The 57072-nt window shown below is 76.0% G+C and carries 50 protein-coding genes (2 of these 50 running past the window's edge); 13 read left to right on the forward strand and 37 right to left on the reverse strand.

The window, feature by feature from the left end; translation table 11 throughout:
- The 14 genes from ACWPWW_RS02990 to ACWPWW_RS03055 form a co-directional block, all read right to left on the reverse strand.
- Window positions 1-214 carry the beginning of a TatD family hydrolase gene (locus ACWPWW_RS02990; RefSeq protein ID WP_454048859.1) on the reverse strand. The gene continues 662 nt to the left of window position 1, outside the view, so the window shows 214 of its 876 coding nt (coding positions 1-214); the start codon lies at window positions 212-214; its stop codon lies off the left edge, out of view.
- A 28-nt stretch (window positions 215-242) separates the two neighbouring features.
- Window positions 243-998 (reverse strand): EboA domain-containing protein, encoded by a 756-nt coding sequence (locus tag ACWPWW_RS02995; RefSeq protein ID WP_454048860.1) that lies wholly within the window; start codon window positions 996-998, stop codon window positions 243-245.
- A 43-nt stretch (window positions 999-1041) separates the two neighbouring features.
- Entirely contained in the window at window positions 1042-1953 is a 912-nt protein-coding gene (locus tag ACWPWW_RS03000; protein WP_454048861.1) for a sugar phosphate isomerase/epimerase family protein, read from the reverse strand.
- Entirely contained in the window at window positions 1950-2864 is a 915-nt protein-coding gene (locus ACWPWW_RS03005; protein ID WP_454048862.1) for an SCO3242 family prenyltransferase, read from the reverse strand. The genes ACWPWW_RS03000 and ACWPWW_RS03005 overlap by 4 nt, the downstream gene beginning before the upstream one ends.
- Entirely contained in the window at window positions 2861-4033 is a 1173-nt protein-coding gene (locus ACWPWW_RS03010; RefSeq protein ID WP_454048863.1) for an inositol-3-phosphate synthase, read from the reverse strand. Before ACWPWW_RS03010 ends, ACWPWW_RS03005 begins: the two co-directional genes overlap by 4 nt.
- Entirely contained in the window at window positions 4030-5040 is a 1011-nt protein-coding gene (locus tag ACWPWW_RS03015) for a sugar phosphate isomerase/epimerase family protein (protein WP_454048864.1), read from the reverse strand. The genes ACWPWW_RS03010 and ACWPWW_RS03015 overlap by 4 nt, the downstream gene beginning before the upstream one ends.
- Before the next feature lie 83 nt (window positions 5041-5123).
- Window positions 5124-6236: a hypothetical protein gene (locus tag ACWPWW_RS03020; RefSeq protein ID WP_454048865.1), complete on the reverse strand. Its 1113-nt coding sequence runs from the start codon at window positions 6234-6236 to the stop codon at window positions 5124-5126.
- 110 nt (window positions 6237-6346) lie between these two features.
- Entirely contained in the window at window positions 6347-7621 is a 1275-nt protein-coding gene (locus ACWPWW_RS03025) for a hypothetical protein (RefSeq protein ID WP_454048866.1), read from the reverse strand.
- Between the two features lie 26 nt (window positions 7622-7647).
- Entirely contained in the window at window positions 7648-8655 is a 1008-nt protein-coding gene (locus ACWPWW_RS03030; protein ID WP_454048867.1) for a sugar phosphate isomerase/epimerase family protein, read from the reverse strand.
- Window positions 8656-8709: 54 nt separating this feature from the next.
- Window positions 8710-12090 (reverse strand): PQQ-dependent sugar dehydrogenase, encoded by a 3381-nt coding sequence (locus tag ACWPWW_RS03035; protein ID WP_454048868.1) that lies wholly within the window; start codon window positions 12088-12090, stop codon window positions 8710-8712.
- Between the two features lie 267 nt (window positions 12091-12357).
- Window positions 12358-13509, reverse strand: a complete 1152-nt coding sequence (locus ACWPWW_RS03040; RefSeq protein ID WP_454050384.1) for a Gfo/Idh/MocA family protein — start codon at window positions 13507-13509, stop codon at window positions 12358-12360.
- A 109-nt stretch (window positions 13510-13618) separates the two neighbouring features.
- Complete coding sequence (locus ACWPWW_RS03045; protein ID WP_454048869.1) at window positions 13619-14674, reverse strand: substrate-binding domain-containing protein; 1056 nt, start codon at window positions 14672-14674, stop codon at window positions 13619-13621.
- Between the two features lie 112 nt (window positions 14675-14786).
- Complete coding sequence (locus ACWPWW_RS03050) at window positions 14787-15875, reverse strand: ABC transporter permease (RefSeq protein ID WP_454048870.1); 1089 nt, start codon at window positions 15873-15875, stop codon at window positions 14787-14789.
- Complete coding sequence (locus ACWPWW_RS03055) at window positions 15872-17395, reverse strand: sugar ABC transporter ATP-binding protein (RefSeq protein WP_454048871.1); 1524 nt, start codon at window positions 17393-17395, stop codon at window positions 15872-15874. Before ACWPWW_RS03055 ends, ACWPWW_RS03050 begins: the two co-directional genes overlap by 4 nt.
- A 116-nt stretch (window positions 17396-17511) precedes the next feature.
- On the opposite strand from ACWPWW_RS03055, the gene ACWPWW_RS03060 reads away from it, so the two are divergent.
- Entirely contained in the window at window positions 17512-18726 is a 1215-nt protein-coding gene (locus ACWPWW_RS03060; RefSeq protein WP_454048872.1) for an ROK family protein, read from the forward strand.
- 99 nt (window positions 18727-18825) lie between these two features.
- Here the strand turns inward: ACWPWW_RS03060 and ACWPWW_RS03065 are convergent, their stop codons facing one another.
- The 4 genes from ACWPWW_RS03065 to ACWPWW_RS03080 form a co-directional block, all read right to left on the reverse strand.
- Complete coding sequence (locus ACWPWW_RS03065; RefSeq protein WP_454048873.1) at window positions 18826-19758, reverse strand: 3-methyladenine DNA glycosylase; 933 nt, start codon at window positions 19756-19758, stop codon at window positions 18826-18828.
- Entirely contained in the window at window positions 19755-20720 is a 966-nt protein-coding gene (locus ACWPWW_RS03070) for a DMT family transporter (RefSeq protein WP_454048874.1), read from the reverse strand. Before ACWPWW_RS03070 ends, ACWPWW_RS03065 begins: the two co-directional genes overlap by 4 nt.
- Window positions 20721-20791: 71 nt before the next feature.
- Entirely contained in the window at window positions 20792-21397 is a 606-nt protein-coding gene (locus ACWPWW_RS03075; protein ID WP_454048875.1) for a TetR/AcrR family transcriptional regulator, read from the reverse strand.
- Between the two features lie 45 nt (window positions 21398-21442).
- The gene (locus ACWPWW_RS03080; protein WP_454048876.1) at window positions 21443-23167 is read right to left on the reverse strand and encodes a bifunctional 3'-5' exonuclease/DNA polymerase; all 1725 of its coding nucleotides are present in this window, start codon (window positions 23165-23167) and stop codon (window positions 21443-21445) included.
- A gap of 59 nt (window positions 23168-23226) precedes the next feature.
- On the opposite strand from ACWPWW_RS03080, the gene ACWPWW_RS03085 reads away from it, so the two are divergent.
- Both ACWPWW_RS03085 and ACWPWW_RS03090 read left to right on the forward strand, forming a co-directional pair.
- Complete coding sequence (locus ACWPWW_RS03085) at window positions 23227-24090, forward strand: PAC2 family protein (RefSeq protein WP_454048877.1); 864 nt, start codon at window positions 23227-23229, stop codon at window positions 24088-24090.
- 85 nt (window positions 24091-24175) lie between these two features.
- Entirely contained in the window at window positions 24176-25489 is a 1314-nt protein-coding gene (locus ACWPWW_RS03090) for a DUF4232 domain-containing protein (protein WP_454048878.1), read from the forward strand.
- Here ACWPWW_RS03090 and mshC read toward each other — a convergent pair.
- Window positions 25486-26745 carry a cysteine--1-D-myo-inosityl 2-amino-2-deoxy-alpha-D-glucopyranoside ligase gene (gene mshC, locus ACWPWW_RS03095; RefSeq protein WP_454048879.1) on the reverse strand — a complete coding sequence of 420 codons (1260 nt, stop codon included), beginning with the start codon at window positions 26743-26745 and terminating at the stop codon, window positions 25486-25488. The genes ACWPWW_RS03090 and mshC overlap by 4 nt on opposite strands.
- 158 nt (window positions 26746-26903) lie before the next feature.
- On the opposite strand from mshC, the gene ACWPWW_RS03100 reads away from it, so the two are divergent.
- Entirely contained in the window at window positions 26904-27884 is a 981-nt protein-coding gene (locus ACWPWW_RS03100) for a CorA family divalent cation transporter (protein ID WP_454048880.1), read from the forward strand.
- Window positions 27885-27891: 7 nt separating this feature from the next.
- On the opposite strand, the gene ACWPWW_RS03105 is transcribed toward ACWPWW_RS03100, so the two are convergent.
- Entirely contained in the window at window positions 27892-28773 is an 882-nt protein-coding gene (locus tag ACWPWW_RS03105) for an undecaprenyl-diphosphate phosphatase (protein ID WP_454048881.1), read from the reverse strand.
- A 113-nt stretch (window positions 28774-28886) separates the two neighbouring features.
- Here ACWPWW_RS03105 and ACWPWW_RS03110 point away from each other — a divergent pair, with 113 nt between their 5' ends.
- Window positions 28887-29849, forward strand: a complete 963-nt coding sequence (locus ACWPWW_RS03110; protein WP_454048882.1) for an aldo/keto reductase — start codon at window positions 28887-28889, stop codon at window positions 29847-29849.
- Window positions 29850-29876: 27 nt separating this feature from the next.
- Here the strand turns inward: ACWPWW_RS03110 and ACWPWW_RS03115 are convergent, their stop codons facing one another.
- A complete protein-coding gene (locus ACWPWW_RS03115; protein WP_454048883.1) occupies window positions 29877-30173 on the reverse strand; it encodes a primosomal protein in 297 nt (98 codons plus the stop codon).
- A 61-nt stretch (window positions 30174-30234) separates the two neighbouring features.
- Here ACWPWW_RS03115 and ACWPWW_RS03120 point away from each other — a divergent pair, with 61 nt between their 5' ends.
- Window positions 30235-30483 carry a DUF5703 family protein gene (locus ACWPWW_RS03120; RefSeq protein ID WP_454048884.1) on the forward strand — a complete coding sequence of 83 codons (249 nt, stop codon included), beginning with the start codon at window positions 30235-30237 and terminating at the stop codon, window positions 30481-30483.
- 24 nt (window positions 30484-30507) lie between these two features.
- On the opposite strand, the gene ACWPWW_RS03125 is transcribed toward ACWPWW_RS03120, so the two are convergent.
- The 4 genes from ACWPWW_RS03125 to ald form a co-directional block, all read right to left on the reverse strand.
- Window positions 30508-31857: a M20/M25/M40 family metallo-hydrolase gene (locus ACWPWW_RS03125; RefSeq protein WP_454048885.1), complete on the reverse strand. Its 1350-nt coding sequence runs from the start codon at window positions 31855-31857 to the stop codon at window positions 30508-30510.
- Between the two features lie 76 nt (window positions 31858-31933).
- Window positions 31934-34018 carry a M3 family metallopeptidase gene (locus ACWPWW_RS03130; RefSeq protein WP_454048886.1) on the reverse strand — a complete coding sequence of 695 codons (2085 nt, stop codon included), beginning with the start codon at window positions 34016-34018 and terminating at the stop codon, window positions 31934-31936.
- Window positions 34015-34581 carry a GNAT family N-acetyltransferase gene (locus ACWPWW_RS03135; protein WP_454048887.1) on the reverse strand — a complete coding sequence of 189 codons (567 nt, stop codon included), beginning with the start codon at window positions 34579-34581 and terminating at the stop codon, window positions 34015-34017. The genes ACWPWW_RS03130 and ACWPWW_RS03135 overlap by 4 nt, the downstream gene beginning before the upstream one ends.
- Window positions 34582-34658: 77 nt before the next feature.
- Entirely contained in the window at window positions 34659-35777 is a 1119-nt protein-coding gene (gene ald, locus ACWPWW_RS03140; protein ID WP_454048888.1) for an alanine dehydrogenase, read from the reverse strand.
- 112 nt (window positions 35778-35889) lie between these two features.
- On the opposite strand from ald, the gene ACWPWW_RS03145 reads away from it, so the two are divergent.
- The gene (locus ACWPWW_RS03145) at window positions 35890-36417 is read left to right on the forward strand and encodes an Lrp/AsnC family transcriptional regulator (RefSeq protein ID WP_454048889.1); all 528 of its coding nucleotides are present in this window, start codon (window positions 35890-35892) and stop codon (window positions 36415-36417) included.
- Window positions 36418-36426: 9 nt separating this feature from the next.
- Here ACWPWW_RS03145 and ACWPWW_RS03150 read toward each other — a convergent pair whose 3' ends face one another.
- Window positions 36427-37317, reverse strand: coding sequence for an aminoglycoside phosphotransferase family protein (locus ACWPWW_RS03150; RefSeq protein ID WP_454050385.1), 891 nt, complete (start codon window positions 37315-37317; stop codon window positions 36427-36429).
- A 184-nt stretch (window positions 37318-37501) separates the two neighbouring features.
- On the opposite strand from ACWPWW_RS03150, the gene ACWPWW_RS03155 reads away from it, so the two are divergent.
- Complete coding sequence (locus ACWPWW_RS03155) at window positions 37502-38284, forward strand: fructosamine kinase family protein (protein WP_454048890.1); 783 nt, start codon at window positions 37502-37504, stop codon at window positions 38282-38284.
- Window positions 38285-38617: 333 nt separating this feature from the next.
- Here ACWPWW_RS03155 and ACWPWW_RS03160 read toward each other — a convergent pair whose 3' ends face one another.
- The 3 genes from ACWPWW_RS03160 to ACWPWW_RS03170 form a co-directional block, all read right to left on the reverse strand.
- Window positions 38618-39016: a PASTA domain-containing protein gene (locus ACWPWW_RS03160; protein WP_454048891.1), complete on the reverse strand. Its 399-nt coding sequence runs from the start codon at window positions 39014-39016 to the stop codon at window positions 38618-38620.
- 345 nt (window positions 39017-39361) lie between these two features.
- Window positions 39362-40687 (reverse strand): cytochrome P450, encoded by a 1326-nt coding sequence (locus ACWPWW_RS03165; RefSeq protein ID WP_454048892.1) that lies wholly within the window; start codon window positions 40685-40687, stop codon window positions 39362-39364.
- Entirely contained in the window at window positions 40684-41763 is a 1080-nt protein-coding gene (locus ACWPWW_RS03170; protein WP_454048893.1) for a cation diffusion facilitator family transporter, read from the reverse strand. Before ACWPWW_RS03170 ends, ACWPWW_RS03165 begins: the two co-directional genes overlap by 4 nt.
- A gap of 74 nt (window positions 41764-41837) precedes the next feature.
- On the opposite strand from ACWPWW_RS03170, the gene ACWPWW_RS03175 reads away from it, so the two are divergent.
- From ACWPWW_RS03175 to ACWPWW_RS03185, 3 genes are all read left to right on the forward strand, one after another.
- Window positions 41838-43676 (forward strand): metallophosphoesterase family protein, encoded by a 1839-nt coding sequence (locus ACWPWW_RS03175; protein WP_454048894.1) that lies wholly within the window; start codon window positions 41838-41840, stop codon window positions 43674-43676.
- A gap of 251 nt (window positions 43677-43927) precedes the next feature.
- Complete coding sequence (locus tag ACWPWW_RS03180) at window positions 43928-44365, forward strand: winged helix-turn-helix domain-containing protein (RefSeq protein ID WP_454048895.1); 438 nt, start codon at window positions 43928-43930, stop codon at window positions 44363-44365.
- A 129-nt stretch (window positions 44366-44494) separates the two neighbouring features.
- Window positions 44495-45559 carry a YihY/virulence factor BrkB family protein gene (locus tag ACWPWW_RS03185; RefSeq protein ID WP_454048896.1) on the forward strand — a complete coding sequence of 355 codons (1065 nt, stop codon included), beginning with the start codon at window positions 44495-44497 and terminating at the stop codon, window positions 45557-45559.
- Between the two features lie 93 nt (window positions 45560-45652).
- Here ACWPWW_RS03185 and ACWPWW_RS03190 read toward each other — a convergent pair whose 3' ends face one another.
- The 3 genes from ACWPWW_RS03190 to ACWPWW_RS03200 all read right to left on the reverse strand — a co-directional run bounded on the left by ACWPWW_RS03190 (window position 45653) and on the right by ACWPWW_RS03200 (window position 50197).
- On the reverse strand, window positions 45653-47284 hold the full coding sequence (locus ACWPWW_RS03190) for a peroxidase family protein (protein WP_454048897.1): 1632 nt from the start codon (window positions 47282-47284) through the stop codon (window positions 45653-45655).
- 203 nt (window positions 47285-47487) lie between these two features.
- Window positions 47488-48711, reverse strand: coding sequence for a M15 family metallopeptidase (locus ACWPWW_RS03195; protein ID WP_454048898.1), 1224 nt, complete (start codon window positions 48709-48711; stop codon window positions 47488-47490).
- Window positions 48712-49003: 292 nt separating this feature from the next.
- Window positions 49004-50197: a hypothetical protein gene (locus ACWPWW_RS03200; RefSeq protein WP_454048899.1), complete on the reverse strand. Its 1194-nt coding sequence runs from the start codon at window positions 50195-50197 to the stop codon at window positions 49004-49006.
- A gap of 116 nt (window positions 50198-50313) precedes the next feature.
- On the opposite strand from ACWPWW_RS03200, the gene ACWPWW_RS03205 reads away from it, so the two are divergent.
- Window positions 50314-50772 (forward strand): universal stress protein, encoded by a 459-nt coding sequence (locus ACWPWW_RS03205; RefSeq protein ID WP_454048900.1) that lies wholly within the window; start codon window positions 50314-50316, stop codon window positions 50770-50772.
- 6 nt (window positions 50773-50778) lie between these two features.
- Here the strand turns inward: ACWPWW_RS03205 and ACWPWW_RS03210 are convergent, their stop codons facing one another.
- The 3 genes from ACWPWW_RS03210 to ACWPWW_RS03220 are packed head-to-tail and all read right to left on the reverse strand — an operon-like array spanning window position 50779 to window position 53073.
- Window positions 50779-52452, reverse strand: a complete 1674-nt coding sequence (locus ACWPWW_RS03210) for a RecQ family ATP-dependent DNA helicase (RefSeq protein ID WP_454048901.1) — start codon at window positions 52450-52452, stop codon at window positions 50779-50781.
- Window positions 52453-52459: 7 nt separating this feature from the next.
- On the reverse strand, window positions 52460-52696 hold the full coding sequence (locus ACWPWW_RS03215; protein ID WP_454048902.1) for a hypothetical protein: 237 nt from the start codon (window positions 52694-52696) through the stop codon (window positions 52460-52462).
- Between the two features lie 26 nt (window positions 52697-52722).
- Window positions 52723-53073, reverse strand: a complete 351-nt coding sequence (locus tag ACWPWW_RS03220) for a hypothetical protein (protein ID WP_454048903.1) — start codon at window positions 53071-53073, stop codon at window positions 52723-52725.
- Between the two features lie 173 nt (window positions 53074-53246).
- On the opposite strand from ACWPWW_RS03220, the gene ACWPWW_RS03225 reads away from it, so the two are divergent.
- Entirely contained in the window at window positions 53247-54080 is an 834-nt protein-coding gene (locus ACWPWW_RS03225; RefSeq protein WP_454048904.1) for a glycoside hydrolase family 16 protein, read from the forward strand.
- Here ACWPWW_RS03225 and ACWPWW_RS03230 read toward each other — a convergent pair.
- The gene (locus ACWPWW_RS03230) at window positions 54058-54885 is read right to left on the reverse strand and encodes an SDR family NAD(P)-dependent oxidoreductase (RefSeq protein WP_454048905.1); all 828 of its coding nucleotides are present in this window, start codon (window positions 54883-54885) and stop codon (window positions 54058-54060) included. The genes ACWPWW_RS03225 and ACWPWW_RS03230 overlap by 23 nt on opposite strands.
- A 97-nt stretch (window positions 54886-54982) precedes the next feature.
- Window positions 54983-57072, reverse strand: the 3' portion of a protein-coding gene (locus tag ACWPWW_RS03235) for a DNA/RNA non-specific endonuclease (protein ID WP_454048906.1). Its footprint extends 22 nt past the window's final position; the window shows 2090 of its 2112 coding nt (coding positions 23-2112); the start codon falls outside the window, past its right edge; its stop codon occupies window positions 54983-54985.

Here is a 57072-nt window from a genome sequence, read left to right on the forward strand (position 1 = left end):
TGGTCGCGTGGTGCCGGATGCCGAACTGCGCAGCCCGGAACCGCTCCCACCCCAGCAGGGCGTCGAAGTAGTCGCGGAACGAGCCGACGCTCGTGCGGGGCTGGCCGAGCCAGAACGCGGGCTCGACGACGGCGCGCACCCCGGCGGCGTACATCGCCTCGTAGTCGTCGGTGGTGCGGCTGGTCATGTGCACGTGCGGGTCGAAGATGCGCATCGCGGGGCTCCTGGTTCGGGTCGGGGGGTCAGCGGGCGGAGACGCGCGCCAGGTCCGCGGGGACGGGGCGGCCGGCGGCGCGGCGCTCGGCGGCGAGGTCCCCGGCCATCCGGGCGAGCTCGGCGTCGGCGCGGTCGGTGAGCCCGGCGACGGCGTCGAGGCTGGTGCCCTGGAACACGAGCTTGACGACGGCGTGCCGCCAGGTGTGCTGGTCGAGGTACGCGGCGGCGAACGGACCGACCGCCGCGGCCACGAGCGAGGTGTCGTTGGCGCGCAGCGCGTCGGCGGCCAGGTCGCGGCCGACCGCCACCAGCGGCCCGGGCAGCGCGGCTCCCCCGGCCGCCGCGGTCAGTGCGTCGAGGCCGCGCAGGACGCCCCGGCGCTCGGCGGTGTCGCCGTCCCGGTACAGGGCGACCAGGTGGTCCGCGAGCGCCTGGGCGTCGCCGCCGTGGGTGCGATCCAGCTCCAGGACGACGGCGGCGCGTGCGGCGTCGTCCACCGTGCCGTGCACCACCCCGGCCGGGTCGGTGGCGGGGCGCAGGGGGTCCCGGCCGACGCGGCGCCCGGCCAGCGGGAGCACGCGGTCGGCGGCGCGGGGGTCGCGCCGGACCTCGGCGAGGGCGTCGGCGAGCCACCCGGTGTGCGGGGCCCGGGCCGCGGCCACCACGGCGGTGAGCGGGGCGGCGGGCGGGGCGGCGGACGGGGCGGCGGACGGGGTGAGCGGGGCGGGTGGTGTCGCCGGCACGTGCGGTGCGGCGGGGTCGGACGACGTCGTCGGCGTCACGGTGGTCTCCCTCGGTCAGGGGTGGTCAGGGGTGGTCAGCGGGTCAGCGGGCGGGTAGGGGTGCGTGCGCGGCCCAGGCGTGCCGGATCGCCGCCGCCGCGCTGCGGACCTGGTGCGGGGCGTCCCAGGAGTGCCGGGGCAGCTCGACGGTGACGATCCCGGCGTAGCCGTCGGACACGCGCCGGGCGAGGGCGGTGAGGGCGCCGGGCAGGTCCAGGTCGCCCGCGCCGAACGGCAGGTGCTCGTGGTGCGTGCGGGGCATGTCGTCGAGCTGCACGTGGGCGAGGTGCGGTCCGGCGGCGTCCAGGGCGCCGTCCACGCCGCCCGGCTCGACCACCAGGCAGTGCCCGACGTCGACGGTCAGCCCCAGGGCGGCCGGCGAGCCGAGGTCGGCGTGCAGCCGGAGGGCGTCGCCGACGGTCTCGACGAGCATCCCCGGCTCGGGCTCCAGCGCGAGGCGCACCCCGTGGTCGGCGGCGTGCGCGACCAGCCCGGGGAGGCGGGCCCGCAGCCGGTCCCGTCCGGCCTCGGGCGGGGTGCCCGCGGGCAGCACGCCGGAGAACAGCTGCACCACGGGCGCGCCGAGCCCGGCGGCGACCTCGACCGCGCGGCGCAGGTACGCGAGCCGGGGCGCGGCCTCCGGGTCCACGAGGGCCGGGGCGTGCTTGTGCCGCGGGTCCAGCAGGTAGCGGGTGCCGGTCTCGACGACGACCCGCAGTCCGCGGCCGTCGTGGGCCCGGGCGAGCCGGTCCCGGAGCGCACGGACCTGCGACGCGGGCGCCGAGGGGTCCAGGTGCGGGAACCCGAGGGTCAGCGCGACCCCGTCGTACCCGGACTCCTCGAGCAAGTCGAGCGCCACGTCGAGCGGGTGGTCGCCGAGGCCGTTGGTGCCGTAGCCGAGCGGGAACGGCAGCGGGCTCTTCTGGCTCCCCTGGCCCCCCTGCGCCCCGGTCACGTCTCGCTCACCGCCCGGGAGCCCGCGCGCCGGCGCAGCACCGTCCCGGCCGCGGCGACGGCCCCCAGCACGGCCGCGGCCACCGGGTGCCCGGCGCGGGCGGCCCAGGCGGCCTGCAGCGGCACCATCGCGCGGATGCCGGCACCGGTCGCCGCGCGTGCGGCCGGGGCGTCCGGGGTGGTCGCGGCGTGGACCTGCGCGGGCAGGCAGGTCGCGAGGTAGGTGCCGGTGGCGAGCACCGTGCCGGCGGCGGCCCCGCGCCGCGCCCCCGCGAGCGCCCCGGCGGCCACGGTCACCGACGCGGCCGCGACCGCTCCGGCGACGGCGCGGGTCGTCCCGTGCACCTCTCCGCGGGACAGCACCGTCACGCCGGCGGTGTGCACGGCCAGGGCGGCCGCCGCGGGTGCGGCGGCGCGCAGGTGCCCCGCCCCCGCGCCGAGCAGCACGTCGAGGCCCCGGCAGGCCGCCATCGCGACCGGGCCCGCCGGCGTCTCCTTGAGCCGCGCGTCGTACAGCCACACGCACGCGGCCAGCGGCACGGCGACGGCGAACGACCGCCGGCCACCGCCCGCCGCCGCGAGCGCGAGCCCCGCCGCCCCCAGCCCGGCGGCCACGCCCAGCGCGTACCCCGGTGCGACCCGGCCGGACGGGATCGGCCGCTCGGGGCGCTCGACGGCGTCGAGGTCCCGGTCGGCCCAGTCGTTCAGCGCCATCCCGCCCGCGTACAGGCAGGCGGACGCCAGCGGGAGCAGCGCCCGCCGGCCGGTGAGGCGGTGCCCGGCGGCGGTCGCCCCGGCGACGGTGTCGCCCAGCACGGTCAGCACGGCGGGTGCGCGGACCAGCTCGAGGTGGTCCCGGGCCGAGGGCCGCGCGGCCGGACCCGCCACCAGCCCGGGGAGCGTCGCCGTCACGCGCGCCCCAGCCGGCCGGCCCAGCCGACGAGGTCGCGCGCCTGGTCCGCGGCGGCGTGCCGGTCGGAGCCCCACGGGTCCTTGAAGAAGAACCCGAGCTCGGGCACCACCCCGCCGACGCCGGCGGCGTGCGCGAGGGCGAGCAGCCGGGCCAGGTCGAGCACCATCGGGGCGGCGAGCATGGAGTCGTACGCGGACCACGTGGTCTGCAGCGTGAGGCGCGAGCCGAGGAAGCCCTGGGCGTGCACGTGGTCCCACGCCACCTTGACGTCGCCGAGGTCCGGCACGTGGTCGATGTGCAGCGGCGTGACGTCCGAGCCGGTGAGGTCCTGCAGCCCGCGCGTCTTCGAGGCGAGCTTGGAGCGCACGGCCGCGGGGTCGGCGAGGGTCGCCCCGTCGCCGCCGCCGAGCAGGTTGGTGCCCGCCCAGGACAGCACCCGCAGCCCGCGGTCGGTGAACGCGGGGGCGAGCACGGTGCGCAGCCAGGTCTGCCCGGTCTTGCCGTCCTGCCCCGTGACGGGCACGCCGTGCTCGCGCGCCAGGCGCTGCAGGGCGGGCAGCCCCATCCCCGCCGACGGCGTGAACCCGGCGTAGGCGGCTCCGGCCAGCACCGCGGCGAGCGCGGTGACCGAGGACGGCGGCAGCACCGTGCGGCCCGGCTCCCGCACGGCGGCCGCCAGCGCCACCGGGTCCGTGTGCTCGGGGACGGGCTCGACGGGCGGCTCCGTGGACGACACGTCGACCACCACCACCCGCGCCAGGGCGTGCCGCTCGGCGAACCCGGTGATGTCCGCGGCCAGCTGCTCGGCGACCTGCTGCTGGGTGCGGCCCGGCGGGAGGTCGCCACGGTGCCCCGGCCGGACCTCGGCGTCGGCGGCGTCGAGGGCCGCCGCGGTCGCGGCGAGCAGCGGCGCGGGGATCATCCCGGCGTCCACCAGCGCCTCGGCGCGCTTGGTCATCGACACGTCGCTGACGTCGTGCCCGCCGACCACCAGGTCGCCCCAGGTCGGCATCGGCAGCCCGGCGAACGCGTCGCCCGCGGTGACGCAGCCCTCGGCGCCGGCGTGCCCGCCCGCGAGGGCGGCGAGGCCCAGGGCCGCGGTGGTGCCGACCGAGCCCCGCGCGCCGACCAGCCAGAGGCCGGTGCGGGCGCGGGCGTCGGCGGTCACGCGCGGTCCTTCGAGCTGAACGCGGCGTCGAAAGCCGCGTCGGGGGCGTCGAACGCCAGGCGCCGCACGAACGCCAGGGCCTCGGGGGCGCCCTGCAGCCGGTCCATGCCGGCGTCCTCCCACTCGACCGAGATGGGCCCGGTGTACCCGATGGTGTTGAGCACCCGGAACGCGTCCTCCCACGGCACGTCGCCGTGGCCGGTCGAGATGAAGTCCCACCCGCGGCGGGGGTCCGCCCAGGGCAGGTGCGAGCCGAGCCGGCCGTTGCGGCCGTTGTGCATCCGCTTCTTCGTGTCCTTGCAGTCCACGTGGTAGATCCGGTCGCGGAAGTCGTAGAGGAAGGCGACGGGGTCCAGGTCCTGCCAGACCATGTGGCTCGGGTCCCAGTTGAGCCCGAACGCCTCGCGGTGGCCGATCGCCTCCAGCGTCCGGACGGTCGTCCAGTAGTCGTAGGCGATCTCGCTGGGGTGCACCTCGTGCGCGAACCGCACGCCCACCTCGTCGAACACGTCGAGGACGGGGTTCCACCGGTCGGCGAAGTCCTGGTACCCGGCGTCGATCACGGCGGCCGGCACCGGCGGGAACATCGCGACGTACTTCCAGATGGACGAGCCGGTGAACCCGACGACGGTGTCGACGCCGAGCTTCGCCGCCAGGCGCGCGGTGTGCTGCATCTCCTCCGCCGCGCGCTGCCGCACGCCCTCGGGGTCGCCGTCGCCCCAGACGTGCGCGGACAGCATGTCCTGGTGCCGGAAGTCGATCGGGTCGTCGCAGACGGCCTGGCCCTTGAGGTGGTTCGAGATGGCCCAGACCTTCAGGCCGTACCGGTCGAGGACCTCGAGGCGGCCGGCGACGTAGGCGTCGTCGTCCCAGCGCCACGGGTCCAGGTGGTCGCCCCAGCAGGCGATCTCGAGGCCGTCGTAGCCCCACTCGGACGCGAGCCGGGCGACCTCCTCGAACGGCAGGTCGGCCCACTGGCCGGTGAACAGGGTGATCGGGCGTGCCATGGTGCGTCTCCTCGTCGAGAGCGGTGGTGCGGTAGTCGATGCTGCGGGCCGCGCGGTCGCGGCGGCAAGGGCGGGGATGCGGGTCAGGTCATGTCGGTCGCCTCGGGTCCCTGCGGGCGGCCGAGCGCGGCGGCGACGGCGGCGTCCACCGCGCGCTGCTGCCGGGCGGCGCGGCGGTGGCCCGCGCGCACGCGCAGCGCGACCAGCACGCCGAGCAGGACCAGCGCCGCGAGCACCGCCCACGGGACGGCCCAGGCGGCGGCGGTGGCGACGACGCCCGGCACCAGCGGGTTCTCGGCGGCCTCGGCGGCACCCGGGAGGGCGACGACCTCGCCGCCCAGCGCCACGCGGGCGGTGGTGCGGACCAGCGGCCACACCCCGTCGACGACGACCGAGCGCTGCACGGAGGCGCCGGGGATGAGCTCGGGGACGTCGACGGCCGCGGCGCGGGCCCGGCCGAGACCCATCAGGCCGGAGATCTGCACCTGCTCGGCGGGGGCGACGCGCGCGTTCCCGGTGTTGGTCACGGTGAACGACACCGTCGCGGAGCCCGGGGTCACCGGGTTGCCGCCGGCCTCGTAGTCGACGCGCACGTCGGTGACGGCGATGGCCGGCACGAGGTCGCCGCTGACCCGCACGTGCATCCGCGAGCCGAGCCGCCGGTCGACCGTCACGCCCTCGGCGTTCGCGACCAGCAGGCTGGACACGACGCCCGCGGCGTAGTCCCCGGGCTGGGCATCGGCGGGGACGGTCACGGTGAACGGGACCTCGACCGACGCGTCGGGCTGCACGACCACCTCGGGGGTGGCGACGGCCACCCAGGAGCCCAGCGCGGTCGACTCCTCCCCCGCCTCCAGCACGTCGAGCGTCCCGTCCGGGGTCAGGAAGCCGTCGGCGGCGTACACGTCGAGGGCGAGCGGGGCGTCGCCGCGGTTGGTCACGACCAGCGCGTCGGACAGCGTGCCGCCCGGGGGCAGCGTGTACGCGAAGTTGGGGCGCTCGGCGCCGTGCACCGTGTCCGCCGGGCGCACGCCCCAGGAGACCTGCGTGGAGGACTCGGGCGGCGCGGCAGCGGCGGCGGCGGCCGGTGCGCCCAGGAGGGCGGTCACGGCCAGCACGCCGAGGGCGCCGACGGCACCCACGGCAGCGCGCGTGCTCCGGGTGCTGCGGGCGGACGGGACGCGGATCAGGGTCACGGCGAGGCCTCCGTGGTCGACGGTGACGGTGGAGAGGTCGAGGCTGCGGTGCTCGGGTGGGTGCCCCCGCCCGCCCACGACGAGGAGCGGGCGGGCGGGGACGTCGGTGGTCAGCTGAGCGCGGTGAGCGTCAGCGTCGCGGTGTACGTGCCCGACGGGGAGTCGAGCGGGAGCTGCAGGTCGAGGTCGGCGCCGACCAGGGACGAGCCGCGGGCGTGCCCGGTCTCGGCCTCGGCGAGCGTGCGGGCCACGGACAGCCCGTCGCCCTCCTCGAACCCGGACGGCACGGGGGGCCCGGCCACGGCGTCGCCGCCGTTCTCGAGCACCTCGGGCGTCCAGCCCAGGTACTTCGACGACAGGGTCTGGCCCCCGGCGGCGAAGTCGCTGACCTGCGCGGTGATCGACCACTCGGGGTCGCCCGCCCGGGTGTCCTGCACCCGGACCGGGACGAGCTCGCCCGTGGCCTGGTACCGGTCCTCGAGCTCCTCGGCGACGCCGAGGTTCACCAGGCCGGAGGAGCCCTCCAGGGACCAGGTGAGCTCGCCGGCCCGCTGCTCCGGGACGGTGACGGCGAGGGCCTGGTCGCCCCCGGCCACCGCACCCGGCGCGTCGCCGGTGTGGTCGCCCTCGACGCCGCCCGCGGTGTTGCCCGGCCCGAAGGCCGCCAGCGGGTCGTTGTCCGCGAGCCGCACGGTGCCGAGCACCGTGGTGCCCGCGACCCGGAGGTTCGCGGTGTTGCCGGTGAGGGTGAGGTCGCCGCCGACGGTGTTGCCCCAGGTGTCGGCCTCGCCGGTCGCCGTCGAGCCGATCAGCACGTCCCGGCTGCTGCCGGTCACGCTGAGCCCGCCGCCGACGACCGCGCCGGCCACGTTCGCGCCCCAGGCCGAGTCGGCGATGGAGACGTCGCCGCCGACGCCCGTCTGGAGCAGGTCGACGTAGGTCGCCGCCTGCGTGGTGACGCCGCCGGTGACGTCCGAGCCGGTGATCTCCACGTCCAGACCGCCGGCCGCGACGCTGCCGCCCACCGCCAGGTCGTTCAGGTAGAGGAACCCGACCCGGGACCCGGTGGTGTAGGCGCTGACGTCGCCGTCGACCCGGGTGCCGTCCAGCAGGACGCCGTAGGGGTCGGTGGCGACGACGTCGCCCGTGACGGTCACGGAGGTCGCGTCGAGCCAGGCGTCCTCCCCGACCGTGATGCTGCCCTCGACCGTCGCGCCGGCCAGCACGCAGCTGGCGCCGGCCGGGACGACGAGGTCCCCGCTGATCACCTGGTCGCCCAGGTCCGTGGTGCAGTCGACCGAGGCCGCCTGCGCCACCGTCGCCCCGACGGCGACCAGCCCGAACGCGCCCACGAGCGCGGCCGGGACCGAGTAGATCCGCTTCATGTCCGTCTCTCCGTGATCTCGAGGGCTCAGCCGCGCAGGGCGGCGATGGCGTCGTAGCTGCGGTCGGCGTTGCCGAGCGAGTTCAGCGGGTTCGGGGGCACGGCGGTGCTGGACGCGTTGTCCTGCTCGTAGAGCCCGAAGTGCTGGCCGCGGGTGCGCAGCTGGGACAGGAACTGCTGGTAGGGCAGGTCGCCGGCGCCGAACTCGATGATGTCGTAGCCGTTGGCGCTGGCCTCGTTGGCCTTGCCGTCCTTGAGGTGCAGCAGCGGGTAGCGCCGCGGGTTGCGCAGGACGTAGTCGACCGGCTCGAACCCCGGGTACTTGTGCTGCCCGACGTACGCCCAGTAGATGTCCATCTCCAGGTAGACCAGGTCCGGGTCCGTGTTGTCGTAGAACACGTCGTAGAGCCGGACCGACGGGTCGACCGGGTCGAACCGGAACTCGCCGTCGTGGTTGTGCTGGTAGAGCTTGAGGCCGGCCGCCTTGACCTGCGCGCCCCAGCCGTTCCACTCCTCCGCGGCGGCCAGGTAGCCCTCCTTGGTGGCGGTGCCCGTGGGGGCGTTGCCGGTGCCGAGGTGCGGCATGCCGAGGGTGTGGGCGATGTCGATCTGGTTGGCCAGGTCGGTGCGCAGCAGGTTGGTGCCCACGTGCGTCCCGACCGCCTTGAGGCCGTTGTCGTCGAGCAGGGTGCGGATCTCCGCCGGGGTGATGGGCCCGACGTTGCCCTGCGTGTAGCCGGCGAACTCCACCTCGGCGTAGCCGATCCGGCCCAGCTCCTCGAACACGGCCCGGAAGCCGAGCGAGCTGACCTTGTCGCGGATCGTGAACAGCTGGATGCCGATGCGGTTGGCCGGGACCAGGCGGGTGCGCCCGGTGCCCGGCGCTGCTGCGGGCAGCGGCCCCGCGGCGCCCGCGGCCGGGGCGCCGAGGGCGGTGCCGACGCCCACCGCCACCGTGGAGGCGGCGAGCGCCTTCATCAGGGACCGCCGGCTCATCGGCCGGTCGGGCAGGGATGCGTGCTGGTGCGTGCTCATGTCTCTCCTTCGAGACGGCCGGCGGCCCGGGTGTCCCGGGCCGCCGGCGCGCGGTCAGCTGCGGACGGTGAGGGTGGTGCTGGTGGTGCTGCCTGCGATGCCGGCCGTGCCGCCGTAGGCGACGTCGACCTTGTAGGTGCCCTCGGGCAGGCGCCCGAGGGAGACGACGCTCGCGCCGGTGGCGTCGAGGGTCCCGGTGACGGTGGCGACCACCGCGTTGTTGCGCTTGACCGTGACGGTGACGTCCCCGGTGGGGACGGCGCCGCTGGCCGAGGCCACCTGCACCGTCGCCTTGGCGGCGACGGCCGGCTTGACCGGGTTCGGCGACACCGTGGCGGTCGTGGTGGACGTGGTGCGGGCCACCGTGATCCGGACCGTGCCGGAGGACGGCTTGAACACCTCGCCGCCGACGAAGGACGCGGTCACCGTGTGGGTGCCCACCCCCAGCGCCGGGTCGAGCGCGACGGACGCCGTGCCGTCGGCGCCGAGCGTGCCGCGGCCGACCTCCGTCTCGCCGACCGTGAGCACGACCTCACCGGCAGCGGTCTGGTCGCCCGCCGCCACGGCGACGGTCACTGCACCCGGGGCGCCGTACGGCACCCGCGCCGCGGCCACCGTGGCCGTGGTGGTGGTGTCGACGGTGGGCTCCTCGGGGGCGGCCAGGTCGATCGTGAACGACGCGGTGCCCACGGCGGACACCAGACCGGCGGTGTCCGTGGCGCGGTACTGCAGCGCGTACGTGCCGTTCTCGGAGAACGTCACGCCGTACTGCTGGTTGGCGGCCAGGTTGACCCAGGTGGCGCCGCCGTCGCGCGAGTACTGCACGCTGGCCAGCGCCCCGTTGTCCGCGGGCTGCACGGCGAACCGCACCGGCGCGGTGTAGACGCCGCCGACGCCGGTGGGCGCCGCCGGGGCCAGGGTGTGCGCGACCGTCGGTGCCGTGACGTCGGCAGCGCCGGCGCCCGTCATCGTGATCGCGTCCACGGCCAGGTCGTCCGCCGAGGTGACGAACAGCTCGCCGGTGCCCTCGGGGGCGTCGAACGTGAGCGCGACGTCCTTCCACCCGGCGCCCGCCGGGATCGCGGCGGTGGCGAACGGTGCCGCGTCGGCGGCGCCCCAGCGGAGCTGGACCTGCCCGCCGCCGTTGGCCCGCACGACGGCCCCGTCGATCCCGGCGAAGTTCACCGGGCCGTACCGCAGGCTGTCCCCCGTGCCGAGACCCCGGACGGCGTTGCCGCCGAGCGCGGACTCGTCGGCGTAGACCGTCACACCGGTGCGGGTGGCGTGCTCCGCCTGCTGCTCCTTCGGGTTCAGGCGGACCGTGGCCTCGCCCGTCGCCGCCGGCAGGCCGTTGGCGCCCGCGTCGCGGTAGGTGACCACGACCGCGCCGTACAGCAGCGCGCCCGGGCCGTGCTCCGGCGAGTTGGCGTCCGTCTTCCAGGCGCCCGTGCAGCCCGTGCCCGAGACCTCCGGGTGGGCGTGCTCGTCGTGACCCAGTCCGTAGGTCCAGGACACGCGGGAGCAGACGGTCTCGGTCCCGTCCTCGGCGTCGGACGTGGTCACCCGGTACGGGATCGCGTCGCCCCACTGGAAGAACGCCCCGTCACCCGGGAAGGCGACCGTGACCTCGGGCGCCTGGTTGCCGACCGAGATGGTGCGCGAGGTGAGCGTGAACTTGCCCTCGGCGTCCGTCACCCGCAGCCGTGCCGCGTAGGCCGCGATGCTGGTGTAGGTGTGCTCGGCCGTCACGCCGGTGGCGTCGAACGTCCCGTTGCCGTCGAAGTCCCACTCGTAGGTGAGCGCCGCGCCCTCGGGGTCGGACGAGCCGGAGGCGTCGAACTCCACCGTGAGCGGGGCGGACGACGAGGACGTCGGGGTCGCCGTGAACGAGGCCCGCGGGGCCTTGTTGCCCTCGGCGTAGGCGATCCGGTACAGCCCCGCGTCGGGGTTGGCCCGGAAGAAGCCGTCGCCGTAGTCCAGCACGTACATCGACCCGTCCGGACCGAACTCGATGTCCATCGGGTTGTCGATCGGCGGCCAGCCACCGGCGGTGATCGCCGCGTTCGGCGTGACGTCCTCGATGTGCGTGACGTCGAACGCGTCCCAGTCGACCGTGAACGCCGCGATGTAGTCCTGCGAGAACTCGCCGAAGAACGCCTTGCCCTCCCAGTACGCCGGCCAGGCGTCCGGTCCGGCGTCGGCGGGCCGGTGGTAGACCGGGCCGCCCATCGGGCCCTGGCCGGTGCCGGTGCCGAAGCTCACGAGCTCGGGCCACGGCTGGTCGCCGACGGCGTCCCCGTAGTAGAGGGTGGCCGGGCGCGCAGGGGGCAGGTCCACCAGGCCGGTGTTCCACCGGGACTCGTTCTTCAGGTTCGCCGGGTCGAAGAACGCTCCCGGCGTGCCCGTGGCGAAGTCCCAGTCGTTGTAGGCGAAGTTGTCGCCGGTCACGTACGGCCAGCCCGAGTTGTGCGGGTCGTCCAGGCCGACCGCGTTCCACTCGACCAGGCCCATCGGGCCGCGGCCGGCGGTCGCGGCGGCGGCGGACGTGGCGTCCGGGCCGTAGTCGCCCCAGGTGAGCGAGCTCGTCTCCGGGTCGACGTCCAGCTTGAACGGGTTCCGCACGCCCATCACGAAGATCTCCGGGCGGGTGTTCGCGGTGCCCTCGGGGAACAGGTTCCCCTCCGGGATCGTGTACGAGCCGTCCTCCTCGACGTGGATCCGCAGGATCTTGCCGCGCAGGTCGTTCGTGTTGCCGGCGCCACGACGCGAGTCGAAGCCGGGGTTCATGCCGGGCGCGTCGTTGTTCGGCGCGAACCCGTTGGCGCCCGGCGTGCCGGCCGGCGTGTTGTCGCCGGTGCCCAGGTACAGGTTGCCGTCGGCGTCCCAGTCGAAGTCGGCGCCCACGTGGCAGCACTGCCCGCGCTGGACCTCGACGTCGAGGATCTTCTGCTCCGAGGCCAGGTCGAGGCCGTCGCCGGTCCACTGGAACCGCGACAGGCGGTTCACGCCCTTCCACTGGTCCCAGTAGGACTCGTCGGCACCGGCGGGCAGGGTGTTCGGTGCCGCGCCCGCCGGGGTGTTCCCGGGCGGTGCGTACACCAGGTACACCCAGCCGTTCTCCTCGAAGTCGGGGTCGAGCCCGACGGACTGCAGACCGTCCTCCGAGTTGGCGTACACGGGGATCGTGTTGGTGATCCGGGTGACGCCCGTGCTCGGGTCGGTGAGGCGCACGTCGCCGTTGCGGGCGGTGTGCAGCACCCGGCCGTCGGGCAGCACCGCCAGGTCCAGCGGCTCCCCCACGTCCTTGGTGAGGGTGGTCTTCTCGTAGTTGCTCCAGTCGAGCGCGGCCTCTGCGCCGGGCTCGGCTCCGTGGTCCACGCCGTCGTGGGCCAGAGCAGGTCCGGCGCCGAGCGCCAGCCCGCTCGCGGTGAGCACCCAGGCGAGGGTGAAACCCACCGATCTCCGGCCGCGGTGCGACCGCGGCTGCGTACGATTCATGAGTGATGCAGCTCCTTACGGGATCTCGTCACAGAGGTCGGGTTCTGCGTCGTCCCCACGAATGCCGGGACCCGACCTCCTGCGTGACCGGCGTCGTCGCCGGCCGTGGCGCAGGTCCCCACCTCCCCTCGAGCGGTGAGCCGTCACGTGCTGCCTGCTGTGGTGCGTCTGGTGCTGTGGTGCACCGGGGGCACCGCCGGGCGCTCAGCCCAGCGGCACCCACCGGCTGTCGTCGGCCGCGCTGCGCTCCACGGCGTCGAGCACCCGCTGGACCGCCAGGCCGTCGGCGAACGACGGCGCCGGGTCCCTGCCCGCGGCGATGGCTCCCACCAGGTCGACGACCTGGTGGGTGAACGCGTGCTCGTAGCCCAGCCCGTGGCCGGCCGGCCACCACTGGGCGATGTAGGCGTGCTGCGGCTCCGTCACGACGATCCGGCGGAACCCCGCGGTGGCGGCGTCCTCCTGGGCGTCGTAGAAGTGCAGGACGTTCATGTCCTCGAAGTCGAAGGACAGCGAGCCGCGCTCGCCGTTCACCTCGAGGCGGATGGCGTTCTTGCGGCCGGTGGCGAACCGGGTGGCCTCGAAGACGCCGAGGCCGCCGCCGGACAGCCGGCCGAGGAACACGGCGGCGTCGTCGACGGTGACGGGGCCGCGCGCCGCGTCCGGGCCGCCGGCCGTGCCGTGCAGGCCCGCGAACTCGGACGCGACGGGGCGCTCGTGCACGAAGGTCTCCAGGACCGCGGAGACGCCGGTCAGGCGCTCGCCGGTGATGAACTGCGCGAGGTCGACCGCGTGCGAGCCGATGTCGCCCAGCGCGCCGGAGCCGGCCGCCTGCTTGTCGAGCCGCCACGACAGCGGCGCCTCCGCGTCGGCCAGCCAGTCCTGCAGGTACTGCACGCGCACGTGCCGCACGGGACCGATCCGGCCGTCCGCGACCAGCTGCCGTGCGAGCTGCACCGCCGGGACCCGGCGGTAGGTGTAGCCGACCATCGACCGCACCCCGCGGGCCGCCGCGGCCTCGGCGGCGGCGACCATGGTCTCCGCCTCCGCGACCGTGTTGGCCAGCGGCTTCTCGCACAGCACGTGCTTGCCCGCCTCGAGCGCGGCGATCGCGATCTCGGCGTGGGTGTGGCCGGGCGTGCACACGTCGACCAGGTCGACGTCGTCCCGGGCCACCAGGTCATGCCACGACGTGGCGGTGTCCTGCCAGCCGAGCCGCTCCGCGGCGGACTTCACCGCGGCGGCGTCGCGGCCGCCGAGCACCCGCATGACCGGGGTGAGCGGCAGGTCGAAGAACCGCGGGGCGGTGCGCCACGCCTGCGAGTGCGCGGCGCCCATGAACGCGTACCCCACCATGCCGACGCCGAGCGGCGCGGCAGTCGTCTCGTCAGTCACGAGACCCTCCCTCGGGTGAGCGCGGTGGGACGGGCCGGCCCTGGACCGGCCCGCCCCGCCGCGGCCGGGATCAGGACTCGAAGGCCGAGTCGATGTACTGGTCGACGTTGTCCGCCGTGACCACGGGCGCGTACAGCTGGATCGTGCGCGGCACGCCGGCCGACGCCAGGTCGCTCATCGACTTGTCGTGGGCCACCAGCCGGGCCAGCTTGATGCCGTCCGCGGCCTGCGTGGACGGGTAGATGACCGTCGCCTGCAGGACCGAGTCGCCGGCCTGGATCTCCCGCATCACGTTCGCCGAGCCGGCGCCGCCGACCATGAAGAACTCGTCGCGGCCGGCGTTCTCGATCGCGGCCATGACGCCCACGCCCTGGTCGTCGTCGTGGTTCCAGATGGCGTCGATCTGCGGGGCCGCCTGCAGCAGGTTCGCCGCGGCCTGCTCGCCACCCTGCACGGTGAAGTCGGCGGCGACGCGGTTGCTCACCTCGAGGCCGCAGCCGTCCAGCGCGTCCGCGAAGCCCTGGCTGCGGTCCTGGGTCAGCGGCAGCGAGTCGATGCCGGCGATCTCGGCGACCACGGCATCCGGGTTGTCGCCCAGCTGCTCGCAGATGTACGTGCCGGCCGAGACGCCCATGCCGTAGTTGTCGCCGAGCACGGTGGCCCGGGACGCGAACGGGCTGGAGAACTCCCGGTCGACGTTGATGACCGGGATGCCGGCCTCCATCGCCTGGGTGGCGACGTCGGTCAGCGCGCCGCCGTCGAACGGCAGCAGCACGATCGCGTCGACGCCGTCGTTGATGAAGCCCTCGATCTGGCTGATCTGCACGTTGACGTCGTTGGTGCCCTCCGCGACCCGGAGCTCGACGTCCTCGTAGTTCTCGGCCTCGGCCTCGGCGGCCGCGGTGATCGCGCCCATCCAGCCGTGGTCGGCCGCGGGGGCGGAGAAGCCGATGACGACCGTGTCACCGGCCTCGTCGTTGTCCGAGACGGCGACCGGGGCGGCCTCGGCGCCGCCCTCGTCCTCCTCGGTCGGCGTGTTGGAGGTGCACGCGGTGAGGAACGCGACGGACAGCACGGCGACGGACGCGAGGGTGCGGTTGCGGCGCGTGGTGCGGCTGGCGGACATGGGATCTCCTTCGACGATGTCCAGCGGGCGGAGCGGGATGGCGCGACCGGGCGGGGGCCCGGGGCGTCGTGCGGGGTGGTGCCGTTCGGGGTGCGGCGGACGGTGCCGTGGTCTACGTCGACCGCGGGGTCCGGGTCGTGAAGCGCTGCTGCAGGAGGACGGCGACGACGATGATCGCGCCCTTCGCGATCTGCTGGACCGACGAGTCGAGGTTGTTCTGAATGAACAGGTTCGTCAGCGTCGCGAAGATGAGGACGCCGAGCACGGTGCCGACGATCGTGCCGCGGCCACCGGACAGGAGCGTCCCGCCGACCACCACCGCGGCGATCGCGTCCAGCTCGTAGTACAGGCCGTTGGTCGACGAGCCGGCGCCGGTGCGGGCCAGCATCATGACCGCGGCGATGCCGGCGGCCAGGCCGGCCAGCGCGTACAGGTACATCGTGTGCCGCTTGACGGCGATGCCCGCCAGGCGGGCCGCCTCGGGGTTGCCACCCACCGCGACGGTGCGGCGGCCGAACGTCGTGCGGTTCAGCAGGAACCAGCCGGCCACCGCGACGACCGCGAAGATCCACACGATCTTCGGCACGCCGAGCAGGTCGCCCTTGAAGACGTCCTCGAACCCCTGCACCGTGACCAGCTGCGTACGGCGCTGGGCGATCAGCTCGGCGAGGCCGCGGGCGGCGACGAGCATCGCGAGCGTCGCGATGAACGCCACCACCCGGCCGTACGCGATGAGGACGCCGTTGACGAGGCCGGCGCACGTGCCCACCGCCAGCGCGCAGAGGACCATGACCACCCAGCCGTACTCCTGGGTCGCGAGCGTGGTCGCCCACACCGACGCGAGGCCGAGGACCGAGCCGACCGACAGGTCGATGCCGCCCGCCGTGATGACGAACGTCATCCCGATGCTCAGCACGCCGATGATCGACGCGAGGCTGAGGATGACCAGGAGGTTGTCGATGCTGGCGAACCGGCTCCCGGCCGTGATGTAGCCGACCAGGACGATTAGGGCCAGGGCGATGACCAGGCCGAGGGTGCGGGCCGCTCCGCCGATGGCCGGGCCACGGCGCCGGCGTGCGGGCTCCCGGGCGACGCGCTCGACCCGGTCCGACTCGTCGGCGGCCGGCGGGACGGGGGTGGCGCCGGCACCGCCGGGCGCCGGTGTGCCCGGGGGCTGGGCGGAGAGCTGGTGCTCGCTCACGCGGCACTTCCTTCCATGACGAGGTCGAGCACGGCGTGCTCGTCGATGGCGGTGGCGGGGCCGGTGTGCACGACCCGGCCTTCGGAGACGACCAGCACCCGGTCGGCCAGACCGAGCACCTCGGGGATCTCGCTGGACACGACCACGACGGCCGCGCCCGAGTCGGCGAGCCGGCGGACCAGGGCGTAGATCTCGGCGCGGGCGCCGACGTCGACGCCGCGGGTGGGCTCGTCCAGCAGCAGCACCCGGCAGCCGTGCACCAGCCAGCGGGCGAGCATCGCCTTCTGCTGGTTGCCGCCCGACAGGGTGCGGATCGCGCGGTCGACGCCCGCGGGCCGCAGGTCGAGCGCCTCGGCCTGCTCCTTCGCGACCGTGCGCTCCGCGCGCTCGTCCAGCAGGCCGCCCTTCGCGAACCGGCCGAACGTCGACAGCGTGATGTTCCGGTAGACGGGCTCGTCCAGCAGCAGGCCCTGGGCCTTGCGCTCCTCCGGAGCCAGGCCGATCCCGGCGCGGACCGCGGCAGTCACGTCGCCGGGGCGGAGCCGCCTGCCCGCGACCTCGACCGTGCCGGTGGACGCGCGGCGCGCGCCGTACACCGTCTCGAGGATCTCGGACCGGCCCGACCCGACCAGCCCCGCGAGCCCGACGATCTCGCCCGCGCGCACCTGGAACGTGACGTCCGCGAACGCGCCGCGCAGCGCCAGGCCGTCGACGTCCAGCACCACGGGCGCTTCGGGCGCGACGCCCGGGCTGGTCGGGAACGCGTACTCCACCGAGCGGCCGGTCATCAGGCGGATCAGCTCACGGGTCGGCGTCTCGCGCGCCGGCAGGTCGCGGGCGACCGTGCGCCCGTCCTTCAGCACGGTGATCCGGTCGCCGATCGCGCGGATCTCCTCCATGCGGTGCGAGATGTAGACGATCGCCACGCCCTGCGCCGTCAGCTCGTGCACCACGCGGAACAGGTTCTGCACCTCGTCCGAGTCCAGCACCGCCGACGGCTCGTCCATCACGATCACCCGGGCGTCGTGCGACAGCGCGCGCGCCATCGAGACGATCTGCTGCGCGGCGGCCGGCAGGGTGCCGACCTCGCGACCGGGCGAGATCTCCGGGTGACCGAGGCGCTGCAGCACCTCCTTGGTCCGGCGCCGGGCCTCGCGACGACGGGAGAACCCGGCGGTCGCGAGCTCGTGGCCGAGGAACACGTTCTCTGCGACGGTCAGGCCGGCGACGACGTCGAGCTCCTGGTACATCGTGGCGACGCCGAGCTTGAGCGCCGCGACCGGAGTGGCGATCGTGACCGGCTCGCCGTCGACCAGCACAGTGCCCTCGGTGGGCTGGTGGGCGCCGGCGAGCACCTTGATGAGCGTCGACTTGCCGGCGCCGTTCTGGCCGAGCAGGCAGTGCACCTCACCCGGGAGCACATCCAGGTCCACGCCGTCGAGGGCCCGGGCGCCGGGGAACTGCTTCACGATGCCGCGCATCTGGAGGAGCGGCTGCTGCGGTGGGTCCACGTTGACCATGTGAGGAACCTATGCAGGACTTTCGTCACGGGTCAAGCAAAAGTTGGTCCCGGTTTGTCCGAGTTACCGAACCGTGACCGTCACAAGTGGGACGACTTTCTGGTTCACTGGGCGCCATGCAGGACGTCGTCAGGCTCCCCCAGCGCCACACCGGCGCCGGGGAGCTCTTCCAGCTCCTCCGCGACGGCCGCCCCCGCACCCGCGCCGACCTCGCCGCCGCCACGGGGCAGGCCCGGTCCACCATCGCCGCACGCGTCGACGTGCTCATGGCCGCGGGTCTGATCGCCCCGGCCGGCGAGGCGTCCTCCACGGGCGGCCGCCCGCCGACCACCTTCGCGTTCCGGCCGAGCGCCCGCGTCGTGCTCGCCGTCGACCTCGGCGCCACCCACGCGCGGCTCGCGGTCACCGACCTCGCGTCGGCGGTGCTCGCCGAGACGGAGGAGCACCTGGCCATCGCCGCGGGGCCGGAGGCCGTGCTCGGCTGGGTCGTCGAGCGGGGGCGCGCCCTCGTCGCCGAGGCCGGGCGCGACCTCGCGGACCTCGTGAGCGTCGGCGTCGGCCTGCCCGGGCCGGTCGAGCACTCCACGGGCCGGCCGATCAACCCGCCGATCATGCCCAGCTGGGACGACGTCGACGTGCGCGGCATCCTGGCCGACGCCCTCGACGCCGAGGTCCAGGTCGACAACGACGTGAACCTCATGGCGCTCGGCGAGCACCGGTCCGCGTGGCCCGATGTCGACGACATGCTGTTCGTCAAGGTCGCGACCGGCATCGGCTCCGGCATCATCTCCGACGGCCGGCTCCGCCGCGGCGCCCAGGGAGCGGCGGGCGACATCGGCCACATCGCCGTCCCCGGCGCCGAGGACGTGCCCTGCCGGTGCGGCAACCTCGGCTGCCTCGAGGCCGTGGCCAGCGGGCGCGCCCTCGCCGAGACCCTGCGGCAGCACGGCCTGGACGCCCACGACGGCGCCGACGTCGTCGCGCTCGTGCGGGCCGGCGACCTCACCGCGGGCCGGGCCGTGCGCCAGGCCGGGCGCGAGCTCGGCTCCGTGCTCGCCGCCTGCGTCAGCCTGCTCAACCCGTCGCTCGTCGTGATCGGCGGCGTCGTCGCCGAGGCCGGCGAGCACCTGATCGCCGGGATCCGCGAGGTCGTCTACCAGCGGTCGCTGCCGCTGGCCACGCAGCACCTGCGGATCGTCACGTCGCAGGCGCGGTCCCAGGTCGGGCTGCTCGGGGCGTCGGCGATGGCCGTGGACCACGTGCTGTCGCCGGAGGCCATCGACGCGCTGCTCGAGGGCCAGCCCGCCGCCGACGGCGCCGGTGTCGGCTGACCGCGCTGCGCCGCTGCGCGCCGCTGCGCCGAGGTCGTCACCTGCGCACGAGGTCGTCCCGCAGGACCGACGACCTCGTGCCCGTGTGACGACCTCGCGTCACGCCCCGGGCGCGGGCGGGGTGGGCGGGGTCAGCAGCGCGTCGCACGCCTCGAGGAGGCGGGCGCGGAGCGACTGGGACGCGGCGGCGAAGCCCCGCTGGCGGCGGACGTACTCGGCCTTGCCGTCCGGGGTCTCGATCGCGATCGGGTCCAGGCCGTAGGACGACACGTCGTACGGGGACGCCTGCATGTCCACGACCCGGATCTCCCGCGCCAGCGCGAACGTGTCCAAAAGCAGGTCGCCAGGGACGGCGGGGCCCAGCTTGAGCGCCCACTTGTAGAGGTCCATGTTCGCGTGCAAGCAGCCCGGCTGCTCCATGGCCACCTGGGTCTCGCGGGTCGGCTGCAGGGTGTTCCGGGGCACGGCGGGCGGCGTGAAGAACCGGAACGCGTCGATGTGCGTGCACCGGATCCGGTGCTGCTCGACGACCTCGTCGGTGCCCGCCCCGCCGAGCCGCAGCGGCAGCCGGTGCCGGTGCGCCTCGTCGCCCTCGCGGTAGACCATCGCCCACTCGTGCAGCCCGAAGCACCCGGTCGCGGCGGGCCGGGCGGCGGTGGCGCCGATCAGGCCGCGCACGTAGCGGACGGTGTCGCCGCGGTCGGCGAGGAAACCCGCCACGTCGAGCGTCACGGTGCCGTCGGCGTCGTGGCGGTACCAGCGCCGGCCGGCGTGCGGGCCGTCCGACGCGCCCGCCAGCGCGAGGCCCGCGCCCGGGTGCCACCGGCGCAGCTGCGCGGGCTTCGCCGGGTAGTACTCGAACAGGAAGTCCTCGATCGCGTGCTTCTCGCCCCGCGCGCGGCGGTCGCGGTGCCCGGCGGTGAGGGCGTCGGCACGCGCGGCGTGCTGCTCGGCGCGCTCCTGCCAGGTCGCCCGGTCCAGCACGACGGGCGCGACGCGCGCGTCCGCGGTGCGGGGGTCGGTGACGGTCACGGGGTCCAGGGTAGGAGGCGCCGGCGCCGTCCGGCGCGCGCGGTGCTCATCCGGGACAGCCCCGACCGCGGCGGGACCGTGAGCACCGCGAGGCAGGCGACGACCAGCCCGACGCCGACCCAGCCGCCGGCCGGCAGCCGCTCCCCCACGACGAGCACCGCGAGCACCGCCGCGAGGGCCGGCTCCAGCAGCGTGAGCGTGGTCGCGGTGCTGACGGCGATCCGGGCGAGGCCCCAGCCGAACAGCACGTACCCGGTGAACATCGGCACCAGCGCCATGTAGGCGCCGACCGCGGCGTTGCCCCACGAGGCGAGCAGCGGCGCACCGGTCAGCGCGAGCACCGGGAGCAGCAGCAGCCCGCCGCCGCCGAACACCGCACCCATCGCCGCCCGGGACGGCACGCCGGCGAGCATGAGCCGGTGGGCGACCCACGAGTAGAGCGCGTAGGTCGCGCCCGCGACGAGCCCGAGGAGCACGCCGGCCACGGCCGACCCCGGCGAGGCGGGAGCGACGCCGGCGTCGCTCCCGCCCAGGGCCTGCGCGGCGCACAGCAGCACCATCCCGGTCAGGCCGACACCCGCGGCGACGACCCAGCGCCGGGCCAGGCGCCGGCCGTCGACGAGCAGCTCGACCAGCGCCGAGGCGAGCGGCGCCGATCCCAGCGAGACCACGGTGCCGACCGCCACCCCGGCCAGCCGCATCGAGGAGTAGAACGCCAGCGGGTACACCGCGACGGCGACCGCGCCGAGCAGCACGAGCCGCCACCGGGCCGCCAGCTGCGGACGGTGCCGGGAGATCTGCCGGCCGGCGGTGGCCGCCTGCAGCAGGCCGCCGAGGCCCATCGCGGCCGCGCCGATGGCGAGCGGGCCGACCTCCGGCGCGAGTGCCGCGGTGGTGCCGGTGGTGCCCCAGAGCACGGCCGCCGCGAGCACGGCGACGGCGCCGAGGGTGGCTCCGGGCACGGCAGTGCCCCGGCCTCGGACGGGCGCCGCGCCGACGTCCGTCGCCGCGGCGCCGGCTCCCCGCGTGGTGGTCACGCCGCGGCCAGCAGGCCGGCGGCCAGCGCGCGGGCGTGCCGGATCCGGGTGTCGTCGCCCTCGAGGCCCGCGCGGGACATCCCGCCCTCGAGCAGGAACGCCAGGTGCTCGGCCATCGTGGCCGCCCGGGCGGCGTCGCCACCGAGCAGGCGGCGCAGGTGCCCGGCGACGATGCCCTCGACCTCCTCCTTGTGCCCGCGGACCACAGCCCTGCCCGGGTCGCCGACGGGCAGCTCGGCCGCGGCGTTGAGCAGGCCGCAGCCCCGGAACCCGTGCGCGTACCCGAGGTTCGCGTGGTCGGCGTAGGCGTCGAACACGGCCAGCACGCCGGCAGCCGGGTCCGCCTCGGCGTCGACCGCGGCCAGACGGGCCCGGTACAGGTCGAGCCACTCCGCGTGCCGGGCGACCAGGTACGCCGCGACCAGGTCGGCCTTGGAGGCGAAGTTGTTGTAGAGGCTCATCTTGGCGACCCCGGCGTCGGCCGTGATCGTGTCGATCCCGGTGCCGGCGATGCCGTCGGCGTAGAACCGGGCCGCCGCAGCCGCGAGCAGCCGCTCCCGGGCGGGGCGCCGCCGCCCCTTCGCCGCGTCCGTGACCGTCATGCTCGCCTCCTCCTAGGTAGACCTGTCTACCTACTTGGAGAAGAGTCACATGGCATCGGCGTAGCTGTCCACCACCGACACGTCGAGCGCGAACTCGACGGGCGTGTCGCCGAACAGCAGCCGGCCCGCCTCGACGGCCGACGCGCGCACGAGGTCGGCCACCTCGGCGGCGACGTCGGCGGGCGCGTGCACCACGATCTCGTCGTGCAGGAAGAACACCAGGTGCGGCCGGCCCGGCAGCGCCAGCAGGCGCTGCCGCAGCACCGCCATCCAGCACAGCGCCCACTCCGCCGCCGTGCCCTGGACGACGAAGTTCCGCGTGAACCGGCCCCAGTCCCGCGACCGCCGCCGGGCGTTCCGCGCGTCCTCCGGCGCGGCGCCCTCGGCCGAGGCGGCGCGGCGCTCGGCCAGCCAGGCGTCACCCGGCAGCGGCGACGAGCGACCGAGCCAGGTGGTCACCTGCTCGCCGCGCTCCCCCGCCCGCGCGGCGTCCTCGACCAGGGCGACGGCGTGCGGGTACGCCCGCGCCAGCTGCGGCATCAGCACGGCGCTCGCCCCGGTGGTGGCGCCGTAGATCGCGCCGAGCATCGCGTACTTGGCCTGCTGGCGGTCGGCGACGATGCCGGCCTGGACGACGGCGGCGTACAGGTCCGCCTGCCGGCCCGCCGCCGCCATCGCCCCGTCGCCGGACATGGCGGCGAGCACCCGCGGCTCGAGCTGCGCGGCGTCCGCGACGACGAACCGCCACCCCGGGTCGGACCGCACCGCGTCCCGGATCACCGCGGGCAGCTGCAGCGCGCCGCCGCCGCTGCTCGCCCAGCGGCCGGTGACGACCCCGCCGGGCACGTAGTCGGGACGGAACCGGCCCTCGTGCACCCACCGGTCCAGCCAGGCCCAGCCGTTGGCCGACAGCAGGCGCGACAGCTTCTTGTACTCGAGCAGCGGGTCCCGCACCGGGTGGTCGAGCGCGCGGATCTCGGCGGTCCGGGTCGAGGCGACGTCGAGGCCGGCCGCGCGCAGGGCACGCAGCAGCTCGGGCTGCGAGTCCGGGTTCAGCGTCGGCCGGTCCAGCGCGGTCGCCACCCGGTCGGCGAGCGCGGCGAGCCGCTCGGGCCGGGCGCCGTCGCGGGGCCGCGGCCCGAGCAGGCCGGTGAGCAGGGCGTCGTGCACGTCCGGGCGGAACGGCAGCCCGTCGTGCCGCATCTCCGCGGCGATCAGCGCGCCCGTGGACTCCGCCGCGAGCAGCAGCCGCAGCCGGCCGTCGTCGCCGGACTCGGTCAGCGCCGCGAGCTGCCGGCGCAGCTCCGCGGCGACCTCCGTCACGTCCGGCGCGGCGTCGAGCGCGACGGCCGGCAGGTCGTCGAACAGGCTGGGCTCGGCGCCCTCGTGCGGCACCGCTACTCCTGCGCCCGACCGGTCCCACGCGTTCTCGGGCTCGCGCGCGACAGCGGTGCCGGCGGTGCGGGTGCTGCGCCGCAGGACGGTCCGGCACAGCCGCAGGTCGTGCGCCTTCTCGACGCGCACCCCGGCGGCCAGCAGGGCGGGGTACCAGCGCTCGGTGTCGTCCCACACCCAGCGCGGGTGCGCGACCTCGCGCGCCGCGACGGCCGCGGGCAGCTGCTCCCCCGCGACCCGCACCGGCGGGCTCGCGGGTCCGGAGGCGCCCGAGCCACCGGCCCCACCGGCCTCGGCGGCGGCGAGATCGGCGACCTCGCGCAGCACCGCACCGCCCGGACGGTCCGGGTCGACGGCGACGAGGACGAGCGGCACGCGCACCATTCTCCCTGCCGGGTCCGACACCCGAGCGCGGCACGTCCTACGCTGGGCCGATGACCGAGCAGGCCGACACCCCCGCGGGGCTCCCGGAGCGCGAGACCATCCTCCTCGCGGCCTTCGAGGGCTGGAACGACGCCGGGTCCGCCGCCAGCCAGGCCCTGGAGCACCTGCACGAGGTGTGGGGCGCCGAGCAGGTCGACGAGCTGGATCCCGAGGAGTACCACGACTTCCAGGTGAACCGCCCGGTGATCGGCGCGGGCGACGACGGGCAGCGGGAGATCACCTGGCCCAGCACCGCCGTCGCCGTCGCCACGACGCCCGGCGCGGGCCGGCAGATCGTCCTGGTGCACGGCATCGAGCCGTCCATGCGCTGGCGCCGGTACTGCGGCGAGCTGCTGGACATCGCGGCCGGCCTGCGCGTCACCACCGTCATCACCCTCGGCGCCCTGCTCGCCGACGTCCCGCACACCCGCCCGATCCCCGTCACCGCCACCAGCGAGGACCCGGGCGTCCGCGAGGCGCTCGACGTCGAGGCCAACTCCTACGAGGGCCCCACCGGCATCGTCGGCGTCCTGCAGCACGAGGCCGCGGCCCGCGGGATGCGGACCGTGTCGCTCTGGGCGGCCGTGCCGCACTACGTCGCGCACCCGCCGTCGCCCAAGGCCACGCTCGCGCTGCTGCACCGCATCGAGCAGCTCACGGGCGAGCCCATCCCCCTCGGCGACCTGCCCGAGGACGCGGCGGCGTGGCAGGACGGCGTCGACGAGCTCGCGGGCGAGGACGCGGAGATCGCCGAGTACGTGCACCAGCTGGAGGAGGCGAAGGACACCGCCGAGCTGCCCGAGGCCAGCGGCGAGGCGATCGCGCAGGAGTTCGAGCGCTACCTCCGGCGGCGCGACAAGGGCATCGGCGGCTGACGCCTCCTGCGGAGGACCTGTGCCGATCGGTGGCACAGCCTGCGAACCCGGCACGGGACGCCGAGAGGGTGGCTAGCGTCGCGCCATGACCAGCCGCGGCGCGCACCTCACGACCCTGGCGGTGGCCCTGTGCCTCGTCCTCTCCGCGTGCACGGCGTCGCCCGCCGACCGCCTCCGGGCGGACGTCGACCGGCTCAGCGCCACGGTCGCCGGGATCGACGGCGTGGCCGAGGTCGGCGACACCCTCGGGTCGGGCGCGACCGACGGGACCGAGGCCGCCGAGCGCACGTGGGTGCAGCTCAGCGTGCGCACCGAGGTCGCCGACGCGCCGGCGTTCGCCGCGGCGGCCCGGTCGGTCGGCGCCGCGCTGGCCGGCGAGGCGCGCGTGACGGCCCGGGTCTGGCAGGCCGAGGACACCGCGGTCCCGGCGCTGGCCGCCGAGGTGACCGGCGCGCACGACGACGTGACCACCACCGGCGCCCTCGCCGCGCTCGCCGAGGTGGACGGCGTCGTGAGCGTCCAGGTGCTGCCGGACAGCGCCTCCGTGACCGTCACGGAGGCGGCGCAGCTGCCCGCGGTCGCCCGCCTCACCTCGCGGCTCCGGCTCGACGCGGTGTCGCTGTCCACGCCGGCGCAGCGCGTGACCGGCACCGCCGCCCCGCGCCTGCTCGACGAGCGGGTGGCCGGGCTCGTGGCCGACGTCGACGGCCGGCCGGGCGTCACGTCGATCTACCTGTCCGACGACGGCGGCGACGAGGTGCGCCTGCGCGTCCTGGTCCAGGGCGACGACACGGTGGCCGAGCTCGCGCAGGTGCTGGCGACGACCCCGTGGCCCGAGGACGCCGGCGCGGTGCACGCCGTGGTGGCGTCGTCGTTCCGGGAGCAGGGGGTGGTCGTCGGGCGCCCGGAGCCCGCTGCCGCGCCGGAGGCGACACCGGCCCCCGCGTCGCCGTGGCCCGACGACCCCGCGGCCCCGGCGTGCCCGGGCGACGGGCTGGAGGTCCGGCTCGCCGGATACGACGTCGCGCTCGGGCGACGGTTCCTCCTCCTGACCGCGATCAACCGGTCCGCTGCCGCGTGCGCGGTCGAGGGACGGCCGCAGATGACCTTCCGGCGCGCGTCCGGCACCGACGTCCCGGACGTGGAGACGGGCACGCCCACCGGGACCCCGCCGCCGCCCCGGCTGGTCGTGCCGCCCGGCGAGGTCGTGCACGCGCAGCTGACCTGGCGGGGCATGTCGACGGCGCTGGACCCCGACGTGACCCAGACGCTCCTCGTCACCGCGGTGCCGGGCGCCGCACCAGTCGCGCTCGACGCCGGCGAGGGCGGCCTCGACGTCCTGGCGGGAGCCGCGGTCGAGATCGGGGCGTGGACGCCGGGCGCCTCCTGGGACGGCTAGAGCCGGACCCCGAGCAGCGCGTTCACGGTGCGTGCCACGACGCCCGGCGCGCCCTCGTGCACCTCGGCGGCCGCGCCTGCCAGCGACGCGTCGGCCCAGGCGTCCACGGCCCGCAGCGCCCGCGGGGCGTCGAGGTCGTCGGCCACGGCCGCGCGCACCTCGGCCAGCATGGCGTCGGCCGCGGGGCCGCCGTTGCCGGACACGGCCGCGCGCCACCGGTCGAGCCGCGCCTGGGCGGTGCGGAGGACCTCGTCGGTCCACTCCCAGTCCGTGGCGTAGTGGTGGTCCAGGATCGCGAGCCGGACGGCCATGGCGTCGACGCCGTCGGCGCGCAGCCGGGACACGAGCACGAGGTTGCCGAGCGACTTGCTCATCTTCTCGCCGTGCAGGCCGACCATGCCCGTGTGCACGTGGGTGCGGGCGCCGTGCCCCGCGTCGAGCAGGCGGGCGTGCGACGTGCTCATCTCGTGGTGCGGGAACCGCAGGTCCGAGCCCCCGCCCTGGACGTCGAACGGCAGGCCGATGCCGTCGCGCGCGATGACGGCGCACTCGATGTGCCAGCCGGGTCGGCCGTGGCCGAGCCCGTTGCCGTCCCACGAGGGCTCGCCGGGACGCGCGGCGCGCCACAGCAGGGGGTCGAGGGCGTCACGCTTGCCGGCGCGGGCGGGGTCGCCGCCGCGCTCGGCGAACAGCCGCAGCATCTCGGCCCGGTCGAGCCGGGCGACCTCGCCGAACGCCGGGTCGGCGGACACGGCGGCGTACACGTCACCGGCGCCCGCGCCGTGCGCGTCGGGCACGCCCACGACGTACGCCGTGCCGGCGGCGAGCATGGCCTCGACGGCGGCGACGACGTCCGGCACGGCCTCGACGGCGCCGGTGTACACGTCCGGCGGCACGACGCCGAGCGCCGTCATGTCCTCCAGGTAGAGCGCGGTCTGGTCGGCCGCGAGCTCGCGCCAGTCGACGCCGGTCGCCTCGGCGCGCTCGAGCAGCGGGTCGTCGACGTCGGTGACGTTGGACGCGTAGCGCACGCGCTTGCCCTCGTCGATCCAGCCACGCACCAGCAGGTCGAACGCCACGTAGGTCGCCGCGTGCCCCATGTGCGTCGCGTCGTACGGCGTGATGCCGCAGACGTAGAGCGTCGCCTCGGCGCCCGGCGCTGCGACGACGAGGTCGCCCGTCGAGGTGTCCCGGACGCGGACCGGACCTCCCTGGCCGGGGAGCTGCGGGATCTGCGGGGCGGGCCAGGTGAGCACGGCGAGAAGCGTAACGGCCGCGGGGACGGCACTGCCTCGCCAGCGGCCCCCGAGTGACCGACGCCATCGTGCGGGGACGCGGGCCCGGCCGGGTGACGCGGCCGCCCGGTGCGGCGCGTCGGGGACCGGCCGGCTCCTCCGCAGGGGACGATGCGCAGGTGGAGAGCGCGTGGGTGCACGGCGGTGACGGCTGGACGGCGACGGACCCGGACGGGCTCCTCGCGCTGCTGGCGGCCCCGGAGCCGCCCGCCGCGTGGGTGCACGTCGACTCCGTGGACCTCCTGGCCGACGCGGCACGCCAGGCCGGCGTCCCGGAGTCCGTGGTGCGGCGCGCCGTCGAGGGCGGCGTCGCCGGCGACCCCCGGCACCCGCAGCTGCGCCGGCTCCCCGGGGGCGGCAAGTACCTGGTGAGCGCGACGCTGCGCTACGACGACGCCACCCGCGACGTCCGCACCGGCACCTGGGCCGCGCTGGTGGTCGACGAGGTGACGATCACCGCCGAGGAGGGCGGCGCGGGCCTGCTGGACGACGTGCTGGAGCACCTGGACGACGTCGAGCACCTGCCGCAGGACCGGGCGTCGCAGGTGTTCTCCGCGGTGCTGAGCGCGCTCGTGCAGCGTGCCGGGGCGGTGGAGTCGGGCGTCGGCGAGGCGGTCGCGGACGTCGAGCAGCTCGTCTTCACCCCGGGCGCCGACGACCCGGCCGAGGTGGTCTACGACCTCAAGCGCGAGATCGCCGAGGCCCGCCGTGCGCTCGTGCCCCTGCTCGCCGCGCTCCCGGAGCTCGTCGCCGAGCAGGAGGACAGCGAGCGCGAGACCCGCACGATGCGCTGGATGCGCCGGCTCGACACCGCGCTCGGCAAGGTGGACCGGCACCTCGACTCCCACGACGCGCTGCTCGGCGACATGCTCTCGGTGCACCTGGCGCGGGTGTCGGTGCGGCAGAACGAGGACATGCGCAAGATCTCGGGGTGGGCGGCGATCATCGCGGTGCCGACCCTCGTGGCGGGCGTCTACGGGATGAACTTCGACCACATGCCCGAGCTGCACTGGCTGCTCGGCTACCCCGCCGCCCTGGTGCTGATGGCCGGGGCCGCGACCGTGCTGTTCCGGCTGTTCAAGCGCTCCCGCTGGCTGTGACCGCGGCTCAGGCGCCGGCGAGCGGGTCCAGCACGCCGATCAGCAGGAGCAGCGCCACGACGACGGCCAGGCCGATCCGGTAGACCACGAAGGGCCGGTAGGAGTACGTCGAGACGATCTTGAGGAAGCCGATGATCACGACGTACCCGACGACGAACGCGACCAGGGTCGCGATGATCGTCACGCCGAGCGCGGGCGTCCCGGCCTCGCCGAACGTGCCGACGCTCGACGCCGCCTGGTAGAGCCCGGAGCCGAGCACGGCCGGGATGGCGAGCAGGAACGAGTACCGCGCGGCGGCTTCCCGGGTGTAGCCCATGAGCAGGCCGGCCGTGATGGTGCCGCCGGAGCGCGAGACGCCCGGGATGAGGGCCATCGCCTGGGCGAGCCCGAAGTACACGGCGTGCCGCGGCGTCAGCTCCGTCAGCGCGCGGGTCTTGGCGCCCCGCCGGTCCGCCCAGTCGAGCACCAGCGCGAAGCCGGCGAGGGTCAGCACGATCAGCCACAGGTTGCGGAACGGGTGCTCGATCGCGTCCTGGAACAGCAGCCCCAGCACGACGATCGGCACCGAGCCGAGCGCGATGAACCAGGCCATCTGCGCGTCGTGGTCGGGGGTCCCGCCGACCGGGGCCCCGGCACGGGACCGCCAGTCGGACCCGAGGTCCCCGCGGACGGCGCGCCACCAGTGCGTGCAGATCCGCGCGATGTCGCGCCGGAAGTACAGCAGCACGGCGGTCTCCGTGCCGATCTGGGTGATCGCCGTGAACGCGGCACCGGGGTCGCCGGAGCCGATGAGCTCGCCGACGATGCGCAGGTGCGCGCTGGACGACACCGGCAGGAACTCGGTGAGACCCTGGACGAGGCCGAGGACGATCGCCTCGAAGACGTTCATGCGGGGGTGCCGATCGGGGCCGGGGTGTTCGCGCGCGCTGCCACGAGGCGCCACGATAGCCGGTGCGGGCACCGGCCCCACCAGCCCCACCCAGGGCGGATACCCTGCACCGCATGGAACAGCGGCAGCTCGGACGGACCGGCCTTCGGGTCTCGCACCTCGGACTCGGGACGCTGACCTGGAGCCGCGACACCGACGAGCTCGACGCCGCGGAGCAGCTGCGCGACTTCGCGGACGCGGGCGGCACGCTGGTCGACACGTCGGCGTCGTACGCCGACGGCGGCGCGGAGGAGCTGCTCGGCTCGCTGCTGGACAAGGTCGTGCCGCGCGACGAGGTGGTGCTCTGCACCAAGGCGGGCGTGCGGCGCACCCCGGACGGCGGCGTCGTCGACGCGTCGCGCGGCGCGCTGCTGGACACGCTCGACGCGTCGCTGCGCCGGCTCGGCACCGACCACGTCGACCTCTGGCTCGTGCAGACGCCGGACCCGCGCACGCCGCTGGCGGAGACGGTGAGCGCGCTGCGCCGGGCGGTCGACTCGGGCCGCGCCCGGTACGTGGGGCTGTCCAACCACGCGGGCTGGCAGGTCGCGCGGGCCGCGACGCTGCTCGGCGAGGACCCCGGTCTCGCCGCGGTCGAGGCGGAGTACTCGCTGCTGCAGCGCGGGATCGAGCGCGAGGTGCTCCCTGCCGCCGCGGACCTCGGCATCGGCGTGCTCGCGTGGTCGCCGCTGGGTCGTGGCGTGCTGACCGGCAAGTACCGGCGCACGGTCCCCGCGGACTCCCGCGCGGCCTCGCCGCACCTGGCCGGGTTCGTGGAGCCGTACCTCGGCTCGGTGGCCGCGGCGGTGGTCGAGGCCGTCGTCACCGCGGCGAAGGGCCTGGACCGGGCACCGCTCGAGGTCGCGCTCGCCTGGCTCCGGGTCCGGGCCCAGGTCGCGTCGGCGGTCGTCGGGGCGCGCACGCCCGCGCAGCTGCGGGCGTCCCTCGCCGCGGAGGACGTCGAGCTGCCGGCGGAGATCGTCCGGGCGCTCGACGAGATCAGCGCACCGGCGACGGGCTACCCCGAGCGCCGCTGACGGCCCGCGCCGGACGCGCAGGGTCGCTCAGCGGCTGAGGGCGTCGTCGTCCTCGTCGTCGGTCTCCTCGGGCAGGTCGTCGACGTCGTACTCGTCCGGCTCGTCGTCCTCGTCCTCGTCGTCGTCCTCCGCGAGGTAGAACGGCGTCGCCTCCCCGTGCACGGTGCCGAGCGCGTCGTCGTACACCTCGAACGCGTCCGCGAGCACGTCGTACGCGTCGTCGACCGCCGGGTCGTCCTCGCCGCGACGGGCCGCCACGGCGGAGTAGTGCGCCTCGAGCGCTGCGATGAGGCGGTCCAGCGCCGCGCGGGGGTCGATAGCCATGCGACGACCGTAGCGCCGCACCAGGCACAATGGCACCACGACAGGAGTGAAGGCGGTGGGCATGGCACGCACGAGCCTGCGCACGGGGCGCGCGGACGGTCCCGACATGGCACGGCAGTACGAGTACCGGGTGGTGACGATCCCCCGGACGACGAGCCGGAACGACGCACGGCGGCTGCTCACGGACGAGGCCGAGTACGGCCGCTGGGAGCTCGCCCGCACGCTGCTCTTCACCGGCGGCGAGCGCAAGGTGTGGCTGCGCCGCCGGATCATCCGGGTGCGGTCGACCCTGGGCAGCCTCGAGGACTGAGCACCGGACCGCCCCGCGCGGGCCTCAGGCCTGGCGCAGCAGCCCGTCCAGCACGCGCACGCCGAACCGCAGGGAGTCGGCGGGCACGCGCTCGTCGACGCCGTGGAACAGCGCGGTGAAGTCCAGGTCCGCGGGCAGGCGCAGCGGGGCGAACCCGTACCCGTGGATGCCGAGCCGCGCGAGCGACTTGTTGTCCGTGCCGGCCGACAGCATGTACGGCAGCACGACGGCCCCGGGGTCCTGCGCGCGCAGCACGTCGGTCATGGTGTCGACCAGCGCGCCGGTCGCGGGCACCTCCAGGCCGATGTCCAGGTGCTCGGGCTCGACGCGGACGTGCGGTCCGGCGAGCTCGCGGACCGTGGCCAGGACGTCCTCGTGGTCACCGGGCAGCGGGCGGACGTCGATGGTCGCGGTGGCGCGGCCCGGGATGACGTTGGTCTTGTAGCCGGCGTGCAGCTGCGTGGGGTTGGCCAGCGTGCGGATCGACGACCCGACGAACCGCCGGGCCGGGCCGAGCGCACCGATCAGCCGGTCGATGGCCAGCGGGTCGTCCACGTCGAGCGGCAGGCCGGTCAGGTCGGCCACGCCCTCCAGCAGCGCGAGGACGGTCGGGGTGAGCCGCGTGTCCCACTGGTACGCGCCGATCCGGGCGACGGCCTCGGCGAGCCGCGTGACCGCGTTGTCCTCGTTGACCGCGGACCCGTGGCCGGCGGTGCCGTCGGCGACCAGCCGGAGCCAGGCGATGCCCTTCTCGGCGGTCTGCAGCAGGTAGGCGCGGCGGCCGTGGACGTCGACGGAGAAGCCGCCGACCTCGGACACGGCCTCGGTGGCGCCCTCGAACAGGTCGGGCCGCTGGTCCACGAGGTACCGCGCGCCGTACTTCCCGCCGGCCTCCTCGTCGGCGAACATCGCCACGACGACGTCCCGGGCGGGCTTGCGGCCCTCGCGGGCCATCTGGCGGACGACCGCCAGGATCATCGCGTCCATGCCCTTCATGTCGACGGCGCCGCGGCCCCAGACCATGCCGTCGAACTCCTCGCCCGCGAACGGGTCGACCTTCCAGTCCTTCGCCTCGGCCGGCACGACGTCGGTGTGCCCGTGCAGGACGAGGGCGGGACGGCTGCGGTCCGAGCCCTCCAGGCGCACGACGACGTTCGCACGGCCGGGGTCGGACTCGATCAGCTCGGGCGCCAGGCCGACCTCGTGCAGGAGCGTCATGACGTGCTCGGCCGCGGACCGCTCGCCGGGGCCGGAGCCGTCGCCGTAGTTCGAGGTGTCGAACCGGATGAGCTCCTGGGCGATCCGGACGACCTCGGCCTCGGCCGCCGTGGTGCTGGACGCGTCGTCGGTGCCGGTGCCGTGCTGGGGGATCATGCGCCCACGGTACCGGCAGCCGTCACCCCGCCCGGAACGCGTCCGGACGGGGCGACGGCTCGGCTCGCGGCCGGGGTCAGGCGCCCGCGGCGGCGTCCAGGCCGCGGCGGGCCAGCAGCGGGGCGATGTCCGAGTCGCGGCCGCGCAGGTCGCGGAACGCGGCCATCGGGTCGATCGATCCGCCGCGGGAGAGCAGCTTCGCGCGGAAGGTGTCGCCGTTCTCCCGCTCCAGCCCGCCGTTCTCCTCGAACCAGGTCACCGTGTCGGCGTCCAGCACCTCGGACCAGATGTACGAGTAGTACCCGGCGGAGTACCCGCCGCCGAAGACGTGGTTGAAGTACGTCGTCCGGTAGCGCGGCGGCACGGGCGCGAACGCGATGCCCGCGGCCTCCAGCGCGGCGGCCTCGAACGCCTCGACGTCCGCGACGTCGGTCGGCACGTCCTGCGGTGCGAGCCGGTACCAGGCCTGGTCCAGCAGGGCGGCGCCGAGGTACTCGGTCGTGGCGAACCCCTCGCCGTCCTGGCGGGAGGCGAGCATGGTCTGCACCCACTCGGCGGGCATCGGCTCGCCGGTGCGGTGGTGGACCGCGTACGACTGCAGGATCGCCGAGTCCCAGGCCCACATCTCGTTGACCTGCGAGGGGTACTCCACGAAGTCGCGCGGCACGTCGGTGCCGGACTGCGACGGGTACCGGACGGCGGAGAACAGCCCGTGCAGGGCGTGGCCGAACTCGTGGAACAGGGTGATGACCTCGTCCCAGGTGAGCAGGGTCGGCTCCCCCGCCGGCGGCTTCGGGATGTTGAGGTTGTTCACCACGACGGGGCGCTCGTCGAGCAGCGTCGACTGGTCGGACAGCGTGTTCATCCAGGCGCCGCCGCGCTTGGAGTCGCGGGTCCAGAAGTCGCCGACGAACAGGCCGAGACCGGTGCCGTCCGCGTCCAGGACCTCGAACACCCGGGCGTCGGGGTGGTAGCCGGTCAGGTCGGCCCGCTCCGTGAACGACAGTCCGTAGAGCTCGCCGGCGGCCCGGAAGACGCCTTCGCGGAGCACGCGGTCCAGCTCCAGGTAGGGGCGCAGCAGGGAGTCGTCCAGAGAGCGGCGCTCCTTGCGGACCTGCTCGGCGTAGTACGCCCAGTCCCACGCCTCGAGCGTCGCGCCGGGGACGTCGCGCTGCAGCGCCCGCTCCAGGTCGGCGGCCTCGGCGCGGGCGTTGGCGACGGCCGCGGGCGCGAGGCGCCCGAGGATGTCCGCGACGGCCTCGGGGGTCTTGGCGGTGGCGTCCTCGGCGATGTAGGCGGCGTGGTGCGGGTAGCCGAGCAGCTGCGCGCGCTCGGCACGCAGCCGGGCCAGCTCCAGCAGCGTGGCGCGGGTGTCGTTCTCGGTGCCGCGGCCGCCGCGGCGCACGGAGGCGGTGTGGATCCGCTCACGCAGGCCGCGGTCGGTCAGGGACGCGAGCGCGGGCTGCTGGGTCGGCAGGATCAGGTCGATCAGCCAGGCGCCCTCGTGCCCGCGGCGGGTCGCGGCCTCGGCGGCGGCGGCGCGCGCGTCCTCGGCGAGCCCGTCGAGCTCGGCGGCGTCGGTGACGAGCACGGCGGAGTCGTTGGTCTCGGCGAGCAGCTGCCGGCCGAACACGGTCTCCAGGCGGGTGATCTCGCCGTTCAGGGCGCGCAGCCGGTCCTGCGCGGCGTCGTCGAGCCGCACGCCGGCCCGCACGAACGCGGTGTGCTGCCGGTGCAGCAGCCACGCGGTGTCCGGCGCGAGCTCCAGCTCACCCGCCTCGACCGCGGCCTGCAGCGCCTCCACCCGGGCGAACAGCCGGCGGTCCAGGTAGATCGCGTCGCTGTGCGCGGCGAGCAGCGGGGCGACCTCCTCCTCGAGCGCCTCCAGGCCCGGGGTGGAGTCGGACGAGGACTGGTTGAAGAACACCAGCGCCGTGCGGTGCAGCAGCCGCCCCGAGCGCTCCAGGGCGTCGAGCGTGTTCTCGACCGTCGGCGCCTCGGCGGAGGCGGCGATCGCCTCGACCTCCGCGCGCTGCTCCGCCATCCCGGCCAGCAGCGCGGGACGGAAGTGCTCCTCGCGGATCCGGGTGAAGTCGGGCAGGCCGTAGGGCAGGGCGGACGGTGCGGCGAACGGGTTGCCCGCGTCGAGAGTGGTCGTCATCCCGCCATCATCTCCGACGACGCCGGCGGCGGTGGGCCGTCCGCGCGGTCGAGTGCGCCGTGCCACTCCTCGCGCGGCGTGCCGCGGTGGTCGCCGACGCGCGACCCGGGCGCGATCCGGAAGCCCGCACGCTCGGCCACCCGCCGCGACGGCTCGTTGCCGACGAACGCGCGCCAGGTCAGCCGGTCCAGCCCGAGCCGGCCGAAGGCGGTCGCGACGACCAGCGCGACGGCCCGGCCCATGAGCCCGCGACCCCGCGCGTCCGGGGCCAGCCAGTAGCCGAGCTCCGCGGCGCCGTCGTCCCGGCGCGCCAGACCGACCATGCCGACCAGCACGTCCGTCCCCGGCTCGCGCACGGACCAGTTCCACTGCGTGCCGCGGGCCCAGCCGTCGGGGACCAGGCCCGTGACGAACCCCTCGGCGTCGGGCCGCCCGTACGGGCTCGGGACGGTGGTCCACTCCTGGATCGCCGGGTCCTGGCACAGCGTGGCGACGCGGTCGACGTCGCCGGGGCCGGGGACGCGCAGCAGCACGACGCCGTCGGTCAGCTCGTAGGGCTCCACCGGGCCACCGTGCCACTCCCGGCGCGCGCGTGTCCCGGCCTTTCCGCTGGTCGTGGGCGTGTCGGGACGCACCGCGGTCAGCCCGCCAGCGCGGCGGCCGGGTCCACGACGGGCATCCCGTGCGCCGCCCCGACGCCGGCGTGCAGCAGGTCGCCGGCGTGCGTGGACAGGCCCGCCGCCAGGGCCGGGTCGGCGGCGACGGCACCGCGCCAGCCGCGCCCGGCCAGCGCCGTCAGGTACGGCAGCGTGACGTTGGTGAGCGCGTGCGTCGACGTGACCGGGACGGCGCCCGGCATGTTCGCGACGCAGTAGAAGACGGCGTCGTGCACCCGGAACGTGGGGTCGTCGTGGGTGGTCGGCCGGGTCGACTCGAAGCAGCCGCCCTGGTCGACGGCGACGTCCACGAGCACCGACCCGGGACGCATCCCCGCGACCACGTCGTCGGTGACGAGCTTCGGCGCGCGCGCCCCCGGCACCAGGACCGCGCCGACGACCAGGTCGGCGTCGGCCACCGCCTCACGGATCGCGTACGCCGAGGACGCCAGCGTGCGGACCCGGCCGCCGAACGCGCTGTCGAGCTCGCGCAGCCGGGGCACCGACAGGTCGAGCACCGTGACGTCGGCGCGCATGCCGAGCGCCACCTCGGCCGCGTGCCGCCCGGCCACGCCACCACCGATCACGACGACCCGGCCCGGGGCGACGCCCGGGACGCCGCCGAGCAGCCGGCCCGACCCGCCCGCGCTGCGCATCAGGTGGTAGGCGCCGACCTGCGCGGCCAGCCGCCCGGCGACCTCGCTCATCGGGGCCAGCAGCGGCAGCGACCCGTCGGCCAGCTGCACGGTCTCGTAGGCGATCGCCGTCACCCCGGAGGCGAGCAGGGCCTCGGTCTGCGGGCGGTCGGCGGCCAGGTGCAGGTACGTGAACAGCACCAGGCCCTCGCGCAGGAACCCGTACTCGGACGCCACCGGCTCCTTCACCTTGCAGACCAGGTCGGCCTCGCCCCAGACCCGGGCGGCGTCCGGCAGGACGCGGGCTCCGGCGGCGGCGTACGCCTCGTCGCTGATCGCGGAGCCCAGGCCCGCGCCGGCTTGGACCAGCACCTCGTGCCCGGCCGCCACGAGCTGGTGCACCCCCGCCGGTGTGATCGCGACGCGGTACTCGTGGTTCTTCACCTCGGTGGGGACCCCGACCCTCATGACCCGCTCCTCGTGCGCGTGGCGCCGCCGACCGGCACCAGGTGGGACCAAGCGTGAACTTCGGCTCGTTTCGGCGGGATGTCGGCGGGTATCGGTTCGTTACGCTGCCTCCGTGGCCGAACTTCCTGCGAACCCGCGCGCGACCTCCGTCACACCGTCGAACGATCTTCGGGACCGGGCGGTGCCCGCGCCGCTCGACCCCGTCGACCGCCGTCTGGTCCGGCTGCTGCAGGAGGACGGGCGGATGGCGAACAACGCGCTGGCCGCCGCCGTCGGCATCGCCCCGTCGACCTGCCTCGCCCGGGTCCGGGCCCTGCGCCGGTCCGGCGTGATCCGGGGGTTCCACGCGGACGTCGACCCGGAGGCGCTCGGCCGCGGGCTGCGCGCGATGATCGCGGTGCGGATGGCCGCGGGGTCCCGGGCGACGCTGGAGCCCTTCGCGCGGACGATCGCGGCGCGACCGGAGGTGCTGGACGTGTATTTCCTGGCCGGCGCCGACGACTTCCTGCTGCACGTCGCCGTGCGCGACACCGACGAGCTGCGCCGGTTCGTCGTCGAGCGGCTCAGCGACCGGCCCGACGTCGCCACGACGGAGACGAGCCTCGTCTTCGACCACCTGCGCGGGAGCGTCGGCGGCTGACCCGCGGCCTCAGCCCGTGAGCGCGTCGCGGACCCGGGCCCAGTCCCGCGCCCGCCGCAGCCCGCGCCCCAGCTCGCGGTGCGCCTGCCCCGACGGGCCCGCGTGCGACCACGCCCACAGTGCCGACTCGGTGCCGCGGGCGAGCGCCCAGCCCGCGACGGCGGCCGGGTCCAGTCCCGCCCGCCCGGCGACCAGCCGCACCCGTTCCCCCAGCGTCCGCACCGGGTCGGGGCTGCGCCACGGCTCGCCGACCTGTTCCAGCAGCGGCCACGGGTCGTACGCCGGGTCGCCGAGCAGCGCCTTGGGGTCGATGGCGCACCAGCCGCCGACCGACCCCTCCGCGCCGGCGGCGCGCAGCAGGTTGCCGGGGTTGTAGTCGCCGTGCAGCACCACGCACCGCGGGCCCGGCCGGGCGGGACCCCGCAGCACCGCGACGGCCGCACGCACCAGGCCGGGGTCGGGCTCGGCGCCCGCGTCCTCCGCCGCGGCGGCGCGCTCCTCGAGCAGCGTCGCCCAGCCCGCCCCGACGTCGGCCAGGTCCGGGACGCCGGCCGGCGCGGGCGCCGCGTGCAGTGCCCGCAGCACGTCCGCCGCCTCGGCGAGCCGCCGACGCACCGGCGTGCGCACGGCCCGCATCGGGGTGCCCGGGCGGACCCGGTCGAGCAGCAGGGCCCAGTCACCCGCGTGCGCGTCGACCAGCCGCACCGCCCCGTGACCGTGCCACGCACGCAGCACGGCGGCCTCGTCGCGCGCCTCGGTGTGCGGGAACCCGAGCTTGAGCACCAGCTCGGCCCCGTCGGCACGGCGCACCGGCGCGCACCAGGAGGCCGAGCCGGACGGGAACGGGTCCTCGGCCGTGAGCGACCAGCGGTCGAGCGCGCGCGCGAGGAGGTGGGGCAGGGCCGCGAGCCACGCCGCCCCTCGGGGGTGCGGCCGGCACCCGTGCGGAGCGCGTCCGGCACGTGGACGCCGCGGCGCGCCTCCCCCGGCGCGGCGGCCGCCCTGCCGAGGATCGGGGAAGGTCCCACGGGCGACACGCTAGACGCACCGTGGCGGGCAGACGGGTGCCGAGGGGGCGAGCCGCATGGAGCGGGAGCGCGGGGGCGAGACCTACCGCAAGCAGCGCGCCGGCGCGCCGCCCGGGTTCTTCGCGTGCGAGGCGGCGGGCCTGGACTGGCTGCGGGTGCGCGGCGGTGCACCGGTGGTCGTGGTGCGGGCCGTCGGCGCCGACCACCTGGACCTGGAGCGGCTGTCCGAGGTGCCACCCAGCCGGCGCGCCGCGAAGGACCTGGGCCGCGGGCTCGCGGTGACCCACGACGCCGGCGCACCGAGGTTCGGCAGCCCGCCCGCCGGCTGGTCCGGCGACGGCTTCTTCGGCCCGCTCAGCCAGCCGCTGCCCATGCCGGCCGGGGACCACGGCACCTGGGGCGCGTTCCTGGCGGACTGCCGCATCGAGCCGCTGGCCGCCGCGGCGGAACGGCGGCGGGCGCTCGGCCCGGACGACGTCGCCCTGCTGCGCACGCTCGCGGAGGTGCTGCGCAGCGGGGCCCTCGACGACGACGACCGGCCCGCGCGGCTGCACGGCGACCTGTGGTCCGGGAACGTCCTGTGGACGCCCGGCGGCGCGACGCTCATCGACCCGGCCGCGCACGGGGGGCACCGCGAGAGCGACCTCGCGATGCTCGCGCTGTTCGGCTGCCCGTACCTGGGGGACGTCCTGGACGCGTACCAGGAGGTGCACCCGCTGCGCCGGGGCTGGCAGCACCGGGTCGCGCTGCACCAGGTGTACCCGGTGGGGATGCACGCGGTGCTGTTCGGCGGGGGCTACGCGGCGCAGCTGCGGCGGCTGGTCGCGGCGTACGTCTGAGCGGGTGACCGGGGGCAGCACCACGACGGCCCCGGGGGACCGTCCGGCTCACGCCGTCCGATCGACCCCGGGGCCGTCGGCGCCAGGTGCAGCATGCTCACGCCACCGTCCACCGCGCCCGCTTGTCCTTCTCCCGCGCGGCTTGAACCGTCCTGGCCTCGTTGGGGACCGTCGGTGACGAGCCACCCGGTCCGCGTCCGTCCACCCCTCGCGAGGGGCGCGTGCTCCGCGTCCGGGCCGGTCCTCCCGCGGCAGGATGCTGCACCGCCGCGCGAACCGGAAGACCTCAGTCTCGCCCGGTACAGCGCAGCGGTGCCACCCGATATTCCGGCGTCAGGAGATCGGGTCCGTCGACATGCGCACGGTGAGGGTGACCTCGGAGCCGGCCTCGACGGTGCCGTTCTGCGGGTCCTGCGTCACGACGACCCACTGGGTGGGGTCGTCGATGGCGCGGCCCTGGCCCGAGGCGTCGGCCACGAGGACCTCGAGACCGCGGGCCTCCAGGGTCTCCTGCGCGGTGACGAGCAGCAGGTTGGTCTGGTCGATGACCTGCACGTCCTCGGACGCGCTCGACGCGGTGGACGACGCGGAGCCGCCGTCGGTGGGGGTGGACGAGGTGTCGTCCGACCCGCCGGAGCAGGCGGCGAGCAGGGCGGCCGTCGCGACGACGGCGGCGGCCACGCTGAGGGTGCGCGTGGGACGACGACCGGCTCGGGCGATGGACATGTTCATCGAGGCCCTCCTGGGCTTGGTTGCGGTGCTTCCTCGGGTCGCGGCTCCCGGGGTCGCCGGGTGTCGCGGAGGGCGGCGACGGCGATCGCACCATCGCCGCGGCGTGCGGCGGGCATTCTCGGCAGTCGAGCGGCCACCCGGGAACCGTGCCCGGCGGGCGGCGCGCCCTCGCGGGTCACCCTACGCCTGTCGACCGACAGGTTTCGTCCACATTTCACACGTGCGTGACGTGCTGGCCTGCGCGCACACCCGTTCGCCGCCGGATTCACCCGGCCCCGGACCCCCGCCGGCCACCCGGCCGCGGGGCCCTGCCCTCGCCTGCCCTCGCCTGCCCTGACCCCCGCGTCAGGCGAGCACCGCGAACCGCGCCCCGACGTGGTCGAAGGTCGCGGGCAGCGGGTCGCGCGCGAGGTGGCGGGCGCGCGGGAACGCCAGGTCCGCCTCCGCCAGCCGTGCGAGCAGCCGCCCCGCGGTGAGGAGGACGACGTTCCGGCCCGGGCAGGACACCGGGCCGCCGCTGAACGGCACCAGGGCCCAGTCCGCGTCGGCCCGGCCGTCCAGCCAGGCCTCGGGGGCGAAGGCGTCGGCGACGTCGAGCCGGTCGCGGTCCCGGTGGAAGTGCGCGCTGACCACCGCGAAGCCGGTCCCGGCGGGCAGCTCGCGGGCGCCCCACGTGGTCGTCGTGGTGCTGTCCCGCAGCACCACCAGCGTCGTCGGCCACAGCCGCACCGACTCCAGCACGGCACCCCGGGCGTAGGGCTGCATGGCCGCCCCCGAGCCCGCCTCGGCGCGCAGCCGGTCCCGCACCGCGGGCCGCGACACCGCGACCGCCAGGGCGCGCAGCACGGCCGCGCCGGCGGCGTCGTACGCGAACAGCCACTGCGGCACCTGCCCCACCGGGTCGGCGTCGCGCCCCTCCTGCACCGAGGCCGCCGCGGCGTGCGCGACCAGGCTGCCCGGCTCCGCCCGGTCCACGTACGTGCGCAGGCGCTCGGCCAGCTCCGCGCGCAACCGGGGACGCTGCGGGTGCAGGTAGGCCCAGTTGGCCGCGCGCCGCAGGATCGCCATCAGCTCGGTCACCCGGTCGTCGTCGCGGGCGCCCTCCCCCAGCACCACGGTCCGGACCATCCGCCAGAACGCCGGGGCGAAGACGTCCCAGTCCAGCGTCCCGGTGGCGCGTGCGACGTCGAGCAGCGCGGCCGCCTCCCGGTCCACCGCCGCCAGCAGCACCTCGGCGTCCCGGTGCACGGGCTCCGAGGTGTCGAGCGCCTGCTCGTTGAGCAGCCGGCGGCGCGGCCGGCGGTCCGTCGGCGAGATCAGCACGGCGTCCGGCTCGAAGTGCGCGAGGGCGGCGCGCTTCTCGCGGGTCGCCGGCGTGAACGGCTCGGGAGACCCCGTCAGCAGGGCTGCCACGTCCTCGGCCTCCAGCGGCAGCACGACCCGGCGCGGTCCGAGCCGGAGCACCGCCGGGGCGCCGCCGGTCTCGGCGCGCAGGTCGCGCAGCAGCGCGGTCGCCGACCGGTCGGTCTGCCGGCGCTCCGCCCACGCGGTGACCCGCGGACGGCGCACGACGGCACCCTGCGCGACCAGGGGCAGCAGCACCTGGGCGGCGACGGCGGCGGACCGGGCACCGCCCAGGTCGACCGGCGTCCGGGGGCTGACGAGGGTCATGCGGCTCCTCCTGGCTGGCTCGGGGGGCTCGGGGGGCTCGGCGGGATCGGCTGGTCGGCTGCCGGGTCGGGCCGACCCGGGGCGGCGAGCGCGGGCTCCTCCGGCTCGGACAGCGACAGCACCGCACCCACGATGCCCGGGACCGAGCCGACCTGCCGCTCGAGGGCGGCGAGCACGTGCGACGCCTCGTCCTCGGCGGGGTTCCCGGCCAGGTCCACCGCGCCGGTCAGGTAGAGCTGACGGGCGCCCACGACCTCGAGCCGCAGCTGGGTCACCCGTGCGACCTCCGGCAGGGCGAGCAGCGCCTGCACCGCCGCCTGCTGCAGGGCGGGGTCCGCGACCTCCCCGACGAGGAACCGGCGGTTCCGGTCGATCAGCAGCACGGCGACCACCCCCAGCAGGACCCCGACGAGGATCGACCCGACGGCGTCGGGCACCGCCGAGCCGGTCGCCTGGTGCAGGCCGATGCCCGCTGCCGCGATGACGAGGCCGACGAGCGCGGCGGCGTCCTCGAAGAACACCGCCCGCACCGTCGGGTCCGAGGTCGCGAGCACGTGGTCCCACAGCTCCTGGTCCCGGCGGGCCGCGGCGCCCCGGGCCTGCCGCCACGCCTGCAGGAACGACGCGCCCTCCAGCAGGAGCGCGATGCCGAGCACCACGTACGCCACCACGAAGCTGCTGGCCGGCTCCGGGTCGAGCAGCTCCTGGACGCCGTGCGTGATCGACACCCCGGCGCCGACCGCGAACAGGCCGATCGCCGCGAACATCGACCACACGTACACCTCGCGCCCGTGCCCGAGCGGGTGGGCCGCGTCGGCGGGTTTCGCCGCGCGGCGCTGCGCCACCAGCAGGAACACCTCGTTGCCGGTGTCCGCCCACGAGTGCGCGGCCTCGGCCAGCATGGAGGCGGCCCCGGTCAGCACCGCGGCGACCGTCTTGGCGACGGCGATCAGGGCGTTCGCCGCCAGGGCGACGACGACGGTGAGCGTGCTCTCGCCGTGGGTGCCCTGCCCGGCCGGGCCCGTGCCGTCCGCGTCCGGTCCGGTGGCGGGGCTGGTCGCGGCAGGACTCGTCATGCTCCCGGGGTAGCACAGGCCGGCCGACGCCGCACGGTCGTGGCGGACGGCCCGCACCCCTAGGCTCGACGGCGATGTCCGACCAGCAGCCCGCCCCCGAGCCCGCGGCCCAGCAGCCGACCGCACCCGACTCCCCCGCCGGACCGCGGTCGGACGGCTGGCGCGCGCGGGTGCGGCCCGCGCTCCGGGCGCTGCGTCCGCGGCGGCCGCGGCTGCGGACCGTGCTGCTGGGCGTCGCGGCCGTGCTGGTCGCCGTCGTGACCGGCGTGACCACGGCCTCCGCGCAGCTGAGCTTCGGCCCGCACGAGGCGCGCTACGACATCACCACCGACGCCACCGTCACGGTCGACCTCGGCCCGATCGGCACGCTGCAGATCGACTCGCCGCTGCCGCTGCTGCTCGGTGCGCGCGTCACGGTCGAGGAGATCCCCGTCGGCGTGGACGCGCTGCACGACGTCGACACGCTCCAGGCGCTCACGGGCGACCTCAACTCCTACCTGCAGTTCTTCACCGGGCCGCAGGCGACCATCGAGGACGCGGCCCGGGCGCTGGTCGCGGACGCCCTGTGGCGGGCGCTCGTCACGCTCGTGCTGGTGGTGGGTCTGTGGTTCGCGGGGCGCGGGCTGCTGGGTGGTGCCCGGCGCCGGGAGCTCGCCACCCGCCTCCGGCCGCACACGGTCCAGCTGGTCGCGGGGACCGCCGCCGTGGCGCTCGTCGCGACGCTGGTCACCGCCAGCGAGCGGGAGCGCGACGCGTCCTCCCGCACCGTCGCGGCCTCGTCACCGGTGTTCGACGGCACGCCGCTGGAGGGCGCGCGCGTCACCGGGCGGCTCGGCGGCATCGTCGACACCTACGGCGGTCTCGTCGTCCAGGCGTTCCGGGACAACGAGGAGTTCTACGACACGGCCGGCGACGCGCTGGTCGCCGCGTGGGACGGCTGGGAGGAGCGCCGGCCGGCCGTCGAGGCCGAGCGGGCGCAGGCGGAGCAGGACGCGCGGGACACCGACGACGCCGTGGACGCCGTGGACGCCGCGGACCCGGAGGCGACGGCGAGCCCGTCGCCGACCCCGTCGCCGTCCGCCATGGAGGAGGACGAGGGCAGCGACCCGCTGACCCTGCTGCTCGTGTCCGACCTGCACTGCAACGTGGGCATGGCGCCGCTCATCACGTCGATGACTGAGATGTCGGGCGCCCAGGTGGTGCTCGACGCGGGCGACACGACGATGAACGGCAGCTCCGTCGAGCAGTACTGCGCCACGACGTTCGCCCGGGCCGTCCCGGACGGCGTCGACCTGATCACCGCGCCGGGCAACCACGACTCCGCCGCGACGACCGCGCAGTACGCCCGGGCCGGGGCGGTGGTCCTCGACGGCGGCGTCATCGACGTGCGCGGCATGCGCATCCTCGGCGACAAGGACCCCAAGGCCAACCGGCTGCTGGCCCAGCCGACCCAGGACGAGCCGTACGCCCACGTCGGCGACCGCCTGGCCGAGGTCGCGTGCGAGGACCGGGACGGCGTCGACCTGGTGCTGTTCCACAACCCGCGCATCGCGCCGAACCTGCTGGCCGACGGCTGCGTCCCGTCCCTGATCTCCGGGCACATGCACACCCGCACCGACCCCGAGCAGATCGGGCAGGGCATCCGGTACATCTCCTCCTCGACCGCGGGCGCGCAGGAGAACGAGCCGCGGATCGGCCCGCTCAAGGGCACCGCCGAGATGACGGTGCTGCGCTGGGACCCCGACACCCGCCGGATCATCGACTGGCAGCTGGTCGAGATCGGCACCGACGCCACCGCGACCGTGCACGACCCGGAGCCGTGGCCCGTGCCCGTGCCCGACCCGGACCCCGAGGCCGACGACGAGCCGGCCGGCACGCCGACCCAGGACATCACGGAGACGCCGGGCGGCTGAGGGGCGGCCGACGGATGTGCCTGTCACGTCCGTCCGGGTCCTGAGACGGACGGCGGGGACCGTGCCGTCCTCGCCGGGCCCGTGCCACACTCGCGTCCATGACCTCCGCGCTCCTGCTGTGCCGCACCTCGCGGCCCGCCTGCGCGCGTCCGCTCTGTCGGGCCTGACCGCCACCCCAGCCGTCAGCCACCCCGCGGGACCGTCGTCCCGCCCGCCGCGTCGTCGCGGCGGACCGCCCGAGGAGCACCCCCATGAGCGTCCTGAGCCCTGCCGCACCCGTCCGCACCCCCGCCGTCCACACCGTCGGCACCACCCGGCCGTCGGCCGTCCTCCCGTCGCAGCCGGACCTGCGCCGGTTCGAGGAGCTGCTCGCCGCCCTGCCGCTGACTCCCGCCGTGGTCGTCGACCTGCCGGGCCGGCGCCTGGTCGTCGACGGCCGCGACGTGGAGCTCACCCGCCAGGAGTTCGACCTGGTGGGCTACCTGGCCCGCTCGGCCGGTCGCGTCGTCTCGCGGGACGAGCTCTACGACGGCGCGTGGCGCACCCAGGACCTGTCCGCGGAGACCCGCACCGTCGACGTGCACGTCCGCCGGGTGCGGGCCAAGTCCGGGCTCGACGGCCTGATCACCACCGTGCGCGGCGTCGGGTACCGGCTGAACGCGATCGAGGGCCTGCGCGTCGAGGGCTGAGCCGGGCTCGCGCGAGGGCCGTTCGTGTGGCGGACCCGGCCCGGTCGGGTGACGCTGGCGACGGGGGAACACCAGCACCCCGTCCCACGTCCCCCCGTGCCCGGGGGACCGCACGCGCAGGAGGACGCCGTGGCAGCCGACGAGAAGAGCTCCGAGAAGGCGGCGCAGGCCCCGGACCCGGAGGACCCGCGCAAGCCCGACTCCCCCGACGACCTCACCAAGCGGTCGTGGAAGTACGTGCTCCGCACGACGGTGCGCGAGTTCCAGCACGACCAGGCCACCGACCTGGCCGCCGCCCTCACCTACTACGCGGTGCTGGCGATCGCGCCGGGCCTGCTCGCCGTGGTGTCGATCCTCGGCCTGGTCGGTGACGGGCAGCAGCTGGTCGAGGAGCTGGTCACGACCGCGTCCGGCATCGTCGGGCAGAGCACCGCCGACGACACGATCGCACCGATCCTGGAGAACATCTCCAACTCCCCCGGCGCGGGACTGACCTTCGTCATCTCGCTGCTGGTCGCGCTGTGGTCCGCCTCCGGCTACGTCACCGCGTTCAGCCGCGGCATGAACCGGGTCTACGAGATCGACGAGGGCCGGCCGATCTGGAAGCTGCGCCCGGTGCTGCTGGTGGTGACGCTGATCCTGGTGGTCTTCGCCGTGCTGATCGTCGTCGCCGTGGTGCTGTCGGGCGGCATCGCGGAGCGGGTCGGGGCGGCCATCGGGCTGAGCTCGGTCGCGGTCACCGTCTGGAACATCGCCAAGTGGCCGGTGGTGCTGCTGCTGGTGGTGCTGGCGATCGCGATCCTCTACTACTTCACCCCGAACGTGCGGCAGCCCAAGTTCCGCTGGATGAGCGTGGGCGCGCTGGTCGCCGTGGTCGTGTGGCTCATCGCGTCGCTCGCGTTCGGCTTCTACGTCGCCAACTTCGGCAGCTACGGCAGCACCTACGGCTCGCTGGCCGGCGTGATCATCATGCTGCTGTGGCTCTGGCTGTCGAACCTCGCGCTGCTGTTCGGCGCCGAGCTGGACGCCGAGGTCGAGCGCGGCCGCGAGCTGCAGGGCGGCATCGAGGCGGAGCGCACGATCCAGCTGCCGCCCCGCGACACCCGCGCGAGCGACAAGAAGCGCGCCAAGGCCGAGGAGGACGTCCGCCGCGGCCGCACCATCCGCGAGGCCAACCGCCGCCCGCCCCGCTGACCCCGGCGTCCCCTCCCCTCAGGTGGAGGCTCGGACCGACACGCCGCGGCGTGTCGGTCCGAGCTCTCCACGTGGCGCGCGGGGTGGGTGGGGTCAGGGCATGACGCCGGCCAGGGTGAGGAGGTCGGGGAGGCTCGTGATGGTGCGGGCCTGCGGGCCCGTGCCGAGGGTCGGGACGGGCGCGGTACCCCAGGCCGGCACCTCGTTGAGGTACGACGCGGGGTCGTGCCGGATCAGGCCGATGATCGTCTCGGCCACGATCCGGCTGCCCACCGGGCCGAGGGAGTTGCCGGCCGTCAGCACCTCCGCCTCCTTGAGCACGTAGTACCAGAGCGGCGTGCGGCCGTTGAGCTCGGGGCTGGTCAGCGCGCTGCGGACGCCCGCCGGCGCCCCGCGGAGCAGCTCGGGCCGGGTGAGGGGCCGGATGGCGAGCGCCCGCGCGACGGCCTCCCCGGTCGGCAGGCTCAGCAGGTACCCGCGCAGCAGGTTCCGCTTGGCCAGGTGCTCCTGGATGCCGGCCAGGTCGCGCGGCTCGTTGCGCATCACCGACAGGTCGTCGGCCAGCTGCGTGTCGATGGCCCGCGCGAAGTGCCGCGGGTCGGGGTCCGCCTTGTCGACGAGCCGGTCCCACTCGACGGCCCAGTTGGCCGGCAGCCGGGTGGCCCCGCCGATGAACCCGCCGCGGCCGGTGAACTGGAACAGCTGGTCCAGCGTGGCCCGCGGGGCGACGAAGCCGGGGTCGCCGAAGTTCCGGTTGTAGTCGTAGGAGTTCCGGATCTGCGAGTGCCCGAACCGGAAGGCGGCCACGGAGAACTCCAGCGGCATCGCCTCGGGGCCTCCCGCCGGGAACCGGCTCAGGTACAGCCCGGGCTGCCCGGCGAGCACCCAGTCGACCGTGCCCGGGACCGTCACGGTGCGCAGGTAGTCGTGCACGATCAGCCACTGGTGGCAGTGCCGCGTGAACTGCTGGGTCCGGGCCAGCAGGTCCTGCTTGGACAACCCCGGCTCCGCGACCTGGATCGCGTGCGCCACCGCGTTGTGGAACCGGAGGTACGCCAGGTGCAGCTGGGCGATCACCAGGTTCTCGTCGTTCCGCGAGTCGCCGATCTTCGCGGGGAACTCGTCGCGCCCGGTGGCGGCGTTCGCGACGCGGTGCCGGCCGGGGAGGTCGCGCTCGGCGGGGTCCTCGGCCGCGGGCACCGGCTGCCCCGGCGCAGGTGACGCGAGCGTGCCGAGCTTGAGGAACGCGCCCGAGTAGAACGCCGACGACTTCCGGCCCGAGGGACCGTCGCCGTAGACGGAGTCGAGGTTGAGGTACGGATGACGCGCGTTGCCGAGCTTCTCCCGCACGGTGTCCGGGTCGACCGGCCTCAGGGTGGGCTCCGCGACGGCGGGCTGCTGCATGCTCGCGTCGGACGCGTCCTCCAGCGTGAGGTCGTGGTCGATGAACTGACCCCAGTACGTGTACACGGCGGGGATCGTCGACGGCGGCGCCGGGCTCGCGGCGGGCTCCGCCATGGCCCCGCCGAGCCGCCGCAGCAGCGCGATGACCTGCTGGGGGTCCGTGGCGGGCAGGTGGCTGCCCGCGTCGCCGACCAGGTCGGGGAACAGGTAGTCGAACTCGGACGCGCGGACCTGGCGTTCCAGGACCTCGCCGTGGCTGACGTTCTCGATCACGCGGCCGGCGACGGCGGGCGCGGTGGTGTCGGTCTGGGTGGCGTTCATGGCAGGGCTCCCCCTGGACGGCGTACCTCGTCGGACGACGGTCCCGGTGCGCACGCACGGCGCGGCGGGCAGGGGCGGCGCGGCGTGGCCCGCGCTGCGGATCTCCGGCGGGCGACGTCGACGAGGACGCGCGGTGCCGGATCGGAGGGGGACGACCATCGAACCACCCGCGGAGGGCGGGCGTAAAGGGTCGCGCGACGCCGTCAGTCGGCGGCGGCGGGCGTCACGGAGCCGGCGGACCCGGCCGGGCCGGCGTACTCCCAGTGCCACGGTTCGTGCGGCCCGGCGCCTCCCGGCCCCATCGCCGCGGGGTGCACCCAGCCGTACGCGGGTCCGTGCTCGACCATCCAGCGGTAGAGCGGCTGGTCGAACTGCCCGACGCCGCCGAACCCGCTGAAGTCGACCGCCACGCCCCAGCCGTGGTGCGACGTGCCCGGAGGTGCCGCGAGGCCGCCCTTGGTCGCCTTCAGCCGCACCTGCTGCTCGTAGGTCCGGTACGTGCCGCCCACGGGCAGGTCGGACCCGTGCTCCGCCCGGAACACCTCGTTCAGGCGGGCGAGCGCCTCGGCCGCGTCGCACCGCAGCAGCGAGCCCGGCGCGAAGGGCACCGGGCAGAGCATCGCGGGGTCGGCGGTCCCGTCGGACCGCAGGGGTCCGGAGACCACGCGGTCCGTCCCGGTCCGGGCCCGGCCCGCTGCGCTCGGCACCACCGCCGCCTCCGCCACGGCGGCCGCGGCGGCGCGCTCGAGGTCGGCCAGCCCCGCGACGTCGGCCGCCGGGTGCTCCGTGACGGCCACCGGGACGCTGCGCTCGACGGCCAGGGCGTACGCGAACACCGCCGCCGCCGCGTCGTGCACCCCCGCCGCGGCGGCGACCCGGGCGGGCACGGTCTCGGCGAGCACGGTGCGGGCGGGGACGGCGCCGGGTCCCGCGGACGCCGGTCCCGCCGGGGTCGGCACGTCCCGCACGAGCGCGACCTCGCGGTCGACCGGCACCGGAGTGGTGCCCATGCCGAGCGTCCCGGACACGGTGCGCAGCCGCAGCACCGCGGCGTCCAGGTCGGCCAGCGCGGCCGGCGGCTCGGGTGACACCCGCAGGGCCTCCACGCCCGCGGCCGCGTCGAGCGCGGCCCGGGCGACCGCCATCGACTCGGCCGTGAGAGCCGGCTCCTCCGTGGCGGCCCGGGCGTCCCAGCGGGCGAGGTCCGCGGCGGCGGTCCGCTCGGCGGAGAAGCCGAGGCGCGGGGCGGGCGGCGGCTCGGCGAGCCCCGTCCCGGTGGTGGCGGCCCCGTCCAGGCCCACGCCCAGCAGCGCGGCGACCCCGACCACCACGGCCCCGCGGGCACCGGCCCGCAGCGCGGCGGCGCCGCGACCCAGCCGCGCCCGCCCGCGCCGCCGGTGGCGGTGACGGCCGGGCGCTCCCTGCATCGCGGTGCTCCTGACGGCGGCGCGGGTCGCTGGTCCCGCACGGGCGCGGCCGCCGGGAGGACCCAGCCCCGCGACGCGTGGCGCCGATCACGCACGGCTGCGGCGTCGCCGCCCGGCCGGGCGCCGAGGCCGTGTCCGGACGAGGGACGGGCCGGTGCCGCCGGGTCTGCGTCGACCCGACGTCGCCACGGGCGCCCCGAGGTGCCGGGGCGTGCCGTCCTGCCAGCGTAAGAAGGCCCCCGGAGGGTGTCAACGCGAACGGGTGGCGTGCGTCACACCCCGGTGCGACGCGTCAGAGCCGGTCGCGCGCGGTCTCGGCGTCCCGCAGGCGCGACGCCGCCCGCTCCGCGGCACGCGCGGCCGTCGTCCGCGCCGACCGGGCGTGCCGCACCTCGAGCCCCACCTCGCGCGCCTCGCGCTCGGCGTCGGCGAGCGCGTCCCGCAACCGGGCGATCTCCTCCTGGGTCCGCTCGACCGCGGCCGCCAGCTCGGCCGCGCGGCTCTCGGCGGTGCTCAGCCGCCGGTCGGCCGACTCGCGCTCCGCGGCCCGCGCCTCCGCCTCCTCCTGCGCGAGGCGGACGTCCTCCTCGGCGGAGCGCCGGGCCGCCTCGCGCCGGCGCTCGCGGTCGGCGCGCTCCTGCTCGGCGCGGCGCTCGCGCGCGGCCCGGTCCTGCTCCGCGCGCTGCTCGCGCTCGGCGCGCGCACGGTCCTTCGCCGTGGGCCGCCCGGACCTCGGCGCGGCCGGCGGCGTCCCGGCAGCCGGGGCGGCCGCGTCGGTCGTGACCACCCGCCCACGCCGGCGCGCGGGCCCCGGCTCGGGCGCCGCGCGCAGCGGCTGCTCCGGCTCCTCGGCGGTGATCAGCCGGCCGCGGCGCCGGCGGGCGGGCGGGCGGTCCGCGTCGGCCGCGTCCTCCCCGGCGCCCTCCGGGACCGCACGCAGCGGCGTCCGGCGCGCCGGGACGCCGGCGAGCGCAGGGGCGTCGGGCACGGCGACCGCCCCCTCGACGTCGACCGGCTCGAACCCCGACGAGAACAGGTCCCGCGTCAGCAGCCCCGTGGCGACCGCCGCCGCGGCGTCGGGGTCGCCCATCGCGGCGCGGAGCGTCGCCTCCACCTGGCCGCGCACGGCCGCGCCCGCCGAGCCGCCCGCGTCGGTGAGCAGGGCGACCGCCGCGTCGGCGACCTCGGCCACGGTCCGCTGCTGCTCGGTGTGCAGCGCCCGCAGGTCCGAGCCCGCCAGCGCGGCCTGCGCCTCCCGCAGCCGGACGCCCAGGTCGAGCAGGCGACCGAGGTCCTCCGGCCGCTCGCGGACCAGCAGGTTGACCGCCGCCGCGGCCGCGGAGGGCTTGCGCAGCGCCCCGACGGCCGTGGCCAGGTCGCGGTCCTTCGCCTGCCGGGCCTCACGGACGGCGGCGGTGCGCGCGGCCGTGAACCCCGGGGGCGCGACGGCGTAGAGCTCGGCGGCGACACCGGTCAGGTCGGGCACGACGCCTCCTCTCGTCCGGCCGGGTCCAGGGAACCACGCCCGCCCGCCTGCGGCGATACCCTCGGTGCGACCACGGGGGCAGCGGCAGCAGACGGGCGCGAGAGGGACGGTGCGGCGTGACCGGCCAGCAGTTCGAGATCGGTCGCGACGGGCCGAGCGCGGTCGTCGTGGGCGTCGACGGGTCGGACCCGTCCCTGCGCGCCGCCGCCTACGCGGCCGGGGTGTGCCGCCGCCAGCGCAGCCGCCTGGTCGTCGTCTACGTGCGGGAGCCGGGTGGCGGGCTGGCCTCGGTGATGGACACCACCGGCGCCTCGAGCACGGCGGCCGTCCAGCACCAGGACGACGTGGAGCGGATGCTGCGCGACTCGCGGGCGCTCGCCGACGCGGAGGGGCTCGACGTGGACCTGGTCGTCCGCACCGGCGACCCGTTCCAGGTGCTGTCCGCGATCGCGCACGAGGTGCGTGCCGACTGCGTCGTCGTGGGCTCCTCGGCGAGCATCGGGCACCGCGTCGCCGGCTCGCTCGCCGTGCGCCTGGTGCGGAACGCGCACTGGCCCGTGACCGTCGTGCCCTGATCCGGGTCAGGCCGACGCGGCGCGCAGCAGCCCGGAGCCGACGGCGACCTCCGTGTCGAGCGTGACGTAGCCCCGCTCGCCGAAGAACACCGTCACCCGGTCCTCCTCGACCACCGACACCTGCCCCGCGCCCCACTCCGCGTGCTCGACGGCCTGCCCCGGCCGCAGCGGTGCGTCCTCGACCTCGACGGACGTGCCGGCGTCGCAGCTGTCGCACGCGCCGCACGGGCGCGGGTGCTTCTCCCCCAGCAGCTCCAGCAAGAGCCGCCGGCGGCAGTCGGTGGTGTCCGCGTAGGCGCGGACCACCTCGACCCGGGACCGTTCGACCGCCTGCCGCTCCTCCTGCCGCTCGGCAGCCGCCTTCGCCGCCGCCTGAGCCGACACGCCGGTGGCCCGCAGGCTCCCGTCCACGCGTTCCACGGCGCCGGTGTCGAGCAGCACGGCGAGCGCGCGCGACACCGTCCGGGCCGCGAGCCCGCTCGCCGACACGACCGCCTGCTGGTCCACCTCGCCGTCGCCCTCGCGGACGGCGTCCAGCACGGTGGCGAGCGTCGCGCGGCGCGGCACGCCTCCCGAGCGGAGGTACTGGTTCAGCCCGATGTCGTCGGGCCGGGTCACCAGCACGGCCCGGGCGGGCTCGCCGTCACGGCCGGCGCGGCCGACCTCCTGGTAGTACGCGTCGAGGGACGTCGGCGGGCCGGCGTGCACCACGAACCGGACGTCCGCGCGGTCGACGCCCATGCCGAACGCGCTCGTGGCGACCACCAGGTCGTGCTCGCCGTGCAGGAAGGCGCGCTCGACGCGGGCCCGCTCCTTCGCCGGGAGACCGGCGTGGTATCCCAACGCCGGCAGCCCGGCGGACCCGAGCGCCGCCACGAGGTCCTCGACGTGCGACCGGGTGCGGGCGTACACCAGGCCGGCTGCGGAGCCGCCCTCGGGCGCGAGGTCCTGCACCAGCCCGGTCACCAGCGCCACCACCCGGTCGTCCCGCTCCCGCGGGGTCGACGCGTGGTGGGCGCCGAGCCAGATGTTCGGCCGGTCGGCGTCGTGCACGAGGACGCGCGGGTCGACCATCCCGAGCCGCTCGACCACCTCGTCGCGCACCTGCGGGGACGCGGTGGCGGTGAGCGCGAGCACCCGGGGCCGCCCGGCCGGACCGGAGCCCAGGCGCTCGACGGTGCCCGCGACGTGCACGTAGTCCGGCCGGAAGTCGTGCCCCCACTCGCTCACGCAGTGCGCCTCGTCGACGACGACCAGCCCGACGTCGGCCTGGTCGAGGGCCTCGGCGACCGGCCGGCGCACCAGCTGCTCCGGCCCGAGCACGAGCACGTCGAGGTCGCCGGTCCGCGCACGCTCGAGCGCGGCGCGCTGCGCCGCCGCGCCCCGGGCGGAGCTGACGGACTCCGCCCGCAGGCCGGCCTCGCGCAGGCCCTCGACCTGGTCCCGCTGCAGCGCGAGCAGCGGCGACACCACCACGGTCAGCCGCCCGCCGAGCAGCGTGGCGATGGCGTACACCGCCGTCTTGCCCGCGCCCGACCGGGCGACGAGCAGCGTGTCGTGCTCGTGCAGCCCGTCCAGCGCGTCCCGCTGCGCCGGGCGCAGCGCGGTCCCGGGTCCCAGGACGCGGCGGACCGCGTCGTCCAGCGTCGTCCGCACCCGGCGGTCGTCGTGCTCGGTCACCGCTCGCTCAACGCTCCGGCCGGTGCATGCCGACGAAGAACGCCCCGCCGCTGGCCAGGATGCCGAGGGTGAACAGCGTGATCGACGCGCTCTCGACGGCGAGGGCCATCAGGGCGAACCCGCCCAGGAACAGCGCGAAGCACACCACGAACAGCAGCACGCGGCCCGCGGCGGGCGGGGCGGGCTGCTCCATCGAGGCGCGTGTGCGGTCCAGGTCGTCGTCGGTCGCGGTGCGGTCGGTCACGGGGTCCTCCGGGGTGGGTCGGGCGCTCAGCGCCGGGGCTGGCTGGGGTTGGTCGGGACGCCGTGCGACGGCGGGTTCTGCGGCGGGCCGGACGTCTGGGGACCGACCGGGCCGCCGCTCGACGGCGGCGGCGCCGTCTCGGCCGCGGGGGCGCTCGCGTCGCCGCCGGAGGGACGCTGCCCCTCGGCGAGGTCCAGGAGCCGGTGGTCGAGGATCTGCACCACGGCGGGGCGGTTGGCGTGCGCCTCCTCGTACCGGCGCAGCAGGTCGATGTCCTCGGCCTCGAGGCTGCGGACCCGGTGGCCGAGGGAGCCGACGGGCAGGTGGTCGTAGTCGGGGATCGGCAGGTCCTCGCGGCTGACGTCGTCGGTGCTCATCGGTCCTCCCGGGTCGTCGTCGTGCGGTCGGCTCGGCGGTCCGTCCGTCCGCCGGTCACCGACGCTAGGCCGGGCCGCCGGGCCCTGCCACCGGAGCGCGCCGGTGGTGGCTACGATCACGCGCAGGCACGCGCTGACCCCGCAGGAGCACCGACGAGCGCACGGGAGCGAGCATGGTGAGCCCGGACCCGCCCGGACCCACGACCGTCGACGAGCGGTTCGCGACCTCCCCGGCAGAGCGCGGCTGGACGACGGCCTACCTGCCCGCCTGGAGCTCGCGCGCGGCGGCCGCCGCCGACGTCCGCACGGGTCCGGGCGGGCTGCACCTGGCGATCCCGCCGGAGCACCCGGTCTGGTGCGCGGACACGCACTCGCCGCCCCTGCGGGTGTCGGCCGCGCAGAGCGGCAGCTGGTCCGGCCCGGTCGGCAGCACGCAGGGGCAGCAGCCGTTCCGCGACGGGCTCGTGGTGCGGGAGGAGCAGCCGGCGCGCTGGGCGTACACGCCGCACCACGGCCGGGTCGAGGTGACCTGCCGGGCCAGGGTCGGGCCGGGCTCGATGTTCTCGGCGTGGCTGGTCGGCGTCGAGGACGTCCCCGCGCGCAGCGGCGAGATCTGCCTGGTCGAGGTGTTCGGGGACTCGCTCGGCACCGACGCGGACGGCAGGCCGACGGCCGCGGTGGGCTCCGGCGTGCACCCGTTCCGCGATCCCGCGCTGCGCGAGGAGTTCACCGCCCCGCGTCTCCCCCTCGACGTCGCGGCATGGCACACGTACGCGGTCGACTGGCGGCCGGGCTCGGTGGCGTTCGCGGTCGACGGCACGGTGACGCAGGTCGTCGAGCAGGCGCCGGACTACCCGGTGCAGCTGATCCTGGGCGTGTTCGACTTCCCCGACGCGGCGCACGACCCGGCCGGTCCGGCCGTGCCCGAGCTGGTCGTGGCGCGGGTGCGCGGGACCCTGCTCCCGCCGGCCCCGGGCCGGCCGGTCAGGCGTCGTCCGGCTTCGTGAACGCCGCGTGCACCGCGGCCTTCGCCCGGTCCGGCAGCACGGCGGAGGCGGCGGACTGGAGCTTCGTCTTGAGCGAGCGGACCTCGATCTTGTCCTTGCCCTCCATCATCGCCTCGTACGCCTGGTCCGCGACGTCGGCCGGGTCGTCCTTCGGGCCGCGACCGACCGGGGTGTCCTCCATCCCGGCGCGCGCGAAGAACGGCGTGTCCGTCGGGCCCGGCAGCAGCGCGGTCACGGTCACGCCCGTGTCGTCCAGCTCGTGCCGCAGCGCCTCGGCGAAGGACTGCACGAACGACTTCGACGCCGCGTAGGTGGCGTAGTAGGGCCCCGGCATCAGCGCCGCGGTCGACGAGGTCATCAGCACCCGCCCGGCGCCGCGCTGCACCATCGCCGGCACCAGCGCCTTGGCCAGCCGCACCGTGCCGACGACGTCGAGGGCGATCACCTGCAGGTCGCCGTCGAGCGGGGTCTCGACGAACGGCCCGCCCGCGCCGATCCCCGCGTTCAGCGCGAGCGCGTCCACCGGCCGGCCCGTGGCGTGCACCGCGTCGACCAGCGTCTGCACCCCCTCGGCGGTGGCCAGGTCGACGTGCACCGCGCGGACGGCGTTGCCCGCGGCGGACAGCGCGTCGGCGGCCAGCGTGACCTGCGGCTCGTCGGCGGCGACGACCAGGTCGAAGCCCTCCTCGGCGAACCGGCGTGCCAGCTCGAGCCCGATGCCGCTGGAGCCGCCGGTGACCACGGCGAGCGGCCGGGCGGGGGTGGGGTCGTCCTGCGCGGGGGTCTGCTGCGTGTGCTCGGTCATCACGGGGTGCCTCTCGTCCGGCGACGGGCGGCCGGCCGCACCCGTGCCCCGGACGCTAGGTCGGCCGCCGGGCGCGCGCCACCGGTGGGGTGCGCGGTCAGCGCGTGAGCACGATGTCGGCGTAGGACTGCAGGGCGTGCGCGGCGACGGTCGCCTCCACGGTGCCGAGCGGGTCGGCGGCGACGTACGCCGACAGGTCCAGCCCGGTCAGCGCCGCGATCATCGACACCGGCACCTGGAAGGTCCGGAAGGCGCCGAACGCCGCCTCGGTGAGGACGCTCGGCAGGAACGCGTGCTGCCCCAGCACGTACCCGGTCACGACCAGCGTGCCCGCGGCGTCGACGACGGCCACCACCTTGTAGAACTGCCGCGGCAGCAGCACCCCGCGGTAGGCCGGGTCGTCCGGCGCCAGCACCGGGCCGCTGACCACGCTGACCCGCAGCCGGTCGCGGCGGGCCGTGCCGAGCACGTACTCCTCCAGCCCCAGCCAGAGGGTCGACCCGGCGTTGAAGGCGTGGTGCTGCGGCGCCGAGTTCGTGTAGTGGAACGTGTCGTCGTTCGCCGCCCGCGCGAGCGGCCCCCACGCGGGGTCGAGACGGCGGACCAGGTGCCCGCGGTCCAGGGCGTTGTCGGCGTAGACCGCCGCGCCCGTCTGCTCCGACCGCGGCAGGCGCGGGTCCAGGATCCACCGGTCGTCGGTGCGCGGCTGCGCGTCGGCCTGGCCGCCGTCGATGTTCACCGCCGTGAACAGGGCGAGCCGGCGCTCCCGGTGCATCACGACGCTGAAGTGGTGGTAGCGCAGCTCCGCCGACGCGACGGCGGCGTTCGAGCCGGGACCCGGCAGCGGCAGCGGGGTGCCGAGGAACGCCGGGTCGTAGCCCGCGCGGGTGGAGTAGTCGAGGTCGATGGCGAGCGACTCGACGTCGGAGGGTGCGGCGGGGGGTGCGCTCGAGGTGACGACCCCGTCCGGCACCGCCCCGTCCGGGACCGCCCCGTCTGCGGCCGCCCCGTCCGGGGCGCCCGGCTGGTCCAGCGTCACGCGGACGGTCAGCCGTAGCGGGATCTCGACGGTCACCGGATCGGCCCCCGCTCCCCCGGCACGGGCGGGCCGGTCGACGCGGGCCGCGTCCGCTCGGGCGCCGTCGGCGCGCTCGCCCGCGGCGCCGCCGTGCGGCGACGGGGCCGTGCCCAGCTGGGCGACGAGCGCGCGCGCCCCCGCGTCGAGCGGCGCGGCCCCCAGGTGCCGCAGGATCCGGCTGATCCGGATGCCCTCGTTGAGGAACCCGCCGCCGGTGGCGTTCGCGTCGGGGACGCTCGCGTGGTGCAGCGCGATGACCTCCCACTGGTCGTTGAACACCGGCGAGCCGGACGACCCGGGCTCGGTGTCGGTGACGTAGTGCAGGACCTGCTCCGGGATGTCGACCAGCTTGTTCTCCCGCAGCACGACCTCCTTCTCGCGCCCCCGCGGGTGCTGCACGATCGTCACGCACTCCCCCACGACGACGGTGCCCTGGGCGTCGGTCAGCCGGCACCAGCCGTACGGCGCGGTGCTCGCCGGCGACCCCGCCACGGCGACCACCGCGAAGTCGAGCGTCTGGTCCGCGACGAAGAACCGAGCCGGGTCGAACCGCAGCTCGACCACGGGGAGCAGCCGCCCGTCGAGCGCGCGCTGGTGGTCGAGCTCGAGCGCGCTGCCGGCCGCGACGTCCGCCGACGGCAGGACGTGGTGGTTGGTCAGCAGCAGGTGCGGCGACACCAGGAAGCCCGTCCCGTACCCGGCGACCCGCCCGTCCGCGCCGCGGATGACGACCCGGCCGACCGTGCGCTGCGCGACGTGCCCGCCCTCGAGGTACCGCACGGCCAGGAAGTCGGGCTGGTTGATCACCTTCTCCAGCAGCACCACCGGTGCCTGCGGCAGGGCGAGCCGGGCCGCCGCGTCGGCGACCAGCGCGGCCGGTGCGGCGTCGTCCGGCACGGAGTCGGGGTCGGCGCCGGTGAGGAACCGGCTGACCCGGTCCAGCCGCCGCGCCAGGCGGACGGGGTCGTTCGCCCCGACCATCTCCCCGCCGTCCAGCTGGTCGAGCGCGGGCGCCCGCTCGGCGACGCGCTCCTGCGCCCGCTGGGCCGCCAGGGCGTGCTGGAGGTCCTCCTGCTCCCGCAGGCGCGCCGCCAGCGGGGTGGTCCCGC

This window comes from Cellulomonas sp. Marseille-Q8402 (assembly GCF_965119525.1).

Bases quoted from the DNA above. Each gene is read 5' to 3' on its own strand.
- ACWPWW_RS03045 (WP_454048869.1), bottom strand. From the start codon at position 14,674: ATGTCCGCCAGCCGCACCACGCGCCGCAACCGCACCCTCGCGTCCGTC.
- ACWPWW_RS03175 (WP_454048894.1), top strand. From the start codon at position 41,838: ATGTCCGACCAGCAGCCCGCCCCCGAGCCCGCGGCCCAGCAGCCGACC.
- ACWPWW_RS03110 (WP_454048882.1), top strand. From the start codon at position 28,887: ATGGAACAGCGGCAGCTCGGACGGACCGGCCTTCGGGTCTCGCACCTC.
- ACWPWW_RS03115 (WP_454048883.1), bottom strand. From the start codon at position 30,173: ATGGCTATCGACCCCCGCGCGGCGCTGGACCGCCTCATCGCAGCGCTC.
- ACWPWW_RS03155 (WP_454048890.1), top strand. From the start codon at position 37,502: ATGGAGCGGGAGCGCGGGGGCGAGACCTACCGCAAGCAGCGCGCCGGC.
- ACWPWW_RS03195 (WP_454048898.1), bottom strand. From the start codon at position 48,711: ATGCAGGGAGCGCCCGGCCGTCACCGCCACCGGCGGCGCGGGCGGGCG.
- ACWPWW_RS03220 (WP_454048903.1), bottom strand. From the start codon at position 53,073: ATGAGCACCGACGACGTCAGCCGCGAGGACCTGCCGATCCCCGACTAC.
- ACWPWW_RS03090 (WP_454048878.1), top strand. From the start codon at position 24,176: ATGACCAGCCGCGGCGCGCACCTCACGACCCTGGCGGTGGCCCTGTGC.
- ACWPWW_RS03160 (WP_454048891.1), bottom strand. From the start codon at position 39,016: ATGAACATGTCCATCGCCCGAGCCGGTCGTCGTCCCACGCGCACCCTC.
- ACWPWW_RS03180 (WP_454048895.1), top strand. From the start codon at position 43,928: ATGAGCGTCCTGAGCCCTGCCGCACCCGTCCGCACCCCCGCCGTCCAC.
- ACWPWW_RS03105 (WP_454048881.1), bottom strand. From the start codon at position 28,773: ATGAACGTCTTCGAGGCGATCGTCCTCGGCCTCGTCCAGGGTCTCACC.
- ACWPWW_RS03225 (WP_454048904.1), top strand. From the start codon at position 53,247: ATGGTGAGCCCGGACCCGCCCGGACCCACGACCGTCGACGAGCGGTTC.
- ACWPWW_RS03030 (WP_454048867.1), bottom strand. From the start codon at position 8,655: ATGAGCACGCACCAGCACGCATCCCTGCCCGACCGGCCGATGAGCCGG.
- ACWPWW_RS03230 (WP_454048905.1), bottom strand. From the start codon at position 54,885: ATGACCGAGCACACGCAGCAGACCCCCGCGCAGGACGACCCCACCCCC.
- ACWPWW_RS03120 (WP_454048884.1), top strand. From the start codon at position 30,235: ATGGCACGCACGAGCCTGCGCACGGGGCGCGCGGACGGTCCCGACATG.
- ACWPWW_RS03170 (WP_454048893.1), bottom strand. From the start codon at position 41,763: ATGACGAGTCCTGCCGCGACCAGCCCCGCCACCGGACCGGACGCGGAC.
- ACWPWW_RS03025 (WP_454048866.1), bottom strand. From the start codon at position 7,621: ATGAAGCGGATCTACTCGGTCCCGGCCGCGCTCGTGGGCGCGTTCGGG.
- ald (WP_454048888.1), bottom strand. From the start codon at position 35,777: ATGAGGGTCGGGGTCCCCACCGAGGTGAAGAACCACGAGTACCGCGTC.
- ACWPWW_RS03125 (WP_454048885.1), bottom strand. From the start codon at position 31,857: ATGATCCCCCAGCACGGCACCGGCACCGACGACGCGTCCAGCACCACG.
- ACWPWW_RS03085 (WP_454048877.1), top strand. From the start codon at position 23,227: ATGACCGAGCAGGCCGACACCCCCGCGGGGCTCCCGGAGCGCGAGACC.
- ACWPWW_RS03130 (WP_454048886.1), bottom strand. From the start codon at position 34,018: ATGACGACCACTCTCGACGCGGGCAACCCGTTCGCCGCACCGTCCGCC.
- ACWPWW_RS03060 (WP_454048872.1), top strand. From the start codon at position 17,512: ATGCAGGACGTCGTCAGGCTCCCCCAGCGCCACACCGGCGCCGGGGAG.
- ACWPWW_RS03040 (WP_454050384.1), bottom strand. From the start codon at position 13,509: ATGGTGGGGTACGCGTTCATGGGCGCCGCGCACTCGCAGGCGTGGCGC.
- ACWPWW_RS03055 (WP_454048871.1), bottom strand. From the start codon at position 17,395: ATGGTCAACGTGGACCCACCGCAGCAGCCGCTCCTCCAGATGCGCGGC.
- ACWPWW_RS03165 (WP_454048892.1), bottom strand. From the start codon at position 40,687: ATGACCCTCGTCAGCCCCCGGACGCCGGTCGACCTGGGCGGTGCCCGG.
- ACWPWW_RS03075 (WP_454048875.1), bottom strand. From the start codon at position 21,397: ATGACGGTCACGGACGCGGCGAAGGGGCGGCGGCGCCCCGCCCGGGAG.
- ACWPWW_RS03015 (WP_454048864.1), bottom strand. From the start codon at position 5,040: ATGGCACGCCCGATCACCCTGTTCACCGGCCAGTGGGCCGACCTGCCG.
- ACWPWW_RS03190 (WP_454048897.1), bottom strand. From the start codon at position 47,284: ATGAACGCCACCCAGACCGACACCACCGCGCCCGCCGTCGCCGGCCGC.